69 protein-coding genes and 2 pseudogenes (1 of these 71 cut by a window edge) are annotated in these 56258 nt (G+C 34.9%); 10 read left to right on the top strand and 61 right to left on the bottom strand.

The window, feature by feature from the left end; translation table 11 throughout:
* Positions 1-166 precede the first annotated feature (166 nt).
* Positions 167-3499 (bottom strand): DNA polymerase III subunit alpha, encoded by a 3333-nt coding sequence (gene dnaE / locus AC4BBR_RS07055; RefSeq protein WP_490461831.1) that lies wholly within the window; start codon positions 3497-3499, stop codon positions 167-169.
* 105 nt (positions 3500-3604) lie between these two features.
* Between dnaE and AC4BBR_RS07050 the strand changes: the two genes are divergently transcribed.
* Positions 3605-3796 carry a YjzD family protein gene (locus AC4BBR_RS07050; RefSeq protein WP_010761142.1) on the top strand — a complete coding sequence of 64 codons (192 nt, stop codon included), beginning with the start codon at positions 3605-3607 and terminating at the stop codon, positions 3794-3796.
* 134 nt (positions 3797-3930) lie between these two features.
* Here the strand turns inward: AC4BBR_RS07050 and AC4BBR_RS07045 are convergent, their stop codons facing one another.
* The 4 genes from AC4BBR_RS07045 to AC4BBR_RS07030 all read right to left on the bottom strand — a co-directional run bounded on the left by AC4BBR_RS07045 (position 3931) and on the right by AC4BBR_RS07030 (position 10454).
* The gene (locus AC4BBR_RS07045; RefSeq protein WP_490461830.1) at positions 3931-5127 is read right to left on the bottom strand and encodes a multidrug efflux MFS transporter; all 1197 of its coding nucleotides are present in this window, start codon (positions 5125-5127) and stop codon (positions 3931-3933) included.
* Between the two features lie 135 nt (positions 5128-5262).
* Positions 5263-6669: an NCS2 family permease gene (locus AC4BBR_RS07040; protein WP_490461829.1), complete on the bottom strand. Its 1407-nt coding sequence runs from the start codon at positions 6667-6669 to the stop codon at positions 5263-5265.
* 812 nt (positions 6670-7481) lie between these two features.
* Positions 7482-9779, bottom strand: coding sequence for a 5'-nucleotidase C-terminal domain-containing protein (locus AC4BBR_RS07035; RefSeq protein WP_490461828.1), 2298 nt, complete (start codon positions 9777-9779; stop codon positions 7482-7484).
* A 69-nt stretch (positions 9780-9848) separates the two neighbouring features.
* Complete coding sequence (locus tag AC4BBR_RS07030; protein WP_490462083.1) at positions 9849-10454, bottom strand: DUF1361 domain-containing protein; 606 nt, start codon at positions 10452-10454, stop codon at positions 9849-9851.
* A 182-nt stretch (positions 10455-10636) separates the two neighbouring features.
* Between AC4BBR_RS07030 and AC4BBR_RS07025 the strand changes: the two genes are divergently transcribed.
* The 3 genes from AC4BBR_RS07025 to AC4BBR_RS07015 all read left to right on the top strand — a co-directional run bounded on the left by AC4BBR_RS07025 (position 10637) and on the right by AC4BBR_RS07015 (position 13633).
* Positions 10637-11449 (top strand): Cof-type HAD-IIB family hydrolase, encoded by an 813-nt coding sequence (locus tag AC4BBR_RS07025; protein ID WP_490461827.1) that lies wholly within the window; start codon positions 10637-10639, stop codon positions 11447-11449.
* 131 nt (positions 11450-11580) lie between these two features.
* Complete coding sequence (locus AC4BBR_RS07020; protein ID WP_490461826.1) at positions 11581-12894, top strand: putative DNA modification/repair radical SAM protein; 1314 nt, start codon at positions 11581-11583, stop codon at positions 12892-12894.
* Positions 12884-13633 (top strand): TIGR03915 family putative DNA repair protein, encoded by a 750-nt coding sequence (locus tag AC4BBR_RS07015; RefSeq protein WP_490461825.1) that lies wholly within the window; start codon positions 12884-12886, stop codon positions 13631-13633. Before AC4BBR_RS07020 ends, AC4BBR_RS07015 begins: the two co-directional genes overlap by 11 nt.
* A gap of 83 nt (positions 13634-13716) precedes the next feature.
* On the opposite strand, the gene AC4BBR_RS07010 is transcribed toward AC4BBR_RS07015, so the two are convergent.
* The 5 genes and pseudogenes from AC4BBR_RS07010 to AC4BBR_RS06990 form a co-directional block, all read right to left on the bottom strand.
* Positions 13717-14211, bottom strand: a complete 495-nt coding sequence (locus tag AC4BBR_RS07010) for a type II toxin-antitoxin system Phd/YefM family antitoxin (RefSeq protein WP_490461824.1) — start codon at positions 14209-14211, stop codon at positions 13717-13719.
* 189 nt (positions 14212-14400) lie between these two features.
* Complete coding sequence (locus AC4BBR_RS07005) at positions 14401-14529, bottom strand: hypothetical protein (protein WP_490462082.1); 129 nt, start codon at positions 14527-14529, stop codon at positions 14401-14403.
* Between the two features lie 16 nt (positions 14530-14545).
* Positions 14546-14839: a hypothetical protein gene (locus AC4BBR_RS07000; protein ID WP_490461823.1), complete on the bottom strand. Its 294-nt coding sequence runs from the start codon at positions 14837-14839 to the stop codon at positions 14546-14548.
* A pseudogene (locus tag AC4BBR_RS06995) lies at positions 14823-14993 on the bottom strand (S26 family signal peptidase); the annotation flags it as partial. The gene AC4BBR_RS07000 and the pseudogene AC4BBR_RS06995, both read right to left, overlap by 17 nt.
* Positions 14994-15154: 161 nt before the next feature.
* Complete coding sequence (locus AC4BBR_RS06990) at positions 15155-15883, bottom strand: winged helix-turn-helix domain-containing protein (protein WP_490461822.1); 729 nt, start codon at positions 15881-15883, stop codon at positions 15155-15157.
* Positions 15884-16097: 214 nt separating this feature from the next.
* Between AC4BBR_RS06990 and AC4BBR_RS06985 the strand changes: the two genes are divergently transcribed.
* From AC4BBR_RS06985 to AC4BBR_RS06975, 3 genes are all read left to right on the top strand, one after another.
* Positions 16098-16820: a LytR/AlgR family response regulator transcription factor gene (locus tag AC4BBR_RS06985; protein WP_490461821.1), complete on the top strand. Its 723-nt coding sequence runs from the start codon at positions 16098-16100 to the stop codon at positions 16818-16820.
* A gap of 62 nt (positions 16821-16882) precedes the next feature.
* Positions 16883-17842 (top strand): IS30 family transposase, encoded by a 960-nt coding sequence (locus AC4BBR_RS06980; RefSeq protein WP_490459128.1) that lies wholly within the window; start codon positions 16883-16885, stop codon positions 17840-17842.
* A 77-nt stretch (positions 17843-17919) separates the two neighbouring features.
* Positions 17920-19227, top strand: coding sequence for a sensor histidine kinase (locus AC4BBR_RS06975; RefSeq protein ID WP_490461820.1), 1308 nt, complete (start codon positions 17920-17922; stop codon positions 19225-19227).
* A 220-nt stretch (positions 19228-19447) separates the two neighbouring features.
* On the opposite strand, the gene AC4BBR_RS06970 is transcribed toward AC4BBR_RS06975, so the two are convergent.
* Positions 19448-19612, bottom strand: a complete 165-nt coding sequence (locus AC4BBR_RS06970) for a hypothetical protein (RefSeq protein WP_490461819.1) — start codon at positions 19610-19612, stop codon at positions 19448-19450.
* A 72-nt stretch (positions 19613-19684) separates the two neighbouring features.
* The gene (locus AC4BBR_RS06965; RefSeq protein WP_490461818.1) at positions 19685-20134 is read right to left on the bottom strand and encodes a DUF2165 family protein; all 450 of its coding nucleotides are present in this window, start codon (positions 20132-20134) and stop codon (positions 19685-19687) included.
* 421 nt (positions 20135-20555) lie between these two features.
* Between AC4BBR_RS06965 and AC4BBR_RS06960 the strand changes: the two genes are divergently transcribed.
* From AC4BBR_RS06960 to AC4BBR_RS06950, 3 genes are all read left to right on the top strand, one after another.
* Positions 20556-20987: a hypothetical protein gene (locus AC4BBR_RS06960; protein ID WP_490461817.1), complete on the top strand. Its 432-nt coding sequence runs from the start codon at positions 20556-20558 to the stop codon at positions 20985-20987.
* Positions 20988-21404: 417 nt separating this feature from the next.
* Positions 21405-21560, top strand: a complete 156-nt coding sequence (locus tag AC4BBR_RS06955; protein WP_490461816.1) for a hypothetical protein — start codon at positions 21405-21407, stop codon at positions 21558-21560.
* 46 nt (positions 21561-21606) lie between these two features.
* Positions 21607-22059: a hypothetical protein gene (locus tag AC4BBR_RS06950; protein WP_490461815.1), complete on the top strand. Its 453-nt coding sequence runs from the start codon at positions 21607-21609 to the stop codon at positions 22057-22059.
* A 59-nt stretch (positions 22060-22118) separates the two neighbouring features.
* Here AC4BBR_RS06950 and AC4BBR_RS06945 read toward each other — a convergent pair whose 3' ends face one another.
* From AC4BBR_RS06945 to AC4BBR_RS06705, 49 genes and pseudogenes are all read right to left on the bottom strand, one after another.
* Positions 22119-22862, bottom strand: a complete 744-nt coding sequence (locus AC4BBR_RS06945) for a peptidoglycan amidohydrolase family protein (protein WP_490461814.1) — start codon at positions 22860-22862, stop codon at positions 22119-22121.
* Complete coding sequence (locus AC4BBR_RS06940) at positions 22849-23046, bottom strand: hypothetical protein (RefSeq protein ID WP_490461813.1); 198 nt, start codon at positions 23044-23046, stop codon at positions 22849-22851. Before AC4BBR_RS06940 ends, AC4BBR_RS06945 begins: the two co-directional genes overlap by 14 nt.
* Positions 23039-23257: a phage holin gene (locus AC4BBR_RS06935; RefSeq protein ID WP_490461812.1), complete on the bottom strand. Its 219-nt coding sequence runs from the start codon at positions 23255-23257 to the stop codon at positions 23039-23041. Before AC4BBR_RS06935 ends, AC4BBR_RS06940 begins: the two co-directional genes overlap by 8 nt.
* A gap of 5 nt (positions 23258-23262) precedes the next feature.
* Entirely contained in the window at positions 23263-23475 is a 213-nt protein-coding gene (locus AC4BBR_RS06930) for a hypothetical protein (RefSeq protein ID WP_490461811.1), read from the bottom strand.
* A 108-nt stretch (positions 23476-23583) separates the two neighbouring features.
* Positions 23584-24882 carry a BppU family phage baseplate upper protein gene (locus tag AC4BBR_RS06925; protein WP_490461810.1) on the bottom strand — a complete coding sequence of 433 codons (1299 nt, stop codon included), beginning with the start codon at positions 24880-24882 and terminating at the stop codon, positions 23584-23586.
* Between the two features lie 13 nt (positions 24883-24895).
* Entirely contained in the window at positions 24896-25126 is a 231-nt protein-coding gene (locus AC4BBR_RS06920; protein WP_490461809.1) for a hypothetical protein, read from the bottom strand.
* Positions 25126-25557, bottom strand: coding sequence for a DUF1617 family protein (locus tag AC4BBR_RS06915; protein ID WP_490461808.1), 432 nt, complete (start codon positions 25555-25557; stop codon positions 25126-25128). Before AC4BBR_RS06915 ends, AC4BBR_RS06920 begins: the two co-directional genes overlap by 1 nt.
* A gap of 28 nt (positions 25558-25585) precedes the next feature.
* Positions 25586-28666: a phage tail spike protein gene (locus AC4BBR_RS06910; RefSeq protein WP_490461807.1), complete on the bottom strand. Its 3081-nt coding sequence runs from the start codon at positions 28664-28666 to the stop codon at positions 25586-25588.
* Positions 28663-29388, bottom strand: a complete 726-nt coding sequence (locus tag AC4BBR_RS06905; RefSeq protein ID WP_490461806.1) for a phage tail domain-containing protein — start codon at positions 29386-29388, stop codon at positions 28663-28665. Before AC4BBR_RS06905 ends, AC4BBR_RS06910 begins: the two co-directional genes overlap by 4 nt.
* Positions 29385-34022 (bottom strand): phage tail tape measure protein, encoded by a 4638-nt coding sequence (locus AC4BBR_RS06900; protein ID WP_490461805.1) that lies wholly within the window; start codon positions 34020-34022, stop codon positions 29385-29387. The genes AC4BBR_RS06905 and AC4BBR_RS06900 overlap by 4 nt, the downstream gene beginning before the upstream one ends.
* Before the next feature lie 216 nt (positions 34023-34238).
* Positions 34239-34550, bottom strand: a complete 312-nt coding sequence (gpG, locus tag AC4BBR_RS06895) for a phage tail assembly chaperone G (protein ID WP_490461804.1) — start codon at positions 34548-34550, stop codon at positions 34239-34241.
* 38 nt (positions 34551-34588) lie between these two features.
* Positions 34589-35203 carry a major tail protein gene (locus AC4BBR_RS06890; RefSeq protein ID WP_490461803.1) on the bottom strand — a complete coding sequence of 205 codons (615 nt, stop codon included), beginning with the start codon at positions 35201-35203 and terminating at the stop codon, positions 34589-34591.
* A 44-nt stretch (positions 35204-35247) separates the two neighbouring features.
* On the bottom strand, positions 35248-35640 hold the full coding sequence (locus tag AC4BBR_RS06885) for a hypothetical protein (protein WP_490461802.1): 393 nt from the start codon (positions 35638-35640) through the stop codon (positions 35248-35250).
* The gene (locus AC4BBR_RS06880; RefSeq protein WP_490461801.1) at positions 35637-36041 is read right to left on the bottom strand and encodes an HK97 gp10 family phage protein; all 405 of its coding nucleotides are present in this window, start codon (positions 36039-36041) and stop codon (positions 35637-35639) included. The genes AC4BBR_RS06885 and AC4BBR_RS06880 overlap by 4 nt, the downstream gene beginning before the upstream one ends.
* Complete coding sequence (locus AC4BBR_RS06875) at positions 36038-36406, bottom strand: phage head-tail adapter protein (protein WP_490461800.1); 369 nt, start codon at positions 36404-36406, stop codon at positions 36038-36040. The genes AC4BBR_RS06880 and AC4BBR_RS06875 overlap by 4 nt, the downstream gene beginning before the upstream one ends.
* Positions 36387-36671: a phage gp6-like head-tail connector protein gene (locus AC4BBR_RS06870; RefSeq protein WP_490461799.1), complete on the bottom strand. Its 285-nt coding sequence runs from the start codon at positions 36669-36671 to the stop codon at positions 36387-36389. Before AC4BBR_RS06870 ends, AC4BBR_RS06875 begins: the two co-directional genes overlap by 20 nt.
* Before the next feature lie 8 nt (positions 36672-36679).
* Positions 36680-37867, bottom strand: coding sequence for a phage major capsid protein (locus tag AC4BBR_RS06865; RefSeq protein ID WP_490461798.1), 1188 nt, complete (start codon positions 37865-37867; stop codon positions 36680-36682).
* A gap of 5 nt (positions 37868-37872) precedes the next feature.
* Positions 37873-38586, bottom strand: a complete 714-nt coding sequence (locus AC4BBR_RS06860; RefSeq protein WP_490462081.1) for a head maturation protease, ClpP-related — start codon at positions 38584-38586, stop codon at positions 37873-37875.
* Complete coding sequence (locus AC4BBR_RS06855; RefSeq protein ID WP_490461797.1) at positions 38576-39742, bottom strand: phage portal protein; 1167 nt, start codon at positions 39740-39742, stop codon at positions 38576-38578. The genes AC4BBR_RS06860 and AC4BBR_RS06855 overlap by 11 nt, the downstream gene beginning before the upstream one ends.
* Before the next feature lie 20 nt (positions 39743-39762).
* A complete protein-coding gene (locus tag AC4BBR_RS06850; protein WP_490462080.1) occupies positions 39763-41400 on the bottom strand; it encodes a terminase large subunit domain-containing protein in 1638 nt (545 codons plus the stop codon).
* Positions 41394-41750, bottom strand: a complete 357-nt coding sequence (locus tag AC4BBR_RS06845; RefSeq protein ID WP_490461796.1) for a hypothetical protein — start codon at positions 41748-41750, stop codon at positions 41394-41396. The genes AC4BBR_RS06850 and AC4BBR_RS06845 overlap by 7 nt, the downstream gene beginning before the upstream one ends.
* A 169-nt stretch (positions 41751-41919) precedes the next feature.
* Positions 41920-42225, bottom strand: a complete 306-nt coding sequence (locus AC4BBR_RS06840) for a hypothetical protein (RefSeq protein ID WP_490461795.1) — start codon at positions 42223-42225, stop codon at positions 41920-41922.
* Positions 42226-42230: 5 nt separating this feature from the next.
* Positions 42231-42566: an HNH endonuclease gene (locus tag AC4BBR_RS06835; RefSeq protein ID WP_490461794.1), complete on the bottom strand. Its 336-nt coding sequence runs from the start codon at positions 42564-42566 to the stop codon at positions 42231-42233.
* The gene (locus tag AC4BBR_RS06830; protein WP_490461793.1) at positions 42563-42790 is read right to left on the bottom strand and encodes a hypothetical protein; all 228 of its coding nucleotides are present in this window, start codon (positions 42788-42790) and stop codon (positions 42563-42565) included. Before AC4BBR_RS06830 ends, AC4BBR_RS06835 begins: the two co-directional genes overlap by 4 nt.
* Complete coding sequence (locus AC4BBR_RS06825) at positions 42787-43140, bottom strand: hypothetical protein (protein WP_490461792.1); 354 nt, start codon at positions 43138-43140, stop codon at positions 42787-42789. The genes AC4BBR_RS06830 and AC4BBR_RS06825 overlap by 4 nt, the downstream gene beginning before the upstream one ends.
* 110 nt (positions 43141-43250) lie before the next feature.
* A complete protein-coding gene (locus AC4BBR_RS06820) occupies positions 43251-44432 on the bottom strand; it encodes a hypothetical protein (protein ID WP_490461791.1) in 1182 nt (393 codons plus the stop codon).
* A 342-nt stretch (positions 44433-44774) separates the two neighbouring features.
* Entirely contained in the window at positions 44775-45278 is a 504-nt protein-coding gene (locus AC4BBR_RS06815; RefSeq protein WP_490461790.1) for a hypothetical protein, read from the bottom strand.
* 63 nt (positions 45279-45341) lie between these two features.
* Positions 45342-46124, bottom strand: a complete 783-nt coding sequence (locus AC4BBR_RS06810; protein WP_490461789.1) for a phosphoadenosine phosphosulfate reductase domain-containing protein — start codon at positions 46122-46124, stop codon at positions 45342-45344.
* Complete coding sequence (locus AC4BBR_RS06805) at positions 46117-46803, bottom strand: hypothetical protein (RefSeq protein ID WP_490461788.1); 687 nt, start codon at positions 46801-46803, stop codon at positions 46117-46119. Before AC4BBR_RS06805 ends, AC4BBR_RS06810 begins: the two co-directional genes overlap by 8 nt.
* Position 46804: 1 nt before the next feature.
* Positions 46805-47737 (bottom strand): hypothetical protein, encoded by a 933-nt coding sequence (locus AC4BBR_RS06800; RefSeq protein WP_490461787.1) that lies wholly within the window; start codon positions 47735-47737, stop codon positions 46805-46807.
* On the bottom strand, positions 47721-48206 hold the full coding sequence (locus AC4BBR_RS06795; protein ID WP_490462146.1) for a hypothetical protein: 486 nt from the start codon (positions 48204-48206) through the stop codon (positions 47721-47723). Before AC4BBR_RS06795 ends, AC4BBR_RS06800 begins: the two co-directional genes overlap by 17 nt.
* Before the next feature lie 179 nt (positions 48207-48385).
* Positions 48386-48949 (bottom strand): annotated as a pseudogene (locus AC4BBR_RS06790) (hypothetical protein); the annotation flags it as partial.
* Complete coding sequence (locus AC4BBR_RS06785; protein ID WP_490461786.1) at positions 48936-49277, bottom strand: HNH endonuclease signature motif containing protein; 342 nt, start codon at positions 49275-49277, stop codon at positions 48936-48938. The gene AC4BBR_RS06785 and the pseudogene AC4BBR_RS06790, both read right to left, overlap by 14 nt.
* Positions 49240-49479, bottom strand: coding sequence for a hypothetical protein (locus tag AC4BBR_RS06780; RefSeq protein WP_490461785.1), 240 nt, complete (start codon positions 49477-49479; stop codon positions 49240-49242). The genes AC4BBR_RS06785 and AC4BBR_RS06780 overlap by 38 nt, the downstream gene beginning before the upstream one ends.
* 16 nt (positions 49480-49495) lie before the next feature.
* Positions 49496-49741, bottom strand: a complete 246-nt coding sequence (locus tag AC4BBR_RS06775) for a hypothetical protein (RefSeq protein WP_490461784.1) — start codon at positions 49739-49741, stop codon at positions 49496-49498.
* Positions 49742-49804: 63 nt separating this feature from the next.
* Positions 49805-50086, bottom strand: a complete 282-nt coding sequence (locus AC4BBR_RS06770; RefSeq protein ID WP_490461783.1) for a hypothetical protein — start codon at positions 50084-50086, stop codon at positions 49805-49807.
* Positions 50086-50322, bottom strand: a complete 237-nt coding sequence (locus AC4BBR_RS06765) for a hypothetical protein (RefSeq protein ID WP_490461782.1) — start codon at positions 50320-50322, stop codon at positions 50086-50088. The genes AC4BBR_RS06770 and AC4BBR_RS06765 overlap by 1 nt, the downstream gene beginning before the upstream one ends.
* A complete protein-coding gene (locus AC4BBR_RS06760; RefSeq protein WP_490461781.1) occupies positions 50322-51062 on the bottom strand; it encodes a DNA-methyltransferase in 741 nt (246 codons plus the stop codon). The genes AC4BBR_RS06765 and AC4BBR_RS06760 overlap by 1 nt, the downstream gene beginning before the upstream one ends.
* The gene (locus tag AC4BBR_RS06755) at positions 51062-52261 is read right to left on the bottom strand and encodes a DNA cytosine methyltransferase (RefSeq protein ID WP_490461780.1); all 1200 of its coding nucleotides are present in this window, start codon (positions 52259-52261) and stop codon (positions 51062-51064) included. Before AC4BBR_RS06755 ends, AC4BBR_RS06760 begins: the two co-directional genes overlap by 1 nt.
* A 270-nt stretch (positions 52262-52531) precedes the next feature.
* Positions 52532-52798: a hypothetical protein gene (locus tag AC4BBR_RS06750; protein WP_490461779.1), complete on the bottom strand. Its 267-nt coding sequence runs from the start codon at positions 52796-52798 to the stop codon at positions 52532-52534.
* On the bottom strand, positions 52795-53388 hold the full coding sequence (locus AC4BBR_RS06745; RefSeq protein WP_490461778.1) for a hypothetical protein: 594 nt from the start codon (positions 53386-53388) through the stop codon (positions 52795-52797). The genes AC4BBR_RS06750 and AC4BBR_RS06745 overlap by 4 nt, the downstream gene beginning before the upstream one ends.
* Positions 53385-53630 carry a hypothetical protein gene (locus AC4BBR_RS06740; RefSeq protein ID WP_490461777.1) on the bottom strand — a complete coding sequence of 82 codons (246 nt, stop codon included), beginning with the start codon at positions 53628-53630 and terminating at the stop codon, positions 53385-53387. The genes AC4BBR_RS06745 and AC4BBR_RS06740 overlap by 4 nt, the downstream gene beginning before the upstream one ends.
* Positions 53631-54197: a DUF1642 domain-containing protein gene (locus AC4BBR_RS06735; protein ID WP_490461776.1), complete on the bottom strand. Its 567-nt coding sequence runs from the start codon at positions 54195-54197 to the stop codon at positions 53631-53633.
* Positions 54187-54390, bottom strand: a complete 204-nt coding sequence (locus AC4BBR_RS06730) for a hypothetical protein (protein WP_490461775.1) — start codon at positions 54388-54390, stop codon at positions 54187-54189. The genes AC4BBR_RS06735 and AC4BBR_RS06730 overlap by 11 nt, the downstream gene beginning before the upstream one ends.
* Positions 54391-54573 carry a hypothetical protein gene (locus tag AC4BBR_RS06725; protein ID WP_490461774.1) on the bottom strand — a complete coding sequence of 61 codons (183 nt, stop codon included), beginning with the start codon at positions 54571-54573 and terminating at the stop codon, positions 54391-54393.
* Entirely contained in the window at positions 54574-54984 is a 411-nt protein-coding gene (locus tag AC4BBR_RS06720) for a YopX family protein (RefSeq protein ID WP_490461773.1), read from the bottom strand.
* Positions 54977-55303 (bottom strand): hypothetical protein, encoded by a 327-nt coding sequence (locus AC4BBR_RS06715; protein ID WP_490461772.1) that lies wholly within the window; start codon positions 55301-55303, stop codon positions 54977-54979. Before AC4BBR_RS06715 ends, AC4BBR_RS06720 begins: the two co-directional genes overlap by 8 nt.
* Positions 55304-55316: 13 nt before the next feature.
* Positions 55317-55847 carry a single-stranded DNA-binding protein gene (gene ssb / locus AC4BBR_RS06710; protein WP_490461771.1) on the bottom strand — a complete coding sequence of 177 codons (531 nt, stop codon included), beginning with the start codon at positions 55845-55847 and terminating at the stop codon, positions 55317-55319.
* Positions 55848-56258 carry the 3' portion of a hypothetical protein gene (locus tag AC4BBR_RS06705; protein ID WP_490461770.1) on the bottom strand. It continues 54 nt past the right edge of the window, so the window shows 411 of its 465 coding nt (coding positions 55-465); its start codon lies beyond the right edge, outside the window; its stop codon occupies positions 55848-55850.

Genomic DNA, 56258 nt, shown 5'->3' with positions numbered 1-56258 from the left:
TTTCACCTCATAATAATATACTTTTAAACTGTAACAATTTTTGTTACAGTTATTCATTACTCAAAAATATTACGTCACTCATTTTACCATTAATAGTGCAAAAAGTCTTGATTTAAGAAGAAATAATTGAAAAAAGATGAAAACAATTAGTATCTTTTACCGTAAATCAGTTGAAAACAACATTTTGACTACCTAAAATCATCTCTAGTTGTTCTTTAGCTTCAACTGTCTCAGCTAACCAATTTTCTTCTCCCAAGACCAATTTTTTTCCATTTTTTTCAAAGTAAATGATTACTGGCGTATTGCCTCTGTATTTTTGGATGACTTCATGAATATTTTGCAGAACCTCATTTTGATTTTTTGTTCCAACAATTTTTAAATAGCAAGTTGTTGCACTAATACTATTCTCAATATCACTGGCTTTTTCAATCTTGTTTACTAATAATTGGAGTTCTTGATTATAATTACTTTTCTCTACTTTTCCTTCGACAAAATATACTTGATTTTTTTCGGCATTTTGACGAAGTGTTCTGAAAACTGCTGGAAAAAGTGTTAAAGATAATGAACCAGTTAGGTCATCGCCTTCCACAAAAGCCATTTGTTCGCCTTTTTTTGTTCGGATCACGCGAATGTCTTTAACATAAATCAATAAACGAGCTGTTTGATTTTCGAGTACATCGCTGACAGCTATCACCTGTTTAGCTAAGCGCGTTTTTTTGAACTCTTCTGTAGGGTGACCAGATAAATATACGCCTAAATGCTGTTCTTCCTGTTCCAACTTTTCTTCTAAAGTGTAATCAGTTACTTCTACTTCTTTAAGCTTCAGCGTTTCTTCTAAAAGATTCATGCTACCACCACTGTAGATGATATTTTGAATTTCACTGTCTAAACTAACTGCTAACTGACGACGGTTTTTCTGTAACTCATCAAAAGCTCCAATGGCAATTAAAGGTTGAATATTTTCAGCTTTCAGCCACTTGCGATCAATACGTAATAAAAATTGATCAAAGGTTTTAAAAGGTCCTCGCTCTTTACGTTCATCTAATATATTTTGAATAAAATCTCTACGTATCCCTTTCAAGGAACTAAAGCCAAACATGATTTGACCATCATTATTCAAGTAAAAACTATATTGACTAGAATTGATGGATGGCTGCTTGATCACCATTTTGTTTTTACGAGCTTCTCCGATGTATTCTTTGATCTTAGTGGGATTATGTCTCACCGAATGAAGAATCGCAGCGTAAAATGCGCCTGGAAAATGCACTTTTAAATAAGCCATTTGAAACCCTATAAAAGAATAAGCAAATGCATGTGATCGGTTAAATCCGTAATTAGCAAAACGCTCGATATAATCGTAAACAGTCGTCGCTACTTCTTCACTATGTCCTTGTTTTATTGCACCTTTAACAAAATGTTTCCGTTCTTCATCAAGTACATCCTTTTTCTTTTTACTAACTGCTCGTCGTAATATATCTGCTTGTCCTAAAGTAAATCCTGCCATTATGGACGCAACTTGGATAATTTGTTCCTGATACACAATGATACCATACGTATTTTTTAAAATTGGTTCTAAAACAACATCTGGATAATCGATTGCCTCTTGACCTTTTTTTCTCCGAATGAATAAATCGATATTTTGCATCGGACCTGGGCGATATAGAGCATTAACAGCTGCAATATCTTCAATACTAGTGGGACCTAGTTTTCTTAATACATTCCGGATACCTGCTGATTCAAACTGAAAAACGCCGCTCGTTTCTCCTCGTCTAAATAAAGCTAAGGTTTTTTCATCATCTAAAGGAATTTGATTTAAAATAACTTCTTTTTTATAAATACGTTTGATTGATTTAAGTGTATCATCAATGATCGATAGATTTCGTAACCCTAAGAAATCCATCTTCAAAAGACCAATTTTTTCAACATCATTCATCGTAAACTGAGTGAGAAAAATGTCATTGGAACCAGGTTGTAGGGGTACAATATCCAATAAATCTAAATCACTGATTACCACACCTGCAGCGTGGGTCGAAACATGTCTTGGCAAACCTTCTAAGCGCACTGCCGTATCATATAGCAACCGATTATTTTCTGAAGAGTTCACCAGTTCTACTAATTTTTTTGACTCAGCATAAGCTATTTTTAGAGTCATTTTTAACGTACTAGGCACAGCATTTGACCAGCGATTTGACTCACTTTGTGATAATCCAAAGACTCTTGCAACATCTCTTAAGACCATTTTTGCTGCCATTGTACCAAAAGTCGCAATTTGCGCCATGTGATAATGTCCATATTTTTCACGAACATATTGCAATACTTCTTCACGGCGATTATCTGGAATGTCTAAATCTATATCTGGCATAGAATTTCTTTCTGGATTTAAGAAACGTTCAAATAGTAAATCATATTTGATTGGATCAACATCAGTGATTGATAGAACATAGGAAACCAACGATCCAGCAGCCGAGCCACGACCAGCACCCGTCACAATCTTTTTATTATGAGCAAAAGCCATCACATCCCAAACAATTAGAAAATAATCATCAAATCCCATCGTATGGATAATTTCCAATTCTTTCGCTAAACGCTCTTCATATTCAGTTGAAACATTAGGTATTCGTTCAGGTAATTTTTTTAAGCATAGCTCTCTTAAATATTCTCCAGCTTGTCTACCTTCTGGAATTGGGTAATGAGGCAACAAACGTTGACGTAAAGGAATTTCCAGAAAACAAGACTCAGCAATTTTTTTAGCATTGCAAATAGCTTGCTCGTTCACTTTGGCACGTAACTGCTCAGCTGCGTCTATCTGACTTCTTAAATAAAAGGGCCCTTCGATTTCAGTTTCCTCAGAATTCAACGTCATCTGCTGCCCTTCATCAATATGGGTTAATACTTTTAGTGCAAAACCATCTTCTCGATTTAAATAACGAGTTTCCTGCAATGCTACTAGGTCTTGATTTTTGTTTTCATAAAATTGGAAAAGTGCTGGATCAGTTTCTGGATTGCACATAAATGAAGCCCCTGCAAAAAAGCAAGACGAATCAAAAAATTGCACTAACTGAGCTAAACTTTCTGCCGCTTCTGCTTCACTTCTTTTTAAAGCAAAAGCAACTTCTCCTTTATCAGAGGGCATCACAGCATATAAATGGTTTAGAAAGTCTTTTATTTCTTCTAAATAAAAGACTTTCCCACTATTCATCTTAGCAGTAGAGATCCGCATTAAGTTTTGATATCCTTCTAAATCCTTTGCGTACAGCAATAATTGAGCAGACTGTTCAGATTTTTGTGGTGTATATTCTAATGCTAATCCAATAATTGGTTTAATCGCTTCTTTTTTACAAGCTTCAAAAAATTCGATTGCCCCATGGAGTACATTAATATCAGTAATTCCCAAAGTTGTATAGCCTAATTTTTTCGCTTGTTGAACTAGTTCTTGAATGCGGATCGTACTAGAAAGTAAGGAATAGGAAGTAATTGTATATAATTGTGGAAAGGGCATAGGACATCTCCTTTATACGATGATTTTAAATCAAAAATGTAGCTTTCATTTTCTTTACATTTACAAAAATTGTGCTAAACTATAGCTAGAAAAGAGGTGCAATCCATGCGTTACATTCTTGTATTGTTGTGGTCCTTTTTACTAGGACAAGTGGTCGGCTATATCGGCGGTGCCTTAAATGGTGGAACCTATGATTTTATGCTGACAACGATTATGTCATTGACTACCGGCGTGATTATCTTATTGATTGGTCAATTCGCATTACCAAAAAAAGAAACCACTAAAAGTGCTCAATAACTATAGGGTTGTCGTCTTAAGCTGATTTTTTTAGAACTAGCTTTTGACTTGCCTACTATTTACTTGAAAGTGATGATTATAGAAAAACCAGTTACTACAAACATTGTAACTGGTTTTTTTATGTTTTCAACTGTTTATAGTCTTTTATTCAAAATTTTTCGGAAATTAAACAAAGAAAGGCAAATATTTCCTAACACAAAACAAGCTGTTACGATAAACACTGCACTATAGCCCATACCATGAGCCACGGTTGATCCGATCATTGGACCTAGGACTTGACCAAAATTACTAAACATTTGATTATAACTATAAATTCGACTCACACCTTCAGATGGCGTGATTTTACTGATTAACGTGTTAATGGAAGGCATTAAAGCTCCTGTTGAAAAGCCTAAGAAAAAGCGTAGTAAGCCTAATTGGAAAGGCGTTTTAACAAATGCCATAGGAATATAACAAATCATCGATAAAATCAACCCAGCTAATAGAACCTTATGATTACCAATTTTATCACCAAGTTTCCCTAAGACCGGTGAAGAAATCACTGCTGATACACCTGCAACAGAAACAATTAAACCACTAACAAACAAAATATTGCCAGTATCATGACTCAATGAACGAATATACAATGTTAATATTGGGCTAATACTTGTAACACCTATTTGTAAAATTAATGTTGTAATGAATAATCCAATTAAAATAGACACATGATCCATTTTTGAAAAAATTGCTTTTGTACTTAATAAATCTTTTTTCTCGACGGGTTGGAAATCTTCTTTGACCATAAAAATTGTTAGTAATGTCGTAATCAATAACACTACTCCTGTGATAATAAAAACATTTTCCATCCCAAACCATTGAGCTAATGCACCACCAATAGACGGACCAATCAAGTTTCCTGCAATCGCTCCTGTTGAAAGAGTTCCTAACGCCCAACCACTTTTTTCTTTTGGCGATTGGGAGGCGATCATTGCTGTTGCATTAGGGATATACCCGGAAAGAATACCGTTAAAAAAACGCATAATCAAGAGCCAATAAACATTCGGAACAAATGCTAATGATCCCATCGTAAGTGTCATTCCAGCCGCCGCCCTAATCATCATCAGCTTCCGTCCTTTCCTATCTGCTAAATTTCCCCAAATAGGAGCAACAATCGCTGCTGCAAATGCCGTAACTGATATGGCGAGTCCAGAAAATAACTCTACTTGATTCTTAGGCGTTCCTAGCTGTTCGACATATATAGGTATAAAAGGCATTACCAAGCTAATACTCGCACCAGTAAAAAAACAGCCCAACCAAGCAACCATTAAATTCTTTTTCCAATCAATTTTCATCTTAATGCACACCTCACAAGTTCTTCACTATTAACTATACTCCAAATTTTCCAATCTCTCAAAAAATTTTTATACATCTATCAAAAAAAGCCTAACTATCTAAAATGATAGCTAAGCTTTATCACGCAATGAACTCTATAAAATTGCCAAAATAATGAAGTTTAAGACAAACAAAGCATTCACTATCCAAAGAATTGGTGAAATTTCGCTGAATTTCCCTTTTGCGACTTTAACTACTGCATAAAAAATGAATCCTACTGCAATACCATAAGAAATGCTATAGCATAATCCCATAAAAATCGATGCAAAAAATGCTGGAATAGCTTCTTCTAGATTAGTCCATTCAATATCTTTAAATGAAGCGAGCATCATTACACCTACTAAAATTAACGCGGGAGCAGTTGCTTGTGCTGGAACGATCGCAATCATTGGGGAGAATAAGCTACTTAGAGCGAATAAAACGGCAACAACAACGGAAGTTAATCCCGTACGTCCACCAGCACCAATCCCTGCAGCACTTTCCACATAAGTTGTAGTGTTAGACGTTCCAAAAACAGCACCGATCGATGTTGCAATCGCATCTGCAAATAATGCTTTATCCATTTTTGTAGAAAAGCCCTTACTATCTTCCAGCGCAAGTTCATCTTCTTTAGAGAATATCCCTGTACGACGCCCAGTTCCTATAAACGTGCCAATCGTATCAAATGTATCTGACAAGCTAAATGCAATAACGGTCATCAAGACTTGAGGTATTTTAGATGTGTCACTAAATAATGATTGCATACCGTCAGCACCAAATGCCGCACCAAATGTGGTTCCTAGTTCACCGATAGAGTTCCCTAAAGAATTTTCTTGCCAATCAATAGTGGATAAATCAACGACACCCAGCGGAATAGCAATAATCGTCGTCACTACGATACCAATCAAAATAGCGCCACGAACATTTAGAACAACCAACATCGTTGTTAAAACCAATCCAATAACTGCCAATATAATTTCAGGATTATTGAAGTTTCCCAATGCAGGAACAATACTGTTCCCATTAACAACGCCTTTGTCTGGTTCTGCTTGTACTGTAAAATCTAATAATTTTGCATTCTTAATTCCCACATAGGCGACAAAAATTCCAATACCACCGCCAATAGCATGCTGCATACTTTCTGGTATAGCTTTGATGATCAATTTACGGATTTTAGTTACAGTGATCAAGACATTGATCACTCCACAAATAAATACCATTGCTAATGCTTGCTGCCAAGTATATCCCAAACCGAAAACAACTGTAAACGTGAAAAAAGCATTTAATCCCATACCTGGTGCTTGCGCATAAGGAACGTTCGCAAAAAGCCCCATAATTAGCGTTCCTATAATCGACGCAATAATTGTTGCTAAAAAGACTGCCTGAAACGGCATACCAGTTTGAGATAGGATAGACGGATTTACGAATAAAATATAACTCATTGCAAAAAATGTCGTGATCCCTGCTACTATTTCAGTTGATATTGTTGTTTTATTGTCCTTTAATTTGAAAAACTTTTCCATGAAATTGCCTCTCTCCCTTTTTACCTCAAAATTTCATCAGAATAATTTCACTCGTTCTTTAAAGTAACTATATTAGAAAACTTTATTTGTAAATAATAAGTGCTTATTTCTTTTTTCTGATGAATACTTTTAAAGTATAAGGTAGAGTATTCTTCATTTCAACAAAATATTAACTTTATATAGATTAATTCTTATTAATGTTCGTGTTTATCAATTGATATATTATTTATTTACTTTTGAGAACACTGCAAAATGTTCTTCTGTCATAGAATAGATATTGCTTAACTACTGATAAATGGATTCAATCAATTGTTGCGAAATTACAGACAAACCTTCTCAATCTTCTATTTTCAGTTCTCCTTTTCTTTGTTGTTTGATCACTTGCTGTTTCGTTTTAAAAACATAGGGGGTTATCGCTAAAAATAATACTTAATTCTAGTACTTTGTAAATACTATGAAGTTCTTTGAAAATGTCTAGAGAAATGAATTTTAGATAAATAGAGTAAAATTCCGTAATTTCTTTTGTGATATATTCTCCTACTTCTGTAGAAAGCTTAAAATAAAAAGAAAAAAAATTCGAAACAAGAAAAAAAACTAGAGACACGATCAAAATAATATAGTACTTATCTTTTTTCATACAATAACTTCCCTTAATCGAAGGGCAATATTCACTTTTATAGTTTATATCGTCAAGTATATTATAGTATTAAAAGAAGTAGAATTCATTTGAAGCTATTGCGTTTACAATTTTTATCTCATTGCAAAAAAATACAGTTACTAAGTGAAAATAGTAACTGTAAAGCCTCTTTTTTCTATAAAATTTTCTGTTTCAATATAAAAATAAAGTTGGTGCTAATTGCCAGTACTCCAAGTAAAATTGAAATAGCAGCTTGTTGTTCACCTGTTTTAGGTAATTCTTTTTTGGTTCCTGTTTCAGAAAGCTCTTTAGTATTCGAGGTTTCGATTACAGCTTCTTTCTGAGGCAAAACTTCTATTGGAAAAACGACTTTATTCTTTTCTTGATCCAGCACTATTGCAGTTAATTTCTTTTTCCCTTTAAGTTTTAATGAAGTAACATTTATTTTGATACGCCCTTGCGAATCTGCTTGTGCAGATAAATTTGCTTCTGGAAGATCAGTTGTCCTTGCATTCGTTTGAGGAAGGTCTCCATCATAGAGTAAAATTGTCGCATTTGGTAGCGTAACGCCTCTCAAAAGTTCATCATCTTCATATAAAGGATCAAAAATAGTTGCTTTTTTGATTTTCTCTTCAGCTTCTTTTGAATCTGGAACTTTTGGAATTTCCGGATCTTTTTGTTTTGTTGGTTCTACTCGTTTTTTACGGTTTTCAACAGATGCAGTAATCATCTCTCCAGCCGCTTCTTTCATTTCTATATATTCAATAAATGTCTCTGTATCTGGCCTAATAGTGCCCACTAAGTTGGCAGAAGTAAATCCAGAAAAGCCATCACCACCACCATACAAGAAGTCATTGATCACAACTTGATATGTTTGATCTGCCTTAACCGGAGTGCCGTCTTTTTTATACATATTTTGAACTTTAAACGGTTGATTCTTATCGTCTGTTGCAAGATAAGTATAAGACAAACCAGAAATTTGTAAGAAATACTGTTCTTTTTCATCATACTGTTCATTCAGTACTTGTTCAATTTGCTCGCCAGTCATTTCAACGACTTGCATGATATTTCCAAAAGGCTGTACTGCGTGCGCGGCTCCCCAAGTTATTTCACGATTTTCTCCAACTGTTAAATCAGCACGAATACCGCCGTTATTTGTCATAGCAAAATCTGCATCAATTCCTTGAACTTTCGCCATTGCAACTTGACCATCAGTAATCAAATTACCTAGTGGAGATTCTTTTGCATCATTAACTTCTCGAGAGATTGGCCCGTTCTCTTTTGCTGTTCCAATTTTTTTATTCGTAACTTCCGATACGCGTTCTTCAGCATCCTTTACAGTTGCTTCAACTTTTTCATCAATCTTAGGTACATCTTTTGCTGCTGGATCAACTGGTAAAACTTTTGCTTTAGGCGTATCTACAAAATCATTAGTTTTCGGGTCAAGGGTTCCTTGCAAATCAATATAGCCTTTTCCTTGTGCCGTCGATTGCACCACTCTTGTTTTGTTCACTACACCGTTCGTGTATTGATGGTTATGTGCCGCAAAAAAAGCATCTACGCTATTATCAGGATAGAGTTCATTGACTTTATTCATAATTTCTGCCGCTTCTCCGCTCACTTTATCTGCTTTGCTGGTAGCCGGAATATGTGCTAACACTACTATTGCGTTCACATCTTCTTCTGTTTGAAGTAAATTAGAATAATAGGCAATTGTCTCAGCTTCATCTAAAAAGTCATACGCTTCATAATGCTCTTTTAATACTAAATTAGGAATTTCTGTTGTAACTACACCTATAAAACCGACTTTTACTTTATTATCTGCTGTTCCTATTTCTTTGATCGTATATGGTTTCCAATCAAAAGGAATTTCTTCCGTTTCTTTTTTCACAACATTTCCGATCACAATCTGCGTCTTCGATGCTTCTCTTGGATAATCCATTAAAATACCATGTAGATCATCTGTTGGCTTTTCACCAAGCATAATGCGATTAAACTCTTGGAGCCCTTCATCAAATTCGTGATTTCCTATAGTCCCTATGGAAAAATCCATTTGATTTAGCGCTTTAATCGTCGGCTCATCTTGAAGTAAACCAGAACTTGCTGGACTAGCTCCAACCATATCTCCAGCCTGTACACGTAATGTTTGAGCACCCTTGTTGGCGGCTTTAAACTGTTCTTGCGCACGATTCAAATAACCCGCAAGTAATGAAGCCTTTCCTGCATTCGCCACTTTATTTCCTTCATCATCAACAAAAAAACCTGTCGTATTCAAGGCACCATGAAAATCATTGATTCCTAAAATTTGAAATGGGATTTTGTCGTCCTGAGACTGTTGTTCAACCGATAGACTGTCCTTGTCCACTTCGTTGACCGTCTGCGCATCAGCAAGCTTATTCGTCCCCACGATTTCACTGCTGATTCCCCCAATAGTAAATAAAATAGTTAACAAAAACCCTTGCCACTTTTTCATGTTTGTAACTCCTCTACAATTATTTCCAAACACACTTAATTAATAGAGTAACAATTTCTTCACACTCTGTCAATGCAAGTTTTCGCTATTAGCAAATAATTCTGGTCCTTTTATTCCAACAATAGAAGCTAGTAATATAAATTGAAGCACTGAAAACAAAAGTATAAACAAAATTTTTTCCATTGTCCAAGACAAAAAAATAATTTGTAATGTTTGGATAGGTTTCGTAAATAAATGAACACTATGTAAACGATCAAATCGACCAACAAAAATAGCCAAACTTGATAATAAATTAACAATCAATACAAAGAAAAAAACTTGCCATTTTTTATTTAAAATATTTCTTTTAAAACATTCATTAAGTACTGTAAATACAGTCGCCATCCCTAAAAAACCATATACACAAATTCCTACTGTCAATAAGCTAAATGCCCCCCAAGCAGACACCGACTGACCAAATATTTGATTCATCCCTTGATAAATGGATAAATTCTCCAAATGAAAAAAATCTGTGAATAAATACGGGGCATTTGGATAAAATAATAACCAAAGCATCGCTAAGAAAAAAAATAGTAGATTGTTTGATTTATTATAATGAAAACTAATTTCAAGTGGAATGTAAGCTAAAAAGACATTTAGCGCCATAAATTGATATATTTCAGAGAAAAACAACATATATACGCAATAAATTAAAGTTCCCATCCGTATTAACCAATGATACTTTTGAATCAATTTTTCCCCCTCCTTCTTCATCAAGTGTATCATAAAGAAATATTTTTCTAAAATTTTCTTGAAAACTTGTCATTCTGCTATTTTATGCTAGACTAAGTTAAAGAAAACTCTCAGGAGGAACGATTTTGAAAAAATTAATTGCAATCGACTTAGATGGTACAACATTAAATTCGCAGTCATTGATCAGTGAAACAACTGCGAATGCATTAAAAAAAGCAATGAAACATGGACACTATGTCAGCATAGTTACTGGTCGTCCTTATCGAATGAGCGGTCAATTTTATCGTCAATTGGGTTTGAATACTCCAATGGTCAATTTTAATGGTGCTCTTGTCCATATGCCTGAAAAACAATGGGCGGATGAGCAAGAGACAGGAATAAAACGCGACTTAGTTTTTGATATTTTGGCTCAAAAGCAAGCATTGAATCTTGATTTTGTCGCAGCTGAAAATAAAGAAACATTTTACATTGATAGTTTAGATTATTTTGACTCGACTTTCTTTGCCTCGGAAGTTACACCAAGCAATCTTTTAACTACTAAAAATCTGATAACAGATCCAACATCAATGATGGTTCGAACCTCAAAAGATCAAGCATCTCTCGTTTCTGACTCTTTAATGAAACAATATGGAGATTATGTAGATGTTAGGACTTGGGGTGGGCCCACACCGATTTTAGAAATCGTTTCTAAAGGCATACAAAAAGCAAAAGGTGTGGAGCAAGTCGCAAAGTATTTAGACGTGAGGCGTTCAGATATTATCGCATTTGGTGATGAACATAATGATGAAGAAATGCTAGAATATGTTGGTTGGGGCGTTGCAATGAAAAATGCGACAGAAAAAATTAAATCTGTAGCCAATGATATTACCGAAAAAACGAATGACGAGGATGGCTTAGCCGATTATCTGGAACGATACTTAGATTTAAAAGATCAATAAATTTTAATGACTAGGACAAAGCGTAAGGCTTTCTGTTCTAGTCTTTTTTATTTTTCTCCTTTGACAAAATCAAATACTTTTGCTAAAATAAGAACATATGTTCGATTTTATTTTAGAAATGAGGGATTATAATGGATTTGTCTAAAAAGATAGAAATCCTTGCCGAATCAGCAAAATATGATGTTTCGTGTTCGAGTAGCGGTGTTACTAATAACACTCGAAAAGGAACTGTTGGAAGCACTTCTGCATCTGGAATCTGTCATTCTTTTACAAGTGATGGACGTTGTGTCTCTCTTTTAAAATTATTGTTTACAAATGCTTGCATATTCGACTGTCATTATTGTATCAACAGAAAATCTAATTTGATACCTCGAGCAACATTTTCACCGCAAGAAGTTGCGGATTTAACAATGGATTTTTATAGGAGAAATTACATTGAAGGGCTTTTTCTAAGTTCAGCTATTATAAAAAATGTTGATTATACTAGTGAATTATTGATTAAAACATTAAAAATTTTACGGTATGAAAGAGGCTTCAAAGGATACATTCATGTTAAAGCTATTCCTGGTGCAGATGAGAAATTAATCGAGGAGTTAGGTTTTTTAGCTGATCGAATGAGTGTCAATGTTGAATTACCTTCACGAGAAAGTCTTAAACTGCTAGCCCCTGATAAAGATCCATTCGCTTTATACAAACCTATGAAGCAGATTACACATAAAAAAAAGGAATTAGCTCACGTTCCTACTTTACAAAAGGGAAATTCTTTTGTCCCAGCTGGACAATCGACACAGATGATCATCGGCGCTTCCCCTGAAAGCGATCATTCCATTGTCAAAATTGCCGAAAAACTTTATCAAAAATATGAATTGAAAAGAGTCTATTACTCTGCTTATATCCCTGTAAATCAAGATTCTTTATTACCTGCACTCACGACTGATCCGCCCATATTAAGAGAGCATCGATTGTACCAAGCAGATTGGCTGTTACGATTTTATCGTTTTTCTGCTGACGAGATTTTGTCTGACAATAAACCTAATTTTAATTTGTACTTAGATCCAAAAGCCAATTGGGCTGTTCAAAACTATGATCAGTTTCCGATTGATATACAAAATGCCCCTTATGATGAGTTGTTACGTATTCCAGGAATTGGTCCTAAAAGTGCACTTAACATTCTCAAAGCTCGGAAGTACTATCAACTGCACCTCTCTGACTTGAAAAAATTAGGCGTAGTAATCAAGCGAGCTCAATATTTTGTTAGCTGCAATGGTGCTCGACAGCCTGGATTGATCCATGATCCTGAATGGGTCATTTCTTCTCTAATTTCATCACGACAATATAAGTCCTTAAAACAACTAAATAACCAATCACGACAAGAACAGTTATCTTTGTTTGATGTAGAGCGTTTTGAAGCAATTAAACGAAAGGAATCTCTTTATGCAAATTGAAAAAAACAATGAGATTTGGGAATACGATGGCAGCTTTTATGGATTTTTGACAATTGTCTACCAAGCATTCTCAAAAAAACAATTTCCAGGAACTATCTTAACTTCAAATACTGCTGTAGAAAGCTTATTTCTCAGTTTTTGGATCGATACAGATGAAAAATTAGCTCAAAAAATATATGAACGCCTAACCAAATGTTTGAGAAAAGAAAATATTCAATTTATTATTGATGGATTCTATTGCTCATTAAAAGAAAAAGAAAGATGCTTGTTAGATGCTATTCAAATTGCATTAGAATCAAAAGACTTACTGGCGAATCATTTAGGGCACCCTTCCATTTTAGCTTTACAAAAGTCTTTAACAGCTTTATTTAGTGAAGTCCACTCATTTACAGGATTTGTCCGTTTTGAATATGTAGGGAAATTACTTTATAGTTCTATTGCGCCAAAACATTTTGTGTTACCTTATCTATGTCCTCATTTTGCAAAACGATATCCGCAAGAAACGATCGTGATTTATGATGAAACACATCGATTACTTGGAATGATAGAACAGAGACAAATAAGGTTTATTGAAAATAGTGACCCACCCGCATTTAATATTGGTGAACCTGAAAAAGAGATCCAAGAAAATTGGCGAATATTTCTTCAAGCTGTTACTATCCAAGAACGAAAAAATGAGCACGCTCAACTTTCTCACTTACCTAAACGATACCGAGATCACATGATTGATTTTCAATAAATCTATAATTTTAATCTAAAAAAGATGATGTGCACAATATTTCACAAGTTTTGCGCGCATCATCTACCATTCAAATATACAAGTCAATCTACTCTAAGATGGATTTTTTTCACTATTATTTTGTCTGATAAATGAGATTGGTTACTCTGTTCACCAATTACTTCAGCAAAAATATTTGTCCGATCTTCTTTTTTCTGTATATGATATTCTATTTTTCCAGTCTCATTCAACTCATTCATCATCTCGCTATAATCCTCTGGCTCCTTTTTTCTAGTAATAAAACCTAATAATACTAAGTGATCATCTAAGTTTTTAGTGGATATCAACGAGCCAAACGCGATTTTTTGTCGAATTTCTTGATTTAATTGGGCTATTTTTACATCTTGATCTTGCTCAATCGTTTGTTTCTTGATTAATGCTTCATATTTTTCAGCAGTCAGCATCACGCCAGCAACTTTTTTTCTATTATAAATATAAACCCCAGCATTCATCTTTTTGGCTGTTTCAAATATTGTCATAGGCGATTGCTTCACATCCGTCACTGAAAAAGATACGTCTTTTCTTACATTATTTCTCATTAGTCAACTTCCCTTCCAAATGATTATATCATATAGATTCTTGGTGTGAAGAGCTTTTCGAGATTGCTTCCTATTTTATTTTGCTCAAAAAAAGCTCGAAACTAAAACTATAAATCAGTTTTTTGTTTCGAGCTTCAAATCCAGGCTCTATACTTTCTGATGTTAGTGAGAAGTCACTAGCATCTTTTTTTAATGCAAAATAATAGAAAAAACATCCTGATATCCTTTAGAATTATTTTGTCTATGAATTTGATGGTTGACAATATATCTTAATAATCGATTATAGATATTATGAGAAAACTCATTTAGCGTTTCTATTTTAAAAATTTAAAAACTAAATACATAATATTATAACTAAACCAATCACAAGTATTATTAATCTCAATCCCTCTTCTATCCTTTTTGGTAAATCTAAAGTTACAAAAGTAGTTATCGGAGCTGGCGCTGGTGCAAACATATAATCTATATATTCAGTCACTAAAACAGTATCATCTGAAACAGCTATTGTCACTGTATTATAGTGTGCCCAGTAACCTCTTTTAAAAAATTCGATATCTACTTTATCTCCATCATCAAGTGGTTCATCGTATCGATCTCTATATCCACTAAATTTATGTTCCAATCTCATTAAATGGAGACAGCTGTGTAGTCACTTTTCCAAGTATTCGATTTTTTATCACAAACCCATAATGGCGACTACCTGTAGCATAAGGTCGGTTATCTCCTAATACAAAATAATAATTTGGTGGAATTACTATATTTTTTTCTGAAAAGCTTTCCGTAAAATTTTCACCATTTTTTTGACTTTCAAGGAAAAAATAATAAAATAAATGCTATTTTTTTCATTGTATACTCACTCTCCACCTAATTAATTTCATATCTCTATTGTCTGGCTCATTATTTCTGCATACTATACGCCATTTACAAATATCCTATCGAAAAGTTAATTTTCTGAGTTCACAAACATATACCCTTGAGATCTAACTGTTTTTATGAGAATCTCAGAGTCCTTTTCTAATTTCATTCTAACATGATGAAATACATTAGCTATTCTGCAGTTATTCTTTTTATATGAATCTTCCCATATAAATTCATAGATTTTTTTGTAACTGAATGTTTCATTTGGACGCTCACTAAGTAACTTCAATGCTTTATATTCAAGTTTGGTAAAATATACTTCTTTCATTTTTTCATTTTCTCTCTGTATCATCAAACTACGGTTAACATCATTTAAGACAATTCTTTGTGATTTATTTAGTAACTGTTTTTTTACTTCTGTACTATTAGTATTAGCACCTTCTTCATTTAATTTAACTTCTATCGCTTTTTGATAAGCAAGTTGATTTTCTAAATATAAAGTAAACTCTTCTGGAAAGCTCTCTAAAAAAAAGATGCAATCTATACCCATCTTTAAATACACCTTTCGATCAATTAATGAACTATTATTAGTAAACATCCATATATGTATATTTTTTTCTTGTTTTATATTTAAAATTAGATTATATAATTCGCTTTTATCTGAAAAAAATGATTCTTCAATTAACAGCCCATCATATTTAAAAAAATTTGTTTTCATTTCTATTGGCTCAATACAACAAGAAACTTTTTCAAATAGTAATTTAGCTTCTGTTGAAGTTGTTTTTGATTTAAAAAGTGTTCCTAAAGAATACATTAAAAGCCTCTCCTTTTTAAAATTTATTTAAAAATTCGTTTATTTTTAACAAATTCAGTATATATCTTTTTCAAATTAGATTAAATAACTTTAAAGCGCTTTCTTAACGCGTTTGAGTTTTGCATTGATATATTATTGTTTAGTTATCTAGTTTTTTTTAGTATTTAATGTATACTTAATTAAGTTTTGAATATAAAGTAAGGAGCTTTATAGCATGAATATAAATATCTACGTCATTGAAGATGACCCCTCTTACAGAGAGAAATTTACTCATCTTCTTAAAAATTATAATTCCAAATACTTTAATGTTATGGTGACACCAATAATAAATTATGTATTTTTTATGGAAAATCTCTATAATTTTACTATTTTAGATAATGATGTTTTCTTCTTAGACATTGATCTAAAAACTTACTTTTCAGGAGTAGAACTAGCTAAAAATATAAGGAAAATTAATGACAACTGTACAATTATTTTTCTTACAGGTTTACAAGATAAAGCTATTACTATTATTAATAGTAATATTTCGCCTTTAGGCTATATTGTTAAAGATTTTGAAGACTCTTCAGATATAAATGAAACAGTACATTCTATTCTTTTAAATATAGAAAAAAAAATGTATCACACTATGAATTCAAATTCAGATATTCTTTGCTTTTCTGATGCCTCTGAAACATTTTATATTAATAGTGAAAATATTTTTTATATGGAATCATGTAAAGGCGTTCGCGGTAAAATATTCATAAAAACAAACTCCGAAGAACTGGTAGTAGAAGGAAAAATTAGTGATTTAAAAGTAAAGCTAAAGCAACCTTATTTTTGTACCTCATTAAAATCCTATATTATTAATATTATGAATATTTCTTCTATTGATAAAAAAGAAGGTACTGTGACTTTTTTAAATAACGCCGATAGTAAAATTAAGCTAGACAACTAAATAAGTCATTTGTGCTACACTCAAAATAGTTCCGACCAAAGAATTATAAGGAGTGAAGACAAATGACCTATACTCATCTTACATCAAATGAACTCGTGATGATAGAAGCTTATTTCAATATGAGCCAACCTGTTACGATGGTTTCTAAGACTTTAACTCGTTCTAGACAGACAATCTACAATGTTTACAACTTCCTGAAACAAGGAAAATCTATCTGTGACTATTACCAACAATATAAAGAAAATAAAACACGTTGTGGTCGACAACCCATTAGTTTGCCTACAAAACAGCATGATTACATTCAATCTATGGTGGCTCAAGGGTGGACACCTGATGTGATTATTGGTCGAGCTGAGTTTCCTATTTCATGCTCTGTTAGAACACTTTATCGTCAGTTTAAAGCGAATCAATTTGATTGCTCAAAACTACCAATGAAAGGGAAACGAAAGCCCAACGGGCATAAAGAACGTCGTGGAAAGCAAGCATTTAAACGCAATATTTCAGAACGATCCACTGACTACCCTAATTTCCAACAGGAATTTGGGCATTTAGAAGGTGACACAATTGTTGGCGTTCATCATAAAAGTGCCATCATCACTCTAGTTGAACGCCTTTCAAAAGTGATTATTACATTAAAACCAAATGGTCGGAAAGCATTGGATATTGAAAAAGCGACAACTGATTGGCTACAAAAGATTCCCAGAAACTTGTTCAAATCCATTACCTTTGATTGTGGAAAAGAATTTTCAAATTGGAAAAACATGAGTAATGTCAATGATATTTCTATCTATTTTGCAGACCCTGGAACCCCCTCACAACGCGGATTAAATGAGCATTCGAATGGGTTATTACGTAAAGATGGGCTGCCTAAAACAATGGATTTTAATCAAGTTGACCAAGCTTTTGTTGCGGCTGTCACCTCTAAAAGAAATCACATACCAAGGAAATCTTTAAATTATCGAACACCATTAGAAGTATTTTTGAGTTACATAAATGAAAGACATTTGTCTAGCTTAATTTGACAAATCAAATAACCATGAATTATACGTTGGTATTCGAGTTCTCAATAAAATAAAGAAAAAAGTAGATGAGCAAATACATGTTACCTAAAAATTTATTTAGTTTTTTGTTAATTCTTAATCTTCTTCAAATTAACTGGTCTATCTTATATAAAAAAATTTTATCTCTACGTGATTCAATAACATTAACTTTGATTTTACTATCATATTTAATTATTATTTTGCTTATTGACTATAAGCTTATCATGTGGATATTTATTCTTTTTTTCTTCATTCAATTTATATTTTTATCGAAAAAAATAAAATCTTGGTTTCTTCCATCACTTTTTCTTATTTTTGAGAATTCAGTTATTCTTTTTTCCCGCCTCTTTACAATCGACTCATGGGGAATGACATTTCTTAATCATTTGATTTCAATTGAAATTTATCACAAGCATTTATATTTAGTTATCCTTCTTCAACAATTATTGCTTGCTTTAATATTATTATTTGCAAACTACTTAAATAGAAAATTTTCAGTTTTAAGATCCGTAACTATACTTCCAAAAAAATATCATTTACTATCCATCTCTATCCTTCTATTTTTATTTTTTTCTCTTTCTTTACAACAATTTACTTTATTAACTGGTTATTATGGTTCTTCTCTTTATATCTCTGGTACTATCATTAGTTTTTCTTTTCTATTAGGTTGGATTGTTTTTTATATGATTAGACATACAATTGAAAAGCAATATATTCTGACACTTTCATACACTTATGAGCAGGAAGCAAAACAATTTGATTTGTCAAACGAATTCCGACATGATTATAAAAATATTTTATTAAGTCTCACCTCATATTTAGAAAAGGCTGATACTCGTAAAGCTCTTGAGGAAATTAAAAAAATCTATAATTACTCAGAATCTCTTTTTACCCCAAATCAATTTAAAGTAATTTCTTTAATTAACAACCCACCTATCCAGGGATTATTCATTAACTTCGTTAATCGATGTAATGAATCAAATATTAAAATAACTCTTAAAATAACTGACTCTTTATCTGCTGTTGATATAAATACTATAGATTTGATTAGATGCATCTCTATTTTATTAGATAATGCCTATGAAGCAACAGAAAACGTAGAAAATAAATTTATTGAGATTAACATTAGTAGTAACAAAGAATTCATTAATTTTTATATTAAAAATACTTATAACATTGATAATTCAAGTTCCATAAATACAATATTAAAAAATAATTTTTCTACTAAAAAAAATCATCAAGGAAAGGGACTTTACATTTTTTCAAAGATAGTAAAATCTTATAAACATTCTAGTTATAGAATTATAAAAAAAGAACCCTACTTTACAGTTTTTTTATCTGTACCGAAAAATAAGTGTACTCAATAAACAAATTTTATTATATAATTTAAAATTAGAAAAAAACAACTTAACGTGTTCCCGTTATTTTACAAAAAAAAGGCGATGTTTAACCATCGACAAAAACGTTTATAGAGAGCTTGTAATATATGGTTCTCTATAATTTAAAATAATTTATTTTATTACGGTCAAAAAGTAGTTCAATTTAAATACAAAAACCAATGCCCAAGTTTATAAATCTTTGTACTTTCTAAATGATATGTCCTTGTTTCTTTAGTTCTTCATTTCTGACAATATATTTTTCAACTCCACATGAAATAATTGTTGTATTGTCCAATAATTTAAGTACTTCCCCTGTAACTTTTATGCCAGAAACAGTCATAGCTGTCACTTCTGTTCCAATTTTTAATTTCATTTTTCCATCTCCATTACTAGAACTTTATACTACTCGTACACATTTAAGCTATTCTATATTTTAATAAAACTGTCAGGTTTCTCTTGGTTCTGGCTGACTAAATAGTAATAACAATACACTAAATAATATTGATAACCACATCTTAAACCATTCTCCGCCAAGATCAATAAAACCAAAGAACCAGATTAGTAAGGTCATGATAAAGGTAATATAGCCAAAAAATTTTGCCTTTTCAAATGTTACTCTATCCTTAGTAAATGCCTGTAATAATTTAATCAAAGTAACTACACCTAATATAAACGTAGCAGTTTCAAAACAGATAAGAAAATTATAAGCAAACTTCCATATCGTAGGATTATAGATTCCTCTCCAATGGACTACAGATTCCACGGTATCCATTGATATCACATGCTTCACAAATTGATAATTATCATTCCATGCAAAAATTGCATTATCGATAATTACAAAAAAGTAAGTGATGTGGAAATTGAGATAGAAAAAATTTCTAATAAGCGACTCCATTTTATTTCATTCATAAAAAATAATTCCTTTCCAATACTACCATTATACTCCTAAATTTTTATAGATGGTTGCATTCTTTTTGTTTAGTCATTCCGCAGAAACACCTTATCATCCTAAAAGAGTTGGTAAAAGATGGACAGAATTTATCCAAAAAATACCTAATCTACCTCAGTATCAACTGTATTCTCTAAGACATATATATGCTACTTTAATACTATATTCGATGAATGAAAGTAATAATAACTGAAATGCCAACTATGGAACAACTTTACAAGCTATTGCAGATAGTTTAGGGCATACCATTGATGTATTTATAAAATATTATGTACATCCTCAAAAGGAATTTCAAAAGCAGTTAGCACATGTAGAATTTTTGAGGAACTAATTCAAAATTTCATACACTTTTAAGGAGATACAATAAATGATTGAAGAAATTCTTTCCTTTGCACTATTAGCTGAATTAGAATTACTAACTAAATCAACTTATTTAGAAAAATTAGATTCTTACTTTATTATAAACTCCAATAATGACCTCTTATTAGAGTTAGAATTTATGTATGAAAATACAAATGACGCAATCAATAAAATCTTTAATAGCTATTTCTATAGTTTAGATTTACAGCTTTTTGGAAAACTGCTATTCAGCAATATAGAAAGCATCTATTTATCAAATGAATTCACTATCAATGAATTTGCTCAAAAAATGTATTTACTTTGGAATTTATATATACCTTATCCTATCAATGAAAAAGAACCCTTTTGGACGTTAAGCTATGCTGATGATTGTTTATCTTATGGAGATGAAAAACAAACAAGATTATTGTATGAAAAAGCATTTAACTATTATCATTGAACCTACCACTATCAGTTATCTAAAAAATAATGTTTTGAGCAAAAACTGCATCACTTCGTGCATCAGAACTTTTATACAGGTATAAAAAAAGAGTGATAAACCTTATCATATCAAGGTTTATCACTGAACTATGCGGCCAAGAAGACTCGAACTTCCACGGGGTTTCCCCCACCAGCCCCTCAAGCTGGCGCGTCTGATGCCATTAGTTAATAGGCTAGTGCATAAAGACTAGTTTCTCAAATTCAAAAGTTCCTACTATACAGTATATTCCTGTGATCCCTACTTTTTATAGTAGGGATTTTTATTTTTAAAAATAATAAACTTTTTTATAAACAGCTCTTGACGTGTACTTAAGTACATGTTATACTAAGTATGTAATCAAGTGTTACAACTATTAACGGAAAGAAGGAATTTAAAATGACAGAAATTTATGTATTAGATCAAGACGTGATTATCTCAGAGGAGTTTTCCAGTATCGAACAATTATTAGAAGAAATTGGTACTTCAACAAATTTTATTGATATCCAAATTGATGGTGAGAAAAAACGTTTAAACAAAGGAATTGATTATTAATTAGAGGGGGATCATCCCCTCTCTTACTTAACAAAGGAGCTATAAGATGGACATTAAGATTGATATGCATAAGGTACAAAAACTATTGGACAGCTCGATAAGTGGTCCAAAGATAGAAGAAGAGACTGGAATTACTAAAAAAATGATATCCAAATACCGTACTGGTGAGTCTCAATTATTAGGTATGCGGATTGACACTGCTGATAAACTACAAAAACTATATGATAAATTGGAGGGGCAAGAAATGACATCTACCAAAATTAAAGGAATCAAAAAAGCTGTTGGAGAGTTTAACAACTGGCAAGGTCCAGCAATAATTTATTTTGACAAAGAAAATCTAAGTGTAGAAACTTACGTGTATTCTTCGCCTGGTAGCTATCAACAATTTTCGAATGATTCGGTCGTAGGAGTATATCAAAAAGCTACTAGTAGTATAATTGAGCGTGACGATAAGATAAGTATGTACAAATTACAAGAGTTATGTGAAGATGAATTATAAAATCACGCTAATCTAGTAAAAGTTTTATAGAAAAGCCCTCCATCGAGGGCTTTCTCGTCTTAATACTTAATTTCCTTTTTCTTTTTAAACAGAGCCTTTAACGTTCGATTATCTTCGCTAAATTTAGTCAAAGTGCTATTAATCCCGTTAGCGTCTAACAGATACTGAATATCCTTGATATCTTGACCATTCGGCAACCATGATCTTGATTCCCCATCTATAAACCATACTTCGTTACTTCCTTTTTTCTTCACAACTTCTAATAAATACATAATTTTATCTCCTTTTCGTTTAGTTTTTGGTGTTTCTGCATTGCTGTTATGTGCTTGTTTATTATCAGTAGTAGCATTTAAACGCCATACCTCAAAATAGCTAGGTCTATTTACATTTAGATAATGATCGATATTATGTTCAGATACTGCAGTTCCTTGTTGACCACCAGTCCAATAGTCTACACTGATAAAATCATATGGATTTTTCATCGTTCCTACATGACCACCAGCTCCAGCACTATCAGCCATACTTTTTCCCCAGCTCATCATAACGATATCGCCTTCTTTAGCATCCCATTGCTGATTGATTGCGATGCGCTCATAACCGTTTTCTTTTAGGTACGATGCAAGAGTAACGGTGCTGTATAAATACGAATAAAGCACACCTCCGGCATCTTTAATAGCTTGTGTGGTCGAGCCAGAACAATCAGCTGTGCCATCAGTGCCATTACGCGAACCATACATCGAATAAGTCAGTTTTCCTTTTCGGACGTCAAACCATCTTACAACTTGTTTATTATCGGCTGTCATCAGAAACAACCTCCTCAATCAGATCATCGATTTCTTTATCTGATAAAGTTAAGTCTTTATTATCGATCAAAAAGCGGTTGATAGTAGCAACGGCAGTTCTTTTTTTGACTTGGTTAGGTACTTCTTTTTTTGATAATTCTTTTACTACTTTTATTGCCTCAGATTTAACAGCTTCTTTATCCATTGTTATCAGCTCCATTTTTATTATATTGTGCTGTGCTATACAACATTATCGATCCTAAAAATGTGGTTACTGCTGCAATGGTAGTTACTGCTAGATCTGTTCCATTCCAGTTATACGCTTTTCCTAATGTACCAACTAGTACAGCGCACGCTGGTAGAACAACTGAAACAACCCATTTAATATAATTATACGTCGCATTTTTAATTTTCATTAAAATCATCCTTTCAGGTCTCTAATATCGTGTTCTGCTTCTCTCATGCGTCCTTCTAAATCAAATGTCCGCTCAATAACCCCGTTGTGTTTATCCACCTTTTTCTCCAATTGCTCAATCCGATAATTGGTTAGTTTGGATGCTGTCAAAATTCCCGCAAAGGTTCCAACAGCTGAGCCACCCAATCCGATCAATGCAATTACTACTTCATTTGACATGATTCACCGACTTCCTAAAAATTTTATAAGTAACCACACAACAACATAAAAAGGAATGACCGTTAAACAGCCATTCCTAAAACCTTTAAAAAATTTCATGTTACACCCCTATACAATGTATATAATATTAATTGGCAACCATCTACCAGCCGTAATAGGTAGCATATTAGTTGTACTTGAGTCACTATATCTACCTAGCATTATATCTCCTTCTGGTGTTACACGTGTCATAAATTTAGCGGTATTGCTACCTTGATGTGTAGTGATTACTAGTTGCCCTCTTGTCTTCGCCCACGCTGGTAATAATTTCCCTTTCGCGAAAATAGAAAACTCACCAGCTGGTATTTCTTTATTAAGAGCCGTTGTCAAAGTACCGCAAATCTGTACAACATTACCTGATCGCCGTACGGTTATTTTATCCATTACATTAGTACTATATTCACTAAAATTCGCGCTGTCTAACAAATCCGCAAGAGGTATTTCTTGATCGTTTATCGTGGCTAGACTCCGCCAAGTTCCCCATACGCCTGCCCCCATCGCTCTGACTTGCGGATTTAGATCCGTGCTTTTTTCCAAATGCCAAGCAACTTGGAAGTCGTAAGTTTTAGTGTGATACAAATTTTGTATAAACCACCAGCCGCTGTCTGGTGCATTGGTCATGTTATTGCCCTTAAATGTGCCAGATTCAAAAAGATTATTTAAATCTATTCCGCTGATATCTGTAACGGATCCGTTAGAATATCCTCTAATGTTTGTTTTACCAGCTAAATAGTTTTGTAATTGAGTATTGTTTACAATCTCTTGATCATTTATCTGCTTTTGGATATCGTCAGCTTTTCCAGCAAGGGAATTTACGGAAGAATTAACTGAAGTTAAGTTTCCCTCGATTACTTTTAAGCTATCATTCATTTCTTTCAGCGCTTCATCCGACTTCCGTTGCAACTCAACAATAACATCATCAAGTGACTTAAAATAAAACTGTTCGATTTCTGGAATATTTCGATCGATTACTGATCGTTTCATTGTAAAGCCGTACTCCGCTAAATCCACTTGTTGTTCTGTTGTCAAATCAAGATAGATATTCATCGTAACGTTACCTTCATACCCTTTTAATTTATCGGTAACGATATAAGAGAGTGTTCCATTATCCGCAGACTCAACATCCCCGATATCTTCAATTGATTTTCGGACACCTTCATGGTTAAAAGTTAATAAAATTCTTACCCGTTTAATTGCGCTAAAATCCAAAGATTGATCACCAGCAACAACAATTGGGATAACAAGCTTTGATATATTCTTATCATACGAATAAAGAACACTAAACATATTTTGCTTACCATGATCTTTATGAGTAACTTTGGCGGTTGCTGTGACATTCTCTTGTTTTAGATAGTTAAAATCAGACACGTCTTCACATCCTTTACTTAGTTTCTTTTACAACGTCTTCTAACTCATAAACTTTATCTTTAAAATCGGACATGCCTTTGCGACATTCTGCTTTATTTGACACATACAACTCTTGATCAATGATATTTTCATTTGTATAGGTATTGCCATCTTCGGAAAGATTCGCAGTCATTTGAATAGCTATTTTATCCTCAATTTTAACTTGTCCACTTAATGTGATTGATTTACTTACAACTAAAGCCATTATTCTTCATCCTTTCCGTTTTCGTATGCGTTAAGCAAGACGTTTAGCGCGTTTCCGTCATGACCCGATATTTCTCCTTCGTAGTCGTCTAAATAAGCCATAATTTCATCAATATTTTTTACGTATTCACCATAATTCATGACTACTTTTTCATCGTATAATTCTGTTAATTCTTGGTTAGCTTTAAGCTTATTTTCTGGCGATAGAACATAGTTACTATTAAAATCAACTTCTGGTTCACCTTTCTCATCTTTTTCAGCATGTTCTTCCCAAATTAATTTTTCTTCGTTATTGACTTCTTTAACCTTTTTTTCTAGCAAATCCATTAAATTATATTTTTTGCGATTGATTTTTGAACTAGGCACTTTTAAATGATAAAGAAAATTGTAGCAAGGTGCCAACATTCCTTTGTTGATTTCTAGTTGTTTCATTTTCATTCCTCCGACAAAAAGAACGACACTATACAGCATCGCTCATTTCTTGTATTTCCAATTCTAAAGACTTAACTTTTTCTTCAAGCTTTATGATTTTTATCTCGTCCAATGATAAACGACTACTTACATTATCAATTAATGTACGCTGTGTTTTTTGTTCACTGACTAAAGCCTTGGTACTATTCATCAGATGACCAACAAGGATTGAGTCATCACGATATCGATCATTAGTAATCAACTCTGGTGCCGTGTAATAAGGGCTCGATCCTGTGTCATTGATAATAAATCCAATTTTTTTTGTTGTTGGATTTTCTTTGTAGACATATGAAACAATGTCGGTATCAGTAATATATTTTAAAGAATCATCTGGATTAATAGCCTCAAACTGAGTTTTCAAACTATAACCAGATTGATTGATTATCGAATAGCCATTCATATTGAGGTTTGAGTAAAATTGCAAATTGACATTGTTGTAAACTGTAAATTTACCACTTACACCCATATCACGTAAATAACCATTTTTGACATCTCTTGTTTGGCAATTTAGATTCGTACCTAAATGAAGCCCGACTTCGCCGTATGCACGCCCTCTTGCATCCATCGTTAACATGGCAGTGGAATTTGCTGAGCCAGAACTTTTTAAATATGCCCAAGCCATGTAATCCCCCATATAATCAAGGTTAAACAACAACCCCCTAACTGTTGGTTTTCCTGACCACGTAGCTTTCCCTATCTGACCTATATAAGTTGAGCCATCGTGAAATCGCATACCACTAGAGTATAATCCGAAAGTTTGTTTTCCACTTTGATAAAATGATAAAGATATTGAATTTAACTGCATAGTATTTCCCATAGAATTAAAACCTACTCTAATAGCATCAGCCGCTAAATGGTTTGCGGTAATCGATCTTGATGAAATTCTAGCGCTATTGATATAGCCTGACGAGATATTATAAGCATTTAGATTGATCACATTGACATTAGCAGCGTTTAAAGTGCTGCCCACTGTCAACTTATCCGCTACTAAGTTAGTGATAGCTGCTGAAGGAATAAACGCTTTACCGGTAAAATGCACTGTTGCAGCATCAAGGATAATCTTGCCGCTGCCGCCTGTTTGTTGTATCAATGTTGTGCCAGCCTCTATATTAATTTGACCTAAAACGTCACCTTTTTGCACTCTCAAATTGATCATTGTGGATAGTTGAGTGTATTGAGATTGAGTATTCAACACATTAAATTTGTACCGTTCTGTTCCTTCTTGAAAAGTATACTTAACCTTTCCCGGTTTTACTGACGTTATTTTATTTAGTCTTACGTATGCACAATTAATCGGTGTTGTTATAGGTTCCGTCGTTATGTCGCTACGTATAAACTTTTGGTTGCTATCGTAGTAATAATAATAAAACAATGTAGCGATTCCTTTGTCTTCTCCGCCTACATATTGTGTATTTTGCTCCACTTTGATAAACGGGGTCCTGATTGCCCAATCAGATTGACTTTCTAAGCCAGCGCCGTATAATCCTCCCTGCTCCCAATACGATATAAGATTAGTATTGCTAGTCATGTCCTTGAGGTCATTAACAGCTAAAGTGATTTGCCCTTTCAGCTGAGTGATCTGAGAGCTTAAACCTCCGGCACCAAAAACAGATTGCTGGAAACCGTCAAACTCGCTTTCTAGCGTGTTCAAGCTGTTCTTGATTAAATTTGCATGCAAGATTGCTTGGTTTGCCAAACCAACGCCAGCATCAGCACTTGCTTGCGCAGCGTCTGCAAGCTCTCTTGCTTCCTCACCAATCCTTTGCGCTTCTGTGATCCCAGAGGTCGACATGATAAATTCCCATTTAATGCCATCCCAAATATAAAACTCCACCTCGTCACCTACAGGCTTATACCACATATCACCTATATGGTTAGCTGTTGGTTCATCTGGACCACGGAAAATAGTATTTTTACCATTTGCAGCAGTCTGAGCTTCATTAACGTTTGTTTGGATTTCATTGATGTTGTTCTGAATATTGTTAATTGTGCCAGCGAGAGTCGTTCGGGAATCCCCGATTTCGATTTCATCGTAGCGATCCAGCAATACATTCCAAACGGTACGTATAACCTTTGCTGTTGTACTAATACCTAATTTCTCATAAAATATTGTGACTGTGTCACACAGATTAAGTTCTTCTAACGGAGCTACATGTTTATAATCTACAGTTTGGGATAAATCTAAAAAAGAAACTCGGATAGATACATTTGGGATACCAACATTATTCGATTTAATATATTTTTTTGCTAGTTCTCGTAATTTAGCTACAGTAGGTCTATTTTTCTCATCATCAAACTCACTTGAAAAATCGACTGGTAGAATCTTTCTATTTTTATACTTACTGACATGCTCTGAATCAACATAAAACTCTGGTAAACTCATGTAAACTTCATTTTCTTTTTCATTCTTATACGTTGCGTAAGGATACACCGACGTAAAGGTGTTTGTAATATTACGTTCTTGTTCTAGGTCGATGATATTTTTTCCATAGGCTAAAATACTACTTGATCGTTTGCCACGTGCTTTGAGCAAAGAAATATGATAATTATCAAACCGAAATTCCCCACCCCAACGATCGAGCATCGACCCTTCTGCGCCACCTAACGCTTGACGAGAATTTTCTACATTCGTTATTTCCCATGTTGTTGCAGTATTTGTTGTTATATCACTATCTACAATAAATGGATTTTTTTCAACGATTGCGCTTTTCCAAATATTTAGTGCTATCTGGCAAGATCCAGAAGCATAAACATATGGTTTCAAAGGTAAGTCATTAGTTAAATAAGATACATGCTCGGCATAAACTGTTGCATAACCCTCAGTTGTGTCATCAATAATCCGCTTAATTACAAACCTTTGATCTTTTAAAGTATGGCCATTGTCACACTTTATTTCTCGATCAACTTGCAAAAATTTATACATCCACGAATCAATTGGATAAGACATTTCAAAGTAATATTCCAGATTTCTAGCTTCATAAACTTGTGCAGTAACAGCTTCTGAAAGAACCCCTAAACCAAGATTAAAATAATTTGTTGTACCGTAATCATATAAAATAGGATGACTCATATAATCGTCTCCCATCTTGGCATTAATTTAACTTCGGAAACGTTGCCTGACCAAGATATAACTGATTGCCCAGGAGGGATACTAGGTAATGGTAATTTATTTACCTTATCCCCTTGCGGTCTTGATCCATCTAACGAAGTTATGATCAACGATTTACAATCTAATATTATGCCTTTATCTATACCTTTTAAGTTACAAACGGACGTACCAATTCGTAAAGTAATATCACCATTACCAGTTATTCTAATCACAGGCTTTCCTATTCTGGTTCCTTCGTTATAAAGGATTTGACCATTTGTCACTACTCGATCTATCAAACCTGTCGAAAGATACTTGATTGGTTTTAAGGTAAACGGTATGACCACTTCAGCTTTCATATGATTTTTTCTTTTAAAACTAAAATTGGAGTGACACATCGCGCTATATACATGCTTAGGATCACCAGAAAATATTAAACGATTCCATCCTTTTTTGCCTTTTAGCCAATTAGTCACATCCGTCATTTGTTCTTCAATCATTTTATTTTCACACCGTAGCAACATACAAGGGAAAGTCATGTTTACATTCTTCAACGATTCGTTAGCGATCGCGATTTCTCCATCAACACCTTTAACTGGAACAAATTCAACATCTTGCTCCGGTGATTCGAATTCCAATTCTGGGTCAAGGGTCAAGCCGAAATCTAACGAATTTCTGTTGTCATATTCAAAATAGCCAATCATTTAAAACCTTTCCCCCTCGCTCCTATTTGACGCATAAATTCGATATCTTGCATTGTATCGGCTGTTGATTGCGATCTACTATTTGTTCGTGGTACAACTATTTTAGGCTCAAATCTGACATCTTTTAATGCGCTAACTAAAATAGCTGCAAAGTTCTTTTCATCAAAAGAAGGTTGATCCCTTTGCTTATTCTCAATGGTTACTTCTATTTTTTCGTTAATTCTAGCAATTGACCGCATTAGCTGAGAATCCTTAAAAACCCCAATACCTTTTGCGTATTGAGGAAACATTTCTTTAGTTTTCTTGGCCGGCATCACTTTAGCGCCTTTTGGCATATCGATAATCACGTTACGACCCTGAGGTATAAAACTCCGACCATCAGGATATTGGATAAACTCCTTATAAAGAGAACCCTTTTGATCATTAACAAGAGCCGGACCTCCTTGATGGTAGTTCGTCCCTTTTTCGTGACCTGGTAGTTGCGGACCAATGAATTTTTGTTCTACTACTTGTTCTTTTTTCTCATAAAATGGAATTGATCCCCAAGAAGAAATTAAATCATCCAAATATCCCTTTGCTGAAACGGCATTCGTTTCAGAATTCAAACCTTTAGTTAGAGTGTCTATGCTGTTATAGGTATTGATCGCACCAGTTGCTACGCCTAATTTATTGAGAATATCTCCATTATTACCTATCAAAATTTTTTCTTTTTCTGGTAACGCCATCCACGTTTTATAGCTTTCTGAAGAAGAAAATACTTTGGCCAACAAATCAGAATTGTTACCCAAAATATTTTTATCTACTTCTGGTAACTTCAACCACCTATCATAGGAAGCTTCTGATCCGATAACTTTATTAAGCAAGTCTACATTGTTACCAAAGATTTTCTTTGTTGCATCTGGCATTTGGGACCATCGAACATACATGCTCTCTGATTCTACTATTGTAGTTACAAGTTGCTCATTCTTAGCAATAAGTTTCTTTTCATCATCAGGCAAACTACTAAATCGTCGATAATTTTCTTCAGATTCAAGAATTTTAAAACTGTATTCGGTATTATCCAACATGATATCTTTTACATCAACCGGCAATTGATTCCAACGATCAAGATACTCTTTTGTCATATTAATTTTATTTAAGTAGTCGTGGTTATCAGCCTTGAGCTGATGAACTTTCCATCCCATCTCATTCCACAACCCTAGATCACTTACAGCTCGACCTACTTTTTCCGGTGTGTCAGAATAAAGAACCGCTTTTTTCTGCTCAAACGAAAGCCCATCCCAAATATCTTCTTTTTGCATAGCTTCGATAATCGTTTGAGTCGCATTACTATCAATTACTGCGGTTTTATCTTTCCAGCTCATCGTTTCCCAATGGCCGTTTGCAATAGCCGCTTCAGCAAGCATCAGTTTTGCATTGCTCGAAAGATTAGCTTCTTTAGAATGGAATGCCAATGATTCCCAAACGTCAGAAGACTTAGTTGCTTTGTTCAATTCTTCTTGGGCATTAGTTTTAACATTCGCTTTCTTATCATCAAGAACTATGCTATTCCAAAGATTCCCGGATTTTGTTCCTTCTTTACCTACCAATTGTAAGTCCTTAGCGTTTTTATCAGCACTTTCGCCAATCTGAGTGGTCATATCTTTTACAGAATCGATTATTTTTTCATTTTCAGCTTTTACTCCTTGGCCATATTCACCCATTGAAGAAATAAGCTGACCATTAGCCAAAAACACTTCATCCATCAATTCTGGATATTTTTCAACGATAGTTGCCATTTGTTGATCAAATCCATCAACAGTAGTTTGATTAATCTCATTCCATGCTTCCATGAATTTTTGAGCAAATTCTCCGTCCAGATTATATCCTAAATCTTCTAGATACTTTTCCTTTTCTTTTTTACTAGTTGACATATGCGCCGCTGCTGCTTGCCTTTGTTTCCCTAGCGACTGTAGCCACAATCTAGCTTCTTCATCAGAGGCTTTCGAAACATCACCGTTCATAGCGTCTAGAATTTTCTTCTTTTCATTCGCTGTCAAATCTAAAGTATCAACGTAAGCACGCGTGCTTTGTTCCGCCAAATCTTGAATTATCTTGGATTCAACAGTACTTAACTCGATACCCTTATCAGAAGCATTCTTTTTCATTTCGTATATTCGTTCGTTATTTTTTTGGACAGTTTCTAATGCAGTTTCGGTTTGTTTTTTCTCTTCTTCGACCATTTCTCTTACAGCGCCATCAACCGAAGCTGGCAGTTCCTTAATTAATTTATCCAAACCTTCAATTTTTTTAATTAAGCTTTGTTCAATTGTTTCACCAACTTTAACAAAATTATCAGCCATTTCGTTTGAATTATTCCCTAACCCTTGACTCATCAAATCAAATTGACCACTTGCTTGGGTAGTATAATTTTTTACTGAAGTTAAAGTTTCATCTGTTGCTTCACCAACATCAGTCCCCCAACGTTTCGTCCTCTGCCCCGCATTCCAAGCTTCTTCACCCCATAACTTCCAAGCTCCATAGCCAAGAGCTAAAACACCACCAGCTCCAACAATACCGAGAGCTACTGGACCCAATGCACCAAGAGCTCCAGTTACAGCACCGACACCACTAGAACCTGCCGCGGTTGACGCAACCGCACCAAATTTTGCAATTTGCGTACTACTAGATGCTACTTGAGGAGCAAATGCTTTAGCAGAATCAGTAGCTGACTTTGTAGCGCTACCCCACTTAATAAGATCTTTTGAACCAGAAACTAATTGCGTTGTAAACTCAGCAACTGTTTTCTTTTTAGCAAGAACTCCAATAAAACCAATTGATTTAGTTGTTAAACCACCTAATCCGCTTGTTAATCGCCCGACTATAGACAACATTGGACCTGCCGCTGCTGTAAAAGCGATTGTCTTCATAATCATTTTTTGCGTCTCAGGTGATGCCTGACTAAATTTCTTAGCTAAATCAGTAACTGTTTGGATCAAAGGCTTCGATGCTTGTACGCCATCACGCAAAGCTTTTAAAAACGGACCTCCAAACTCAATGCCAATATCTACTACTTCATTTTTTAACATTTTAAGTTGAGATTCTGTCGTTTCATATCGTTGTCCAGCTTCTTTTGATAGCGCAGTATTTTCACCCCATGCCTTCGATCCCATTTCTATTGCATCGGTAAAAACCCCACTTGCTCCGGCAGCACGAAGTAACGAATCACGAAGACGCACCTCTTTAATTTCCATATCATCTAAAACCTTAATAGCAGATGTTCCGTGCTTTTCAGCTTCTCCTAACCCTTTAATAAAACTGATAATTGCTCCGGCAGCATCATCTTTAAACGCTTTACTAAATTGTTCGCCCGACATTCCAGCTACATTTGCAAAATCCTCAAGAGAAGTTTTTGATTTATCTGCCTCTTTATACATTTTTTTCAAACTCTTAGCATCCATACCTAGGGAATCAGCAAGCTGTTTCGCATTTTTGCCACCTTTGAGTACGATTTCGCCAAATTCTCCAATGCTCATACCAGCTTGATCAGCAATCTCTTGAACTTCAGAAAATGCTCCAGTTCCTTTTTCCACTGCCAATTGCATTTGCACCATAACTTTACTAAACGCAGAACCGCCAGCTTCTGCTTCAACGCCTACCGACGATAAAGCTGCCGCAAAGCTCATAATCTGCGATTCGGACATCCCTACTTGTGAACCAGCACCAGCAAGACGTAATCCCATTGCCGTGATTTCAGATTCAGTTGTAGCAAAGTTATTCCCCAAGGCAACAATAACTGATCCTAATTTATCAAACTCAGTCTGTGGCATCCCTGTGATATTCGCCAAACGAGCCAACGCTGTGGCTGCTTCTTCAGCTGACATATTAGTTGATTCGCCTAAGTCGATCATAGTTTTAGTAAACCCAACAACATTTTCCGTTTGAATGCCTAGTTGCCCTGCCGCTTCAGCAGTCGCCGCTATTTCTTGATGGCTGGCTGGCAATTCTTTTGCCATGTTCCGCAAACCATCTTCTAAATCTTTATAGGAATAAACAACTTTTCCGGTCGAATCTACAACCTCATCATTGGTTTTTTTTACGCCAGCAAAGGCAGATTCCCAATCCATAGCAGCTTTAACGGATGCAGCGACAACACCGACAATCGGTGTTGTCACTTTTGTAGTTAAATTGTCGCCAAATTTAGCAGCCCTATCACCAATACTCGTAAGCTTTTGACCAAACGTATTCAATCCACCAGTAATTCCAGTATTTTCAATTTTCCATTTCGCCATTTCGCCTGCAGAATTCGCTAACTGTTTATTATATGCTGCAAGTTGCCCATTGGCTTGTTGTAATTGAGTAGCAAATTTAGCGGTTTGTTCAGTAGGTTTCCCATCTACAAATGACCCATCATAAGCTTTTTTCAAGGCTTCGACTTTTTGCCGCTGAGAATCGATGACTTTAGACAAACCGGTTTGTTGAGCTTGGAATTTACCAAGCTTATCACCAGCTGTATCATAGATTTTCATATTTGCTTGCATTTCTTTCATGGCATAATTGGTCATTTTTTTAGCTCCATCAAGACCTTTTCCAAAATCGGTACTATCAAGACCTAATTCTATGACCATTTTTCCTAACGGTGTTCCACCACTCAATATAATTTCCTCCTTTCCGACAAAATAAAAATCACCCGACGGAGTTCATAAACTCTTCGAGTGATATCGCCTTTTCTTTTTTCTCTGGTTGTGAACATAAAATTTCAATCAACATATCCCAATCAGACTGCAGAACATCATTGATGTTAAATCCATCAACATTCGTGACAATATTGCGGATCAAAGAATATACATTTTTCAATGCCTCATCCGCAGTTATTGGTTTTCCTGTTCCTTTGGGTCTATTTCACTTCCCATGACAATTGAAATTAATTCATCAATTTTCTGCTGCAATTCCCACGCTTGCATTCCAGATAAAATAGATTCTGAACTTACATCATCATCATCAAAATAACTAGCTGCTAATTCAATTTTCCCTAGAATATTATCAACGACATCGGTTTCTTCTGTTTCAATTTTTTTCCAGAATTCCAAAGTATCAATGACCTTTTGAGCTGGAACAAAATCTTGAACGAATGTTTTTTCTTTATCTTTTATTTTTAACTTGATCCTTAATTCTTTAGCCATCCAATCCCTCCTTGTATGTAAAAAGGCTAGTCGCTAGACTAACCTTTTGATGATGCAGCAGTTTTTTCAGTTGCTTTAGAAACTGGCGTAGATCCAAACATTAAGTCTGATAATTTAGTAAGCAATTCTTTTGTCGGTGCTTTACCAACCACATTTCCTTTTGTTTCATTCTCGGCATCGGATTCAATCGCAGAAAATACTAGGCTTTCAGCTTCTGGTGTATCTTTCCCCTCTTCACGGGATTTCACTTTGATTGATTCTTTGCTAAATTTACCTTTTAACACTCCTAATCCGCAAGGTTCACCGCTTAGTGTTGTTGACTCCAGTAATAAGTTACAGTACGGAGCATTTGTCTTTTCGCCAAAATAGGAGAGTCCGCTAGTCGCTACGAATAACCCTAAAATTGAATCTTCTACTCCTGCGGGCAAATCTAAAATACCAAGATTTACTTTTACATCACCGGTCCCACTTTGAGAAACATAATAAGCAACATCTGATCCATATGCTTTGGTTGCTTCAGCTGCCAAACCATTAATTTCTGCTTCAGTTGTAGCTCCTTCATTCGTTTTCCCTTCAATAACATGCTTTCCTACTACTTTTCCAGTTTCATCAAAAACTCCAATTGTCGCACGTTTAAATCCTACTAAAGTCATAATTCGATTCCTTCTCTCTATTTTTTTTAAAATGAAAACACGAACTAATAGTCCGTGTCATAAAGCGGTGTATTTTTTCTGTATCGTCTTGCATCAACAAAACGTTTCGTTTCTTTAAAATAAGTATCTAGCCCATCGGATAACTGGAAAAATCCTAAGTCATACATTTTGACTTTGATAATGCTTTGTATTTGTTTTACTTTAACTCGTTCTTTACTTTGTACATCAATTTGATAAATAAGTTTCGCGGAGACTTCTTGGTCACTTGCATAAGCAGCCGGAGACGGAACATCCAAAGGCGTAATAATAACAAATGGCGTGCTAGTATCGCCAGTTTCCGGGTAGTCATAAAACTTAACATTGGCGGTATTGACTAAACTAGTAAACTTTTCATCGCTAATTAATTGATTGTAGATTGTTGTTAACATGTCTTTCATTTAGCCAGTTCCTCCAATCCATTTTTTGTATCAGCTATATACGATTTTTCCGCTTTTTCAATTGTTTTTCTGATAATCCCTAAACCTCTAGGGCTATATCTTTTACCAAAACGCGTATAACCAAATTCGTTTAAATGGACTAGTTTATATCTTTTTTTAGGTCCATTCCAACCGACTTTAACAACTTTCACACCATTCTTGTTTGATACATTACTCCTTACTACCTCGTCAACAGTAGCCCCGGTATCTTTATATTTCAATACAGCATCTTTCAGTTCGACTTCAAGTTTTTCCCCGTTTTCTCTTAGCGTTTTATTAACGACTCTTGCGACCCTTGATTGACCTAATTTGTTTTCTAAGTTTCTTAAAACCTCGTCCATCCCTTTTGTGTTCACACTCATGATATCAACCCCAAGATTATTTTTATAAACGTGTTGCTTTCTAAGTCCGGAGAAACGTCCACAATTTCCCAGACTTTACCTTGATAACGGTAGTCATCAACTGTAACTTTATGCTTGTTTGTCGGTACATAATCTTGGTGAGGATCGCGAATTTTAATTGTCAAGCCCTCTTTAGTATCTTTTGCTTGTAATATATCTAAGTCCTTCATTGATGGATTGTAAGCTAGACAAGTACACGTAAATAGATTTTCTTTAACTTCGTCTCCTGGTTCGGGTCCATCAGCTGGATTATACTCAAAAAAAGAAACTGGCGTCCTTAATTCGCCAGCTCCTATTTTAGGTTTCTTATAATTGGGGTTCATCATCATCATCACCACCTAATAAAACAATGGATAAATCTAAAATTCTTTGTTGGAAATTATCATAAAAATATTCAAGTGAATCGTTATAAACATAACGCGCTCGCTCGAATACCAATTCTTTTCCACTTGCAAACTCACTTGGATCAAATGCGCCTATTAAGCTCTGTATATCCTCAAAAGACGCGTTTAAAACCTCTTTAAGGTAAATATCCTCAGAGCTATAAAAGATACGCATACGCGCTTTAAAATCGTCTAAAAACTCGTCCATAGCATTTCCTACTTAGCGGCTTTGGTCGTTGGCTTAGTCCCCGGAATTTCGATATCATAAATATCCGCTGCGTCATTGTTAGCTGGTTGTCCGTTCCCTAACATGTCGATCGCATAAAGTACCGCTCTCTTCATAGCAAAAGTTTCTTTGTATTCATATACTTTTTCCGGTTGAGATTGCGTTGCGTCATATTCTCCGTCAACAAAAGCGATTAGTTTGTCGGATGGAACATCGATAGATTGGATAAGACGGTCTTTTGAAATAAATGGTAAATTAGTAACAAATGTCCCGGAATCAGTTTGTACAGTAGCACGAGGAACAATATCATAGTAGTTTGTAGGATTTACAATAAAATAAACTTTGCCGTCTACTGTTCTGTACTCTTCCGTACCAGCATCAGTAGGGCTAATTTTATGTGTATACTTAGAAAGATTTTTCATCACTCCTGCAAATTCATCGATCATTGTTTTAGAATCTGCAAAAGTTAATTTGCCTATACTAGCCTTATCTGGGTATACGCCACCAGTAACGGCTCCATCTAAATCTTTTAACAAGCCAATCGGCTCATTATTGCCAGTCCCAGTAATAATTTTTTGCGCCCATACATCTTTTACTGCCTCGCCTAAACACAGGCGTACATAACGATTGATCCATCGAGCGCCTAATTGTAACGTGTCTTTTGATACTAAGAAAAAAGCAGTTAAAGCAAGTTGTGTTGCTTCTGTAACGCCGAATTCTGCATCTAATTGCCCCTCGATATCTTTATGCAATGGACCGAATACTGCTACGCCTTTTCGGCGAGAACGAATGGTTTTAGTCAATCCGACAGTCGGCGTAAAGTTAACTAATTTTAAAATAGGATGATCTTTCTGAATATCTTCAAAAATTCTCTCGAATACTGTTTGTGGCCAAGTTAAATCTTCATCAAAGCCCCCACGCTTCGATACCTCATTATAAAATTTTGTTTCGTCTGCAGTTAGCACGTTGATTCCTCTTGCTTGTAGCACTTGATTATCTGTTACATTTTTTAATTCCTCATACTCTGCTCTGACTTGTGATCCGGCGTCCTCTGCAATTGCTGTTACATATTCCTCTAATGCAGCATTAACTTCTTCGGGTGCTACATCATCTTTAGCAGAAATTTGATTGAATTTATTTTTTGCATCCGCAGTTTTGTTTGTAATTTTTAATGTCATATTTTTTATTCCCCTTTTCTCAATTTATTTAATAATGATTTCGATTTCTGCATATTCGGTTGCGCTTGGTGATTAGTTACTGGTTTAAAATCAACTAACGCCTGAGCAACGGTTTCTTTTACTAGAGCTGCAATATCAACATTATAATTATTCGTAGTAGATTGATCTTTTTTTATTTCGTCAGCAAATCCATATTTGAGCGCCTCATCAGCCGTAAACCATTTAGCGTCGTTAATCCAAGTTGTAATTTGCTCAGCAGATTGACCCGTTTTATCGATATAGATATTTAAAATTGATTCGTCTATTGTTTCCAGTGCATCGAGTGTCTTTTTGATTTCTGTTTTATTCCCCCATGCTAATGTCGCTGCTTCATGAATCATCAATGACGTACCAACATTCATTATTACTTTATCAGCTCCAGCTATTAAAAAAGTTGCTGCGCTCGCAGCTTGACCAGTGACCTCCACTGTAATGTTGCTCGGGTGATCTTTGAGATAGTTATACATTTCTACTCCTTGGAAAACATCGCCACCAGGAGAGTTAAGCTTAATGACTATATCATCGGTCACGCCATCCAAAGAATCACGAATCATCTTGGCATCTATCGACTTGTCATCAGACCAATATCTTTTTTGGATAGTTCCGCTTAATGTGACAACATGCTTTCCATCTTTTGCTTCGTTCTTAAATTCAAACAGCACTTTATTATTATTTTTCATTCCCTTTTTCACCCCCTTTCACCTCTTCATAGTTTTTGGTAACCAATCGCTTCTTACCTTCACCGTTCGGCAATTCGTCATATTCGAAAATTTCACGAACCTCATCAGTTAAGAACGTTCCACCAGAAACCAACTTGTCTGCTTGCGTAGCTAATTCAACTGGATCGCTAGGTAATACCCCGATAACCTTAAGCCTTTCGCCATTTATATATTCTTGTCTAGTGATTATCTTTGCTGTAAGTTCATCTTTTAATTTTTTTACCAAAGAATTGATGCATAACTTTTTAAAAGCTTTTAGATTAGAATCTAATTCTGATTTCTCACCATAAATAAGCGCCGTAGGAACTCCTATGGCGTTGGCTATATCATCAATTAACGAGACTTTCATTTTGTTTAATTCTTCAAGAGATTGATTTGAAACCCCTTGTTTATTGGTATACTCTTCATAATCAATCCCTTTTACTTTTGCAACAATAGCAACAGCTTTCGTGCTAAATGTTCGATACATCTTATCTACATACTCTTGTAATCTTTGACCTCTTGTTTTTCCGTTTTCATCTTTTTTGTCATTCAGCGTTCCTGTCGTCTCAATGCTGACCGAGCCTCTTATTTGATTGTTTCTCATTGATATTTCCAAGATTCTTCCAAAAAGTTCCGAGTAGTCCTTGAATAAACCGTTGGTAAATTTTTCTAATTCTTCGTTATTGTATTCTAGATAAATGACTTCCGACATTTTAAAGGTCTTTTTAAATGCATAATCTTTAACGACCACATTCTCAAAAGTGTCCTCATACACTGCATATTTATTTCTATTAAAATCCTCCGCAATTAAAAGCTGATTGTCATCTGTAAAAATCACAAGAACTTCATTGTCATCCATCAGCCTGTAAAATAAACTCTGCCAAAAAGTAGCGGCGGACATATCTTTATTGGGCCTCACATTCAAAATATAATTCCAATCAGATATATTTTTCTTGTTTTTGAATTTAATTTCTACCGTTGACATAGTCCTCGCTACAAAGTTAAGTACCGAATCTTTTGCCATTGTTTTCAAATAGCTTCTTTTAGCTGATTCGTCGTAAAAATCAATGTCCGGAATCCAGTCAACGGGTTGAGTATTTTTTATTGAATTGACAAAATAAGAAAATAGCCCCACACATTACACACCCTTTCCATTTAAAAATCTAGTTCGTCCAAAATATCGAACGAGCCATCTATATCAAAATCAGTTATATCCTCTCTCTTGTAAAGAGCTGCTAAAAAAGCGTGAAACCCATCAGTTTTCCTTCTGACAGGCTCCTTTTTCAAAAATGTTCGATTTCCGAGTGAATCCTCTTTAACAAACGTATTATTGGTATACCATCTCATCATTGGGTCATCTCCAAATATAAAACGTTCATTCGCGAATCCGTCCTCAATGATTGGCGCCACTTTAGCTTGAATACCTCTAGGGTTTCTAAGAAATTCAAAATTGTACCCTTCTTCTTCTAACAGCGGTTTTAATAAATCCATTCTAAAACCATCCGCAACTACGATTTCGATATGATGTATCTCTCGTTGTTTGTTTATCCATCTGACGATATGCCTTGGGTCAATAGATGGCTCGTCAACTATAGTTAACAAACCTTGCTGCTCCCACTCTTTTATAGGAGCTTTCAATTTAAACGCATCTAAGAATTGCTTCCTCACGAAAGAGTGTTGTTGCCAAACATATTCATCTCCCTCTTTCAGCAATTTACCAACACTAGCAAAGTCTCTAATACTTGCATAGTCAAAACCTATGACACAAGACTTACCCTCTGAGTCGCCAAATTCTCTTTTTGTTGCTAAAAGTTTTTCGTGAGTGGTTACATCTTTCTCACCATCACCTTCTGTAAAATTCATACGCTTAACTACAAATTCTGTTCGGCCACTCGGCTCAGATTCGAGTTTAAGAAATTCTTTTTCGACTGCTGTAAGCAACCGTTTAGCATACGGGGTACTTTCTTCAAACATCGGATTAGCTTTGGACCACATGTTTTTGTTGTTCATTTCATCTATCGTATCTAGCTTGCAAATGAAGGGGAACAATCTGTCATTAGGGCTTTTCCGCTCAAGGATATTATTTGATCGTTCAATGATTTTGTCATAAAAACCTTCACGATAATGTCCATTCGTTCCGTTGTAAAATGTTCTCGGGTTCTGTATTTTACCTAGTCCGCTTCTTTGGATATCGACAGGGTCGGAAGATTCGAATTGATGGATTTCATCAAACTCTAGAGTTCCGTCCCGTGCACTATCCATCGTTTTAGGATTGTTCGTCCGATAACTGAATACACTATTTGTCACATTATTAGTTATGGCCATTTTGGTGAGATAAAACTGTTTTTCTAACCCTTTTAGTTGTACTGTTTCGTAAACTTCCTTGAATGATACCTTACCTTGTTTTTCTGAGTTGGCAGTGATAGTTACATCGTAGTTATGGATGCCGTGTAAAGGGCTAATAAAAAAAGAGTCTCTAGCAGACATAAACCCATTCTTACCACCGCCACGAGCTATGGTTATTAAAAATTCATCAAAAAACACCTCGTTATCTTCCTTACGATAAAGAAAAATAAAAGGCGTTATAAATTTTTGATATTTCGCTAGCGGAAATAAGTTTTTTTCGCTAAATCTTACAAACTTATCTATTAATTCTATATTAAAATAAACATCATCACGCGGTAATATATCCTTTTTTAGGTAATCTACCAGTAAAATTCTTTCCTTGTTGAACGGAATAACGCCACGCTCATATAGATCGACATATTCTTCAAAAAATGGTGGCATCATAATAAATCACTACCATCTTTAGCCGCCCCAGCCGGGTCTCTTTTTTCTTCAGGCAACAAATCCGTCAACTGTTTAATCACCCTTTGATAGCTAACATCACGCGAATTATAAAGCTTTGCTACTGGGCGCTCTCGTTCATACGGGTCTTGTTTTTCTGACTGGGAAAAATGTTCATAATCTCCGTTTTCAGTAATATCTATCCACATTTCATTGAGTAAAACTCTTAGTCTCGCAGCTTGTATAATCAAACCTTCAACGGACTTCTTTTTATTTACTGGTATATCTTTAAATAAACGGTTTAACCTGTTCTTTTCTTTCTGGACTATTGCGTCTCGCTCTTCTAACTTGCTCATATAATTCACCTTCTTTCTATCTAGGGGAGGGGTTATGCGCGAAAACGTAAAATATCTATGGAGTTGACCCCATCCACCGGTTTCCCGTAAAAGAAAAAAACACCAAAAATATTCGGCGGGGGGCTATTTTTGTGAAACATTTTTGTGAAACGAAATTATTTATCTGTATCTAAATGTCTGTACCAAAGACTACGGTTTCTATTCCTGCATTCCCTAATTTGTAATACATATTAGCAATAGATGTCTTCGAACCGATCAAACCTTCATCTACAATTGCTTTTCTCACTCTCAATCTGTCGATTGTTCTAATATCGAATTGGTCAAACGTAAAGAGTCTGTGCTTCAGCTCGCTTGGATACAGTTCTTTCGCTCTGCTCGAATGAACTAAACAAACTAGATCAACATCCTCTTTCATTCGTTCAATCACTTCGGTAGTCTTGCCGCTTCCTCTTGGTTGATTGTGTATTTCAATCATATCTTTCACCACCATTCATCATCCCACTTCTTTTTCTTCTTGCTCGATCGATAGTTGAATCGCTTGTGCCTTTTGTTATGGCAGTCCTTGCACAATGTTCTAAGGTTGATCAACTCCAAAGCTAATTCTGGAAAGTCTTCTAACTCTTTGATGTGATCCACTTCTAGAATAACTGGATTACCGTGTTGATCAATGCTGTTTTGAGTAGTAACTTTGCCTTCTTCTTTACACCATTGACATTCGTAATGATCACGTTCTAAACATAGTTTCCTTAATCGTTTCCACGAAGAGGATGAATAGAACTTGGCGCGTGAAGCTTTTGTAGATGTATCAATTGTCACTGCATATAAGTCTCATTAGTTAAACTATTGTGATATACAGTCTTTTGTTCAAATGTGCGACCAATTAAGACTGATGCCACAAACATATTTGCACCACCGTCAATAGGGTTTGATGTCATATATTGATACGAACAAGAAACAACAGGAACCTCTTCACCATTAATAATTATTTCTGGAACTGCATTTTTGATTAGTGTAAATTTTATTTGATCTGATTGTTTCATAACTCAACGCCACCTTTCAGCTTTTCGTGATACATCCCTAGATAAATACGTTGGATGTCTAACACTTTATCAACTGGCGTAACCACACCTCCACTTGTCTCAGTCGGTGTATTAATATCTATGTGCAATTGATCTAGCATTAATTTATTGTGCGGTTGCTGAAGAACTGTTTGCATGACATAGAATAACAGCGCTGAAGTTTCTTCTACAGTAACTCCATATAAACCCAACACTTCTAAAAATGTAGTAGCAATGTTATCTACATTCTTCCCATCACGAAACTCTTTCATAATTCTTAAATGATCTTGTTCTGTATATTTTTTCTTTTTGTGATCTTGTGGTTGCTTCATAACCATTCTCCTCTCTTAAACTAAAACAACCGCCACGAATGACGGTTAATGTAATATAAAAAGCCACCGCGTGTGCGATGACTATGTAGGCGCAAAGCACCTGGATATTATTAATCAATTTTGAATAAACCATTTTTTGTAAGCAAATCTATAATCTCATCTCTAGATATCAATTCATTTCTGTATTTTTCTAATAACTTTAACAATTCGCTTGTTTCAATAATTAGTGAAGTATATTTGTTCTCCGCTAGTTCTATTTGTTTATGGTCAATCGGATCTCTTTCACTCAACGGTCTTTTTCTTTGATGATTTATTATTAGTAATTTATAGATACTTTCTTCAGGTATCTCAGGGTGTTCTTCGACAAAATTAGTATAGTGATTATCTAATTGAGATAAATTAGGGGTTTTAACATTACTAGTAACTCCTTTAATTTCTCCGATAAATGTCATATCGCCAATAGCAAATGAAATGTCTTCTATCTTTTTATCTTCAAATTTCGAAAGATCTATATCTAAAATTTCTTCAAATATCTCGAAAACTACTTCTACCAACGAATCTGATTGGGTATACAAAATTGATTTTAAGCGTTCATTTTTGCTCAATATTTCTTCAGCTATGGTTATTTTGCTCTTAAGTTCTTCTATTTGCTGCTCTTTAATTTGGATAGCATCCATTTGTAGTCTATCATCAAACATTTTGACCTCCTCCATCCATTCTGGTATTTCTTTATTATTTGTAGATACGAGATTAGCCTCAATCATAAAATTTTTCAACTCCATGAAATTGGTTATATTTAACGTTGTAACGTAAACATTTTGATATTTTATTGTAGTTGGCTTATTCCCAATAGTTGATTTCGTAACTATAGTCCAGCTTCCACCTACACTTTTATCGAATACAAAATCCGATGTAATTACTGTATCGCAAACTTTTGTGTTGGTCGTTCCAAAAACTAAATCAAAATCTCTATTAACTAAATTTGAAAAAGCAATTCTAAAATGTCTCATATAATCTTTTATATTAAACTCTGTTTTGAAGTTCTGAGGGATAGAAATTAGAACGTTTGAATTTGAACTGTATATCAACTTAGACAACGTCTTAAAATCCTTAACAAAATTAGAAAGAGGATCGCTTGAGAAATTAACCTTAGCTCTCCAAATTGATATATTATTTAAATCAATGAAATTGAAATTAAAATCATCAAAATCTTTAGGATTATCTAAGGAAGAACTTTCTATTTCAGTAGATTCAAAGCTTTGTCCATTTAATCCGATATATTGTATATTCATAATTCTCCACCTTTTTCTTTTTATATACAGAATACTATAAAAAGAAAACAAAAAGAAGCTCAGAAAAGCCACATCTGGAACTTCATAGATTGCATTTGATTTTTTATGTAAAACACCCACAGGCAAGAATGAAATAAACTCTATGAGGGAGAGTGTCACCATCCTTATAGTTTTTTAGTTGTTAGCCTGTGAGTGAGTGTTAAACCACCTACAACAATATCGACATTTTTTTAAATTAGTTGGTTTTAGTTGTGTAATTGTTTGCTGTAGGTGATTTAGGTACTTATTTCACCTTATCATTATATAATGGAAAGTGTGGCGTCGTGGTGAATGAATAGTGAATCAACTCATTTTTACTACATCAATTCCATATAATAAAATGGACAATTCTCCGATGGATTTTTTTATACTTTTGTTTATTGTAGTTCTGTCTAAGTCGTAGAAATCTGCAATAAACTGATCCGTTTTCTGTGGTTTCATAAGATACTTTTTATTCAAAATTTCATATCCTCTTGATTTTTCGCTATCACAGATAGATTTATAAGCGATTAACGCTCTATCTACATGGTTCATCAGCTTAGCCGTTTTTGCTTTATGCTCTAGCAATGTATTTAAATCAAAGCGCCAATCACTCCACAATGAGCCTAGTTCTTCATTGAGCTGTTCATTTACTATTTCACAGTGTTTTTTTAACATGTGATAATGGATCAATAACTCTCTTGTGTTGTGATAACTGTTATCTACTCTTTTTTTTCTTTCTTCTTCCCGATCTCGCCTAGCAAGAATATTAATTTCTTTCGCTAGTATTTTTAACTGTTCTTCTGATAATTCTGTAATTTGATTCAATCCGCTACCCCTCCTGTATTATTTAAATAGTCAATAAACGTTTATATATTGTATTTATTATCCTCAAATATAATTCCTTATTTCAGGAAATTCTTTTGATAGCCCGAAAAATAATTTAGGATAAGAGTACCGATATTTAATCATCATCTCTTTTGTTTGCGACACCCCAGAATACATTATCGTAAACTCATTCCTGATTAATTCTCTTGGTTGATATAACTGTTTGTCATAAACGCTTAAATATTCTAAATCCCTTGAGACAATGTACGCCCAAATATCCTCATTTTTCCAATTAGCTAAAGGATTACTAACAAGGTTCCCGTTTTTCAATCGATAATTATACCCACGTAGCGCTATGTTTATTTCTCTTCCTTTGCTCTCTGACTTTGTAACTCCCATAAAACGGTGTGGTAAATTTTCATTTTTACCAAAGGATAACGCCACTTTTTTAAAATCTTCGTTTGCCTTGCTGGCTAGAAAACGTTCTTCTTTTGTAAACGGGTCAACAAAGAAATAACCTGCTTCTTTCCATGCGTCATACTCTCCGAAACACTGATGTATCTGTATATCTACCCCGTATTTACCTGACGCTTTTATTGACAAATCTATATTCTCCTGAGGATCTTCGTATTTTGAGGCGACTGCATGGAACGCTGTTTTTGACCAGCTGTGATGTGACAACAAATCGATAAGCACTGTACTATCTTTCCCGCTAGAATAAGATAAATAAAAATATTGAGAAACGTTTAATGCTTCTTCTATGATGTTATGCGTTTTAGAAACTAAATTATTAAATCTTTTACTTTTGGAGATTAGTAAATATTTTTCGATTTCATCTTCATTCATTTATGATCACCTTTGGTACGTAGCACGTTCTTTGATTTTTAACTTTCCAACTAGGAGGACGGATAGCTATATCTTCAATCCTATAGCCTTCTGTATCAAAGTCGTATTCTTTATCTATCGGTAATGGTCTCATGATTCCATATTTTGAACTATAGGTTGTCCAGTCTGCATCAAAAGATTCAACGACCCACTCTTTCACTTTTCCCCATCCAGCGGTCGGCTTTTTCCCGATGGCTGGCATATATGATAATAAATCTTTTATTTTGTCTATTGTACCTATACAAAAAAACTCTGGATTGCTAATCGTTCTTATGACTTGAGGTGTGCGATACGCTCTTTCGAGACCTACACTCGTTTTTATCTTGCCTTTATCGGCACTTAGATACGATGCGTGTTTATCCCATCTAGGGCGCTTGTTCCAGTATTCTATTTTTTGGTTGTATTGTTCGTAAAAACCTAAACTGGCTGCATATCTGTTAGATTCTAAATCCAAAGGAGACTTCAACAGAGGTAGTCCGAAATGCTTAGGTTTTCCTGTTTTTTCTCCAGTTAAAACTTTAGGATCGTACTTTAAAAACCAAGCGTGATATAATATCGCGTCAAAATATAATAATCCGTCAGTAGAGTTTATTCGCCCATCTAATAATTTAGCAGTGATCTTTAATGGTTCTGTAGCCATATTACACCTCCAATAATTTTATGAATTCCTCTTTGTTCTCAACAAGATAATTATCATAAATAGATTGCAAATGCTCATCATATGATTCTTTAGCTTGTATTGCAGTTTCTTGCAAGTGTAACAATTGGCTCTCAATGCTTATAAACGGCTCTCCGTCAATAGTCATTATTAGATCTACCAATCCAAATCCTTTGGCAGCCATCCCTCCTAAATGAGGGCTTTTTGCCCACTCATGAATAGATGACACCAAAGCTCCTAATTCTAATTCTGTTCCTGTCATTTCCAATTGGTGCCATAGTTGTGTACCAGGAATCAAATATTCCGCTGTATATCTCATTTGTGTTGCTGGTTCATCTTTCTTCTTGGATTTTGATTCTAATAAATTTACGTCATTTATAATATAATCGTCACCCAAACGATCTTTGCCGTCATCTTTACGGCTAAAATTAGCTTCTCCAGTTAGTTGTCTCCAAGATAACTCTTGCGCACTATAGTCAATAGATTCAATATTAGAAGGAATTATATTAACCGTTTCTTTGCATACTGGATAAGCAAAGGTTTGGTTGAATTTACCGCTTAATATCTGATTTCCTACACCTCCGCCAAAAATTGAAATGAAAGGAAATGTATTGCGTAATCGCTTTGCTTGCTCGATATCAACCACTTGATTACCGCTAATGCTTCCGCCAGTAAACAATAAATGGAATGTTTTTTTCGGGACTTTAACACCTAATTTTTCTAATAGATATTTAGCACCCGAATCTCGCCATGCACCTCTAAGAGCATTGCCGCTATAAGCGAAAACATCATCGACTTTATTGCCATTTCTAACACTAATAGTATTTAAAAATGTTTCCGTGCTTTCGCTTTCTCCTATGTGTGATAACGGAGCCTTCAATGTATAAATTGACTCGATTTTATAAGTTTTTTCCATGTTTGCTCACCTCCTGGTTATTATTAATAAATTCAATTATTGGTTGTTCTCTTTCTAACCTGTCTCTAACAAGTAATATAATCCTCTGCGTTTGGGTGTATATAAAGCTCACTACTTCTTCTTGATAATCGCTATCAGACTCAATTATTTCTATCATAAAATCTCTTTCTTTTTCATTTGTTTGGGATAAAATAGATCCATCTTCTAAAATTGTTGCAGTTTTTTTTAAGATTCCTGTAGATGTCCATTTAGGGTTAATCGTACTACAAGACATTTTTCTTTTAAATTTATCTAAAAAAGTTCCAAAGTCATTTGCTCGTTTTGCGGATGTTCTGGCGAATCGCTCGATTTGTCCCCACATTTCATATCCGCTAGGTCCTCTTTTGACATCTCTACTTTTGTATACTGCATAGACGATGAGTGCTCCTGTTGCTGCTTTGTCGTTATTGGTTTCAAATCCAAATAGCATTCTGATTCCTCCAGTTTCATTTTTTTAGCTACAAATACGCTCAATTTTAATAATCTCAAATCTGACAATTGTTTATAAAGGTCTTCTATTTTCGTCATAGCGCTTATTCCATAAATTTTTATCTTATCAAAGCGTATTTTCTTCTGTTCGATCTCTACTTTAGTAAACCCAATCCCTCTTAACGCCTCTATAATTTCTAAATATTTTTTCAATGTGGCGCTATTAACTGGTATAGCATCCTCCTCTAAGTTGATTAAACATTGGACGGGCGAATAAGATATTTTACTCTTTATAGCAAGGTGCTTTTTTTGACTAACAGCTATCGCCATCACAAATGGTTGCCTAGGCAAATTCAGTAGCTTATCTCTACAATCCCCTCTGTTCAAAATTTCTAAAGTATCGCTAGCACAAAAACTGTATCTAGATAACGTCATCCGTCCGACATCCGGATTTAACATCATTGTAAAAGCACATGACTCACATACGATTTCCCCTGTCGGTTCTTTGTGGATGCTCCAATCTGTATAGTTCGCTGAAAAAAACTTTTTACTAGGTATGCCTGCCGTTGTAGCTGACCCGCATATGGGACATACGCCATTCTTTTTTGTAAAAAATTTGTGAGATTGAGGATCTAAAAATTCACACTCAACTATCTTTTTATTCCCTTTTTCATCTGATGTCTCATACAGTATAGGTTTTTTTGTGTTTATCCACGCTTTATAAATTAGTTCAGTCTGCCTCATTTTGTTTCCTTTCTATTATTTTTAAAATAATATCAGCTACTAAAATACCATTCTTTGTCATTTCGCTGCTTTTCGTTATCAATTTATACTTATTAAGAATAGATAATTGTCTCCTGCTAACTAAAATCAAATTATCTATTTCAAAATTTTGCTTATTCATATCGGCAAAAACGATAACATAATTTTCAGGTATTTTACCATGAACTTCTTCCCAAATTATTCGTTGTTTTGACCTCCATTTGCCATATCTATCTTTAACTCTAGTATAACCGTCTGTGCTGACATGTTCTTCACAATGGTTCTCTGAGCATAACTGGTTTGTCTTCATTTTGGTTCATACCTTCACTAAAATATTTTCTAGCTTTCAGCACTGTATTAGCGTTGTCAATTATATTCTTAGCAACACCAGTGACCGCTTCCGCTCTTTTTATTTCTGTTTCCAGATGCTCTCCCTTTAACTCTTCATCGCTAAGTCTTTCTAATTGAGCAAATAAGTGGTTATTGAGATCGGATAGTGTATTCTTAGTCATTCTTTTCCCTCCTGTATTATTTACTTATTTTAGCCAATAAATCCTTAATATTAGTGGCCGTATCTTTACATCCTTTCGTATACCAATAACGAGGACTTCCTTCGTTCTGTTTAGATTGAAGATCTTCATAAAAATTTTCTATATCTTCCATAGTTTTATCTGTGCTTTCTATTATCATATCTGTTGTTTTATCGACTAACTTTCTTGATAAAAGAACATTAGCTAGCACGCTCACAACGAATGATACGAATACTACTGCCATTTTTCCCCTCTCTTTCCGACTAGTCCGCCAAACGCCTGCAGCCCGCTCATGGTGCCGTTGCGTTTAGTCATTGGCAACAAATCCTGTTAAAAACACATTGCCTTTTCTACGTTGTATTTTGTCGTACGATCCAATAAGCTTGCCGTCAATAATTAGACTCTTTGACTTATCTGTGTATGCGCACTTGTAGTAGAGGACGGATAACGTCGCACCTTGGCACTCATGCCCTTTACGCATTGCTTTACTAACTGCTTGCTTAGTCACTCCTAAAAATTCTGCTACTTGCTGTTGGTTATCAAATACCTTTACATCGGCATTTTTAACTACTTTTATTTGATTGGACATCAGCTATCACCTCGTTCAAGGTGATATTCAATAGCTTGCTTAATAAACACCCAATCGCTTTTTTTAATGGAAAAATCATGTTGAACATCGTTGTTGGTGGTGGCGGTTGATATTCTTATACGTTGCCTTTTATCCTCCATATCCATAAAGATACGCATTTCGCATTGTCCGCCACTTCCGCTATCAAAATCCTCTACATACCGAAATTCGTCGATATAGATTCCTGTTTTATCCATCAGCTATCACCTGCTTTCATAATTCTCTCAACCGACTTATCAAAGTATTCTTTTTCCTTTTCCATGCAGAGGAATTGGCGATTGGTATTAATCGCAGCTACTGCAGTAGTTCCTGAACCACTACATCCATCAAATACCACGTCCCCCTCATTTGTGTATGTCTTAATAAGGTACTCAAATAGAGCTACTGGCTTTTGCGTCGGGTGCAATGAGCTCTTTTGTTTATCCGTTGCAAATGTCAATACACTACGTGGGTAACGATCAGTACTGTCATAATCAGATAAGCCATAATCATTATAATTTGTGGATTTATTACAGTTACGTTTGTGGTACGCTGTGGCAACTTTACGTTTATTTCCTGTTGTTTTTTGTGGGTTATATGTTGGTAATCTTTTATAAAAGACTAATATATTTTCGTGAGCTCTCATCGGCATCTTTTTAGCGTTAAGGTGTCCAGTTGCTGCTGTCTTTTGCCAGATAAGCTCATACCTAAATAACTTAGAGTTGCTCATAATTAGCTGACTGGTAAAAGGTTGGCAACCTGTTAACACAATAGCTCCATTATCTTTGATGATCCGCTCATACTGTTGCCAAAGTTGATCTAGTGGAATTATGCTATCCCAATGATTGCGGGTCATTTGATACGGCAAATCGCATAAAATCATATCAATGCTTTTATCTGGTATCTGCTGCATACCTACAAGGCAGTCCATATTGTATATTTTATTTAGTTCACACATCAGCTATCACCATCCAATCTAACAGCAATATCCGCAATCACAGGAACCGTAACAGAGTTACCTGCCTGTTTGTATAGTTGACTATCACTGTTTACTTCTTTTGCCTTATTAAACGCCCAATCAGGAAATCCTTGTAATCTCCAACACTCACGAGGTGTTAGTTTGCGGATTCTCATTTTTTCGCTTAACAAATTATTTTCATGCCAAGAATTAGCTGAGAGTGTCGGCGCTATTTCATGCGTTCCGCCTTCGTTATACCCTCTAGGCTTTTGAATTATCGCTACCCCGTGCCTATCTTGAGCAGTCAGAGTAAACATTTCTTCCCCATCATCTTTAAGTCGTCTTCCATTTTGTCTCTTTTCTACTCGATCAGGAGTTAGAATGGGTATTGCTATTTTTGCTCCTTCACCTTTGTTTGTTGTTATTGTAGGTGCTAAACCATTACTAGAATAGACTTCTCCATTCATTCCTTTTCCGCTCGGATTGACATTCCCTATGACTGCGATTTTAGGCTCTCTGTTTCCGCCTTGCATAGTATCCAAACAAGGTGCGATACCAGACGTATCATAGAAACGATTTACGCTGTCATACTTCATCAAGTCTCGTGTTTTCTTAGAATCATTAACTGCTATTATATAGTTTTGAGCAGTTGTTCCACCTTCTCTTTCGAAAGGAAATACTTTTCTGGTACCTGATCCTCTAAGATGTCCGATAATGAAAACTCGCTCCCTGTTCTGTGGGACGTAGTCTTTTGAGTTAAACAAATTCCATTCCACATCATACCCGAGTTCATCCAAGGCTCTGAGGATTGTCTCGAACGTAGCCCCTCCTTCGTGGTTGAGGAGTCCTTTGACATTCTCAAGGAATAAATAGCTTGGTCTGAGAATAGATGCGAACCTTGCAATTTCAAAGAAGAGAGTTCCTCGAGTATCGTTGAAACCTTGTCTTTTTCCTGCAATGCTGAAAGCTTGGCACGGAAATCCTCCACAGATAACGTCGACACGTCCGATTCCTCGAACAAACTCGTCTGAAACTGTTGTGATGTCATGCATTTCCACCTCTCCTGTTGTATCGTGTATTGCTTTGTAACTAGTACGAGCGAATTTATCAATCTCACAGAATCCGACACATTCATGTCCTGCTGATTCCATGCCTAATCGAAATCCGCCGATGCCAGCGAATAAATCTAAAAATTTCATATAATCACAAAGGAGTAAAAAGCTTTTTGCGTCCGGACAAATCTCCTACTCCTTTCTTGGGTTAAATTGCTAATGTTGAAAATTTATAATAAATCCGTGCCTTGACCTCAAACTCTTTGCTACACCTTGGACAAGACATATTAAAAATTGCCTCATCCTCTAAGTGGCCATCGTTGTATAACCCAGCGTCGTATCCCTCGTCACTATCGAAATAATGACCACAATTAGGACATTTAATATCATTCCTAAATTCAAAGTGTTCGCTCATCCCTACTCATTCCTTTCTATCGAAACTACTTTTATAGCTCTAAAACCTATATGCTGTTTATGCTTTGCCACACTTATTGCAATCCTTTCGGCATCAATTTTACCTCTTGCTTTTACTTTAAAAGTTGCGGTGTAGTTATAGGGTTGCCCAAAAGCTAAGGTTACTAAATATTTCTTTTTTCTTTGCCTTATCACTAGTAATAAGCTTTCGGATAACATCCAAAACAGAAACGCCAACATGCACCCATAAGTAAATTGATTTATAGTCATTCCCCTACCTCCTGTAGTTCTTCGGCAGTTTGAATTAGTTTACCTTCTTTCGTTTTTGACAATTCAATGTCATAACTGCTTTCGATGATAAATTTATAAGAATCATAGATATCCACTTTATCCCCCACACGAAACTCATCCAACTTACGCCCTTTACTGGCAAAGTGTTCCGCACGTTTAAACGTTGCTATCTGTTCGGCGGTGGCTGGTTTAGGTTTTCGTAACCCTTTGTAAGTCCAAACTATGTTCCTGTGGAAAAGACCTGTAGATAATTCAAATGAATTGACTAAGCGATTCGTTTCCCCTCTATCCGCTAAAATATGATAGATAAAATCTTCATCTGCTACATACTCCCCGACCGCAAACGTTTGTTGGTGGTCTGTCATAATTTGCGACCAAGGCGTAGGGTTGTTGTTATTATTTTTAATATTTAAATCTGGTTGGTGATCTTTTTTTGATGCCATCTGAAATAGTTCCTCTAGCTTTTTAATCTCATCATCAATATTGACAAAGTTTGATCCTGATTCTTTTAACGAAATTAGATAGCTGCCATGCTTATATAGCTCATGTTTGAGTGTCTTCTCTGTCATTGTGATTCCTCCAAATCTGTACCGTCATGCTCTTCTAACTCAAAAAGTCCATCAGGCTTTTCATAGTATCCGAATGCCTTTTCCAGTTTTGCTAAAATGACTTGATCTCCTTTGTCTGATTCGTCAATCCAAGGCAAATTCAATTTGCTGTACTCTTCCTTTTTTTCTTCATATATTTTTTGGCATTGTTCTTCATCTCCAACCGCTTCTATGCCAAGATCATTAGTCCAAACCATCCACATTTATTCTTCCTCCTCCACTGGTACAGCCTCACCACCTACGATTCTTGCGATATTATCTGCTCCATCTTTTGTAGGTATTTTGTGAGCGTAATTGGTCCACTCCAGACTATCTGTTGTCGCAAGTTTAGCTACAAAACTATCCTCCCAGTCGACAAATACTAAATTTCCAACTTTGACATAATACAACGGCTCTTTTTCCACGGTGTAGCCGTCTTTCATGCTGATAAGTAATTCTTGATTATCTTCATTATCTAGCCATTCATCAACATCGCTCGTATAACAAACATATTCCATTTCTAATTCGTGTAGTGATTTCCGAACTATTTTAACGTGTGACCACCCTTTTTTTATTAGCGCCTCATACCACTTAGCTACAAACTCAGGCACCACAACCTTCTCCTGTTGGATTAGAAGTAATTGTTTGAGTTGTTCGAGGTCTCCAATAATTTTAATGCACGTTCTGATAACCCCTCTCGAATAGCCTTTTGAGTATAGGTGGCTCTCATCTTCCTTTTCAGCTCGTTCTTTCCTCGCCGTATATTTCTCTATCAATTCCTCAATTCCCATGTGTTGTGTCCTCCTTGATCTCTCCTTGAACTTTTGCTATGAGTAACAATAAGATATAATCACTAGGTAACGTTCGTAAATTTTGAATATACATTCCTACTTTGAATTCTGCAAAAGATTCTTTTATGCAATTATTCTCTACGAATTCACAATAATCTTGATAAGTTTTTTCTAGCATTGATTCAGTATCCATCTACTCCACCTCGTTAATTAATTGCCTTGCTAACGAAACATTCCTAATTTCATTTATTCTCACCAAGTAATCCCCTAGCTCCTCACCAGCCTTTTGTCTTGCTTCTGTCATCGTTTCAGCATAAACAACTAATGTGCAACCTTTTTTAAATTTATTTGTATATCTAATACTGTATTCATCCATCTACTCCACCTCGTTTAGTAATTCTGGGTTTGAATATTCATCACCAATAACATAAATTTTCAGATTATCATTTCCTAATGCTTCCGAAAGTACATTTGAATCAAAATGCCAGTCTTTATAATACTTACAGTCAATGTCAAAAGCTGGATAGCCTTGATCTCCAAAGTATTCCACAACTCCAATAAAATAATCGCTGTCGCTATTGACAATTTTGACAACGGACTTTTGCCAAATTTCGATAGGTTCTTCAGAATTATCTTTCAGTCCTGTATATTGCATGAGGATGATGTCATTTAAAAATGTCCATCCATAACTAACTAGCTTAATAACATTTTTTTTTAAATCGATTATTTCAACTTCATAAACCTTTTTAGAATCTTTATCCCACGCTCTAAACTTCGGTTTATTCATTTGGTTCAGTCCTTTCAACATTCTCAAATCGCATTCCAGTTTTCGGATGCGCTGTTTTTTTGTTAATATATGTGGCTAACGTATTTTTACGAATGTCATATTTTTCGGCTGCTTCTTTTCGTGTTTTAAAGGTCTCAATTCTTCCATCTGAATGAATAACGTTAACAGGTTTAGACCTTTTATTATTCCTTGTCCTACCATCTTCATCATTCATTGTTTTAGCAATCTTATCCACCATGATCTCTGCTTTTGGATCACCTAAATCCATCTTGATTAGGTACTTCCTCAAAAGTTGCTGCCTCACTTTCCGTTCGTTCATTTTTGTTCACCTCTCAAAACGGCAGATCGTCATCAGAAATGTCGATTGTTTGCCCTGTGCCACCGAATGGGTCGCCAGTATTAAATCCATGCTCTGACATTCCATCAATTGGTGATTGGCTATTATTTTGCGATTTAAGCGTGTTGTTTTGATTCTGCGAATAATTGTCCTCGAAGTTAGTTGGAACTCCTGTATCATTCTGCTGTTGCGAATTATCATCACTTTTACGACTTTCTAACAGTTGGAAATTTTCGCATACAACTTCGGTTACATAAATACGTTGTCCTTGTTGGTTTTCATAATTTCTAGTTTGAATACGTCCAGTTACACCTAGCAATGTGCCTTTTTTAGCATAGTTAGCCATTGTTTCGGCTGGTTTACGCCAAATTACACAGTTGATAAAGTCTGCTTCTCGATTTCCATTCGCATTCGTAAAGTTACGGTTAACAGCTAGGGTAAAGGTTGCGACAGCTGAACCACTGCTTGTATATCTGAGGTCAGGGTCTTTTGTTAGTCTTCCAACTAGTACAATATTGTTAATCATTTAAGTTCCTCCTGTGATCACTTTAAAATTAGATAATCTTTCTTCTTTCAACGCTTGTTCAATTTCTGACTTACTCCACGGTTTTATTAGCTCTGCGTTATATTCAACAATCAGTTCCACATGTTCGTAATACATTTTCTTTATTCCAATGATACGCATTACTAAATCTTCTTTTTTGCCTTGGTTACCAATAAACTCCCCAGCTTCGCAAATTTCCGGAAACATTTCTTTAGCTACGTTGTGGCGTCCCTCGAAAGTAAAGTATCTTTCGTAAAGTTCAAATTCGTCTGAACTTCCTACTTTTTGACAAACTGCTGTCATTTCTACTTTTGGGTCTTTATATGCTCTTGCTTTAAGTGATCCAATCTCAATGATTACGAATTTATCATTTTCATACATAAAGGATTCGCC

Source organism: Enterococcus sp. AMC1251 (genome assembly GCF_058216535.1).
This window is presented reverse-complemented; position numbering and strand designations above follow the sequence as displayed.

What these genes read in the sequence shown, in the direction of transcription:
- AC4BBR_RS06825 (WP_490461792.1), bottom strand. Translation starts at nt 43,140, where the DNA reads ATGAAGCAACCACAAGATCACAAAAAGAAAAAATATACAGAACAAGAT.
- AC4BBR_RS07030 (WP_490462083.1), bottom strand. Translation starts at nt 10,454, where the DNA reads ATGTTGTTTTTCTCTGAAATATATCAATTTATGGCGCTAAATGTCTTT.
- AC4BBR_RS06840 (WP_490461795.1), bottom strand. Translation starts at nt 42,225, where the DNA reads ATGATTGAAATACACAATCAACCAAGAGGAAGCGGCAAGACTACCGAA.
- AC4BBR_RS06985 (WP_490461821.1), top strand. Translation starts at nt 16,098, where the DNA reads ATGAATATAAATATCTACGTCATTGAAGATGACCCCTCTTACAGAGAG.
- AC4BBR_RS06830 (WP_490461793.1), bottom strand. Translation starts at nt 42,790, where the DNA reads ATGAAACAATCAGATCAAATAAAATTTACACTAATCAAAAATGCAGTT.
- AC4BBR_RS07020 (WP_490461826.1), top strand. Translation starts at nt 11,581, where the DNA reads ATGGATTTGTCTAAAAAGATAGAAATCCTTGCCGAATCAGCAAAATAT.
- AC4BBR_RS06810 (WP_490461789.1), bottom strand. Translation starts at nt 46,124, where the DNA reads ATGAATGAAGATGAAATCGAAAAATATTTACTAATCTCCAAAAGTAAA.
- AC4BBR_RS06930 (WP_490461811.1), bottom strand. Translation starts at nt 23,475, where the DNA reads ATGTCAAATGAAGTAGTAATTGCATTGATCGGATTGGGTGGCTCAGCT.
- AC4BBR_RS06845 (WP_490461796.1), bottom strand. Translation starts at nt 41,750, where the DNA reads ATGAGCAAGTTAGAAGAGCGAGACGCAATAGTCCAGAAAGAAAAGAAC.
- AC4BBR_RS06820 (WP_490461791.1), bottom strand. Translation starts at nt 44,432, where the DNA reads ATGAATATACAATATATCGGATTAAATGGACAAAGCTTTGAATCTACT.
- AC4BBR_RS06915 (WP_490461808.1), bottom strand. Translation starts at nt 25,557, where the DNA reads ATGAAACAACTAGAAATCAACAAAGGAATGTTGGCACCTTGCTACAAT.
- AC4BBR_RS06880 (WP_490461801.1), bottom strand. Translation starts at nt 36,041, where the DNA reads ATGAGTGTGAACACAAAAGGGATGGACGAGGTTTTAAGAAACTTAGAA.
- AC4BBR_RS06975 (WP_490461820.1), top strand. Translation starts at nt 17,920, where the DNA reads ATGTTACCTAAAAATTTATTTAGTTTTTTGTTAATTCTTAATCTTCTT.
- AC4BBR_RS06720 (WP_490461773.1), bottom strand. Translation starts at nt 54,984, where the DNA reads ATGAATAAACCGAAGTTTAGAGCGTGGGATAAAGATTCTAAAAAGGTT.
- AC4BBR_RS06715 (WP_490461772.1), bottom strand. Translation starts at nt 55,303, where the DNA reads ATGAACGAACGGAAAGTGAGGCAGCAACTTTTGAGGAAGTACCTAATC.
- AC4BBR_RS06960 (WP_490461817.1), top strand. Translation starts at nt 20,556, where the DNA reads ATGATTGAAGAAATTCTTTCCTTTGCACTATTAGCTGAATTAGAATTA.
- AC4BBR_RS06775 (WP_490461784.1), bottom strand. Translation starts at nt 49,741, where the DNA reads ATGGCAGTAGTATTCGTATCATTCGTTGTGAGCGTGCTAGCTAATGTT.
- AC4BBR_RS06740 (WP_490461777.1), bottom strand. Translation starts at nt 53,630, where the DNA reads ATGTGGATGGTTTGGACTAATGATCTTGGCATAGAAGCGGTTGGAGAT.
- AC4BBR_RS06860 (WP_490462081.1), bottom strand. Translation starts at nt 38,586, where the DNA reads ATGAAAAATAATAATAAAGTGCTGTTTGAATTTAAGAACGAAGCAAAA.
- AC4BBR_RS06870 (WP_490461799.1), bottom strand. Translation starts at nt 36,671, where the DNA reads ATGGACGAGTTTTTAGACGATTTTAAAGCGCGTATGCGTATCTTTTAT.
- AC4BBR_RS06755 (WP_490461780.1), bottom strand. Translation starts at nt 52,261, where the DNA reads ATGAAATTTTTAGATTTATTCGCTGGCATCGGCGGATTTCGATTAGGC.
- AC4BBR_RS06865 (WP_490461798.1), bottom strand. Translation starts at nt 37,867, where the DNA reads ATGACATTAAAAATTACAAACAAAACTGCGGATGCAAAAAATAAATTC.
- AC4BBR_RS06910 (WP_490461807.1), bottom strand. Translation starts at nt 28,666, where the DNA reads ATGAGTCATCCTATTTTATATGATTACGGTACAACAAATTATTTTAAT.
- AC4BBR_RS06765 (WP_490461782.1), bottom strand. Translation starts at nt 50,322, where the DNA reads ATGGATAAAACAGGAATCTATATCGACGAATTTCGGTATGTAGAGGAT.
- AC4BBR_RS06980 (WP_490459128.1), top strand. Translation starts at nt 16,883, where the DNA reads ATGACCTATACTCATCTTACATCAAATGAACTCGTGATGATAGAAGCT.
- AC4BBR_RS06805 (WP_490461788.1), bottom strand. Translation starts at nt 46,803, where the DNA reads ATGGCTACAGAACCATTAAAGATCACTGCTAAATTATTAGATGGGCGA.
- ssb (WP_490461771.1), bottom strand. Translation starts at nt 55,847, where the DNA reads ATGATTAACAATATTGTACTAGTTGGAAGACTAACAAAAGACCCTGAC.
- AC4BBR_RS07040 (WP_490461829.1), bottom strand. Translation starts at nt 6,669, where the DNA reads ATGGAAAAGTTTTTCAAATTAAAGGACAATAAAACAACAATATCAACT.
- AC4BBR_RS06950 (WP_490461815.1), top strand. Translation starts at nt 21,607, where the DNA reads ATGGACATTAAGATTGATATGCATAAGGTACAAAAACTATTGGACAGC.
- dnaE (WP_490461831.1), bottom strand. Translation starts at nt 3,499, where the DNA reads ATGCCCTTTCCACAATTATATACAATTACTTCCTATTCCTTACTTTCT.
- AC4BBR_RS06795 (WP_490462146.1), bottom strand. Translation starts at nt 48,206, where the DNA reads ATGCTATTTGGATTTGAAACCAATAACGACAAAGCAGCAACAGGAGCA.
- AC4BBR_RS06965 (WP_490461818.1), bottom strand. Translation starts at nt 20,134, where the DNA reads ATGGAGTCGCTTATTAGAAATTTTTTCTATCTCAATTTCCACATCACT.
- AC4BBR_RS06750 (WP_490461779.1), bottom strand. Translation starts at nt 52,798, where the DNA reads ATGACTATAAATCAATTTACTTATGGGTGCATGTTGGCGTTTCTGTTT.
- AC4BBR_RS06885 (WP_490461802.1), bottom strand. Translation starts at nt 35,640, where the DNA reads ATGAAAGACATGTTAACAACAATCTACAATCAATTAATTAGCGATGAA.
- AC4BBR_RS06730 (WP_490461775.1), bottom strand. Translation starts at nt 54,390, where the DNA reads ATGGATACTGAATCAATGCTAGAAAAAACTTATCAAGATTATTGTGAA.
- AC4BBR_RS06760 (WP_490461781.1), bottom strand. Translation starts at nt 51,062, where the DNA reads ATGTGTGAACTAAATAAAATATACAATATGGACTGCCTTGTAGGTATG.
- AC4BBR_RS06945 (WP_490461814.1), bottom strand. Translation starts at nt 22,862, where the DNA reads ATGACAGCCGATAATAAACAAGTTGTAAGATGGTTTGACGTCCGAAAA.
- AC4BBR_RS06770 (WP_490461783.1), bottom strand. Translation starts at nt 50,086, where the DNA reads ATGTCCAATCAAATAAAAGTAGTTAAAAATGCCGATGTAAAGGTATTT.
- AC4BBR_RS06905 (WP_490461806.1), bottom strand. Translation starts at nt 29,388, where the DNA reads ATGATTGGCTATTTTGAATATGACAACAGAAATTCGTTAGATTTCGGC.
- AC4BBR_RS07035 (WP_490461828.1), bottom strand. Translation starts at nt 9,779, where the DNA reads ATGAAAAAGTGGCAAGGGTTTTTGTTAACTATTTTATTTACTATTGGG.
- AC4BBR_RS06920 (WP_490461809.1), bottom strand. Translation starts at nt 25,126, where the DNA reads ATGGCTTTAGTTGTAAGTAAATCAATCACATTAAGTGGACAAGTTAAA.
- AC4BBR_RS06735 (WP_490461776.1), bottom strand. Translation starts at nt 54,197, where the DNA reads ATGGGAATTGAGGAATTGATAGAGAAATATACGGCGAGGAAAGAACGA.
- AC4BBR_RS06970 (WP_490461819.1), bottom strand. Translation starts at nt 19,612, where the DNA reads ATGAAATTAAAAATTGGAACAGAAGTGACAGCTATGACTGTTTCTGGC.
- AC4BBR_RS06745 (WP_490461778.1), bottom strand. Translation starts at nt 53,388, where the DNA reads ATGACAGAGAAGACACTCAAACATGAGCTATATAAGCATGGCAGCTAT.
- gpG (WP_490461804.1), bottom strand. Translation starts at nt 34,550, where the DNA reads ATGGCTAAAGAATTAAGGATCAAGTTAAAAATAAAAGATAAAGAAAAA.
- AC4BBR_RS06990 (WP_490461822.1), bottom strand. Translation starts at nt 15,883, where the DNA reads ATGTATTCTTTAGGAACACTTTTTAAATCAAAAACAACTTCAACAGAA.
- AC4BBR_RS07050 (WP_010761142.1), top strand. Translation starts at nt 3,605, where the DNA reads ATGCGTTACATTCTTGTATTGTTGTGGTCCTTTTTACTAGGACAAGTG.
- AC4BBR_RS06890 (WP_490461803.1), bottom strand. Translation starts at nt 35,203, where the DNA reads ATGACTTTAGTAGGATTTAAACGTGCGACAATTGGAGTTTTTGATGAA.
- AC4BBR_RS06780 (WP_490461785.1), bottom strand. Translation starts at nt 49,479, where the DNA reads ATGACTAAGAATACACTATCCGATCTCAATAACCACTTATTTGCTCAA.
- AC4BBR_RS07000 (WP_490461823.1), bottom strand. Translation starts at nt 14,839, where the DNA reads ATGAGATTGGAACATAAATTTAGTGGATATAGAGATCGATACGATGAA.
- AC4BBR_RS07015 (WP_490461825.1), top strand. Translation starts at nt 12,884, where the DNA reads ATGCAAATTGAAAAAAACAATGAGATTTGGGAATACGATGGCAGCTTT.
- AC4BBR_RS07010 (WP_490461824.1), bottom strand. Translation starts at nt 14,211, where the DNA reads ATGAGAAATAATGTAAGAAAAGACGTATCTTTTTCAGTGACGGATGTG.
- AC4BBR_RS06785 (WP_490461786.1), bottom strand. Translation starts at nt 49,277, where the DNA reads ATGAAGACAAACCAGTTATGCTCAGAGAACCATTGTGAAGAACATGTC.
- AC4BBR_RS06875 (WP_490461800.1), bottom strand. Translation starts at nt 36,406, where the DNA reads ATGATGAACCCCAATTATAAGAAACCTAAAATAGGAGCTGGCGAATTA.
- AC4BBR_RS06725 (WP_490461774.1), bottom strand. Translation starts at nt 54,573, where the DNA reads ATGGATGAATACAGTATTAGATATACAAATAAATTTAAAAAAGGTTGC.
- AC4BBR_RS07045 (WP_490461830.1), bottom strand. Translation starts at nt 5,127, where the DNA reads ATGAAAATTGATTGGAAAAAGAATTTAATGGTTGCTTGGTTGGGCTGT.
- AC4BBR_RS06800 (WP_490461787.1), bottom strand. Translation starts at nt 47,737, where the DNA reads ATGGAAAAAACTTATAAAATCGAGTCAATTTATACATTGAAGGCTCCG.
- AC4BBR_RS06955 (WP_490461816.1), top strand. Translation starts at nt 21,405, where the DNA reads ATGACAGAAATTTATGTATTAGATCAAGACGTGATTATCTCAGAGGAG.
- AC4BBR_RS06935 (WP_490461812.1), bottom strand. Translation starts at nt 23,257, where the DNA reads ATGAAAATTAAAAATGCGACGTATAATTATATTAAATGGGTTGTTTCA.
- AC4BBR_RS06940 (WP_490461813.1), bottom strand. Translation starts at nt 23,046, where the DNA reads ATGGATAAAGAAGCTGTTAAATCTGAGGCAATAAAAGTAGTAAAAGAA.